The 56,051-nt window shown below is 68.4% G+C and carries 52 protein-coding genes (2 of these 52 cut by a window edge); 21 read left to right on the forward strand and 31 right to left on the reverse strand.

Translation table 11 applies throughout. The annotated features are described in order from the left end of the window. From AC1DJH_RS27615 to AC1DJH_RS27660, 10 genes are all read right to left on the reverse strand, one after another. On the reverse strand, positions 1-692 hold the 5' portion of the coding sequence (locus AC1DJH_RS27615) for a LysR family transcriptional regulator (RefSeq protein ID WP_472118260.1). The gene continues 223 nt to the left of window position 1, outside the view; only the first 692 of its 915 coding nucleotides appear in the window; the start codon lies at positions 690-692; its stop codon lies beyond the left edge, outside the window. A gap of 27 nt (positions 693-719) precedes the next feature. Continuing rightward, positions 720-1,049, reverse strand: coding sequence for a ferredoxin (gene fdxA, locus AC1DJH_RS27620; protein ID WP_472118263.1), 330 nt, complete (start codon positions 1,047-1,049; stop codon positions 720-722). 31 nt (positions 1,050-1,080) lie between these two features. Beyond that, positions 1,081-1,857, reverse strand: coding sequence for an enoyl-CoA hydratase-related protein (locus tag AC1DJH_RS27625; RefSeq protein ID WP_472118266.1), 777 nt, complete (start codon positions 1,855-1,857; stop codon positions 1,081-1,083). Continuing rightward, a complete protein-coding gene (locus AC1DJH_RS27630) occupies positions 1,854-3,017 on the reverse strand; it encodes a CaiB/BaiF CoA transferase family protein (RefSeq protein ID WP_472118269.1) in 1,164 nt (387 codons plus the stop codon). The genes AC1DJH_RS27625 and AC1DJH_RS27630 overlap by 4 nt, the downstream gene beginning before the upstream one ends. Then, the gene (locus AC1DJH_RS27635) at positions 3,014-4,396 is read right to left on the reverse strand and encodes an FAD-dependent oxidoreductase (RefSeq protein WP_472118272.1); all 1,383 of its coding nucleotides are present in this window, start codon (positions 4,394-4,396) and stop codon (positions 3,014-3,016) included. The genes AC1DJH_RS27630 and AC1DJH_RS27635 overlap by 4 nt, the downstream gene beginning before the upstream one ends. A 73-nt stretch (positions 4,397-4,469) precedes the next feature. Then, positions 4,470-5,150, reverse strand: a complete 681-nt coding sequence (locus AC1DJH_RS27640) for an ABC transporter permease (protein ID WP_478187889.1) — start codon at positions 5,148-5,150, stop codon at positions 4,470-4,472. A 5-nt stretch (positions 5,151-5,155) separates the two neighbouring features. Next, positions 5,156-5,290, reverse strand: coding sequence for a hypothetical protein (locus AC1DJH_RS27645; RefSeq protein ID WP_478187890.1), 135 nt, complete (start codon positions 5,288-5,290; stop codon positions 5,156-5,158). A gap of 10 nt (positions 5,291-5,300) precedes the next feature. After that, positions 5,301-6,095, reverse strand: coding sequence for an ABC transporter ATP-binding protein (locus AC1DJH_RS27650; protein ID WP_472118279.1), 795 nt, complete (start codon positions 6,093-6,095; stop codon positions 5,301-5,303). Between the two features lie 4 nt (positions 6,096-6,099). After that, positions 6,100-7,131, reverse strand: coding sequence for an ABC transporter substrate-binding protein (locus tag AC1DJH_RS27655; RefSeq protein ID WP_472118282.1), 1,032 nt, complete (start codon positions 7,129-7,131; stop codon positions 6,100-6,102). A 181-nt stretch (positions 7,132-7,312) separates the two neighbouring features. After that, positions 7,313-9,703 carry a DNA polymerase II gene (locus tag AC1DJH_RS27660; RefSeq protein WP_478187891.1) on the reverse strand — a complete coding sequence of 797 codons (2,391 nt, stop codon included), beginning with the start codon at positions 9,701-9,703 and terminating at the stop codon, positions 7,313-7,315. 193 nt (positions 9,704-9,896) lie between these two features. Between AC1DJH_RS27660 and AC1DJH_RS27665 the strand changes: the two genes are divergently transcribed. Next, positions 9,897-11,552 (forward strand): GMC family oxidoreductase, encoded by a 1,656-nt coding sequence (locus AC1DJH_RS27665; protein WP_478187892.1) that lies wholly within the window; start codon positions 9,897-9,899, stop codon positions 11,550-11,552. Here the strand turns inward: AC1DJH_RS27665 and AC1DJH_RS27670 are convergent. The 8 genes from AC1DJH_RS27670 to AC1DJH_RS27705 form a co-directional block, all read right to left on the reverse strand. Beyond that, the gene (locus AC1DJH_RS27670) at positions 11,527-12,552 is read right to left on the reverse strand and encodes a LacI family DNA-binding transcriptional regulator (RefSeq protein ID WP_478187893.1); all 1,026 of its coding nucleotides are present in this window, start codon (positions 12,550-12,552) and stop codon (positions 11,527-11,529) included. The two genes, AC1DJH_RS27665 and AC1DJH_RS27670, sit on opposite strands and share 26 nt — an antisense overlap. A 124-nt stretch (positions 12,553-12,676) precedes the next feature. After that, a complete protein-coding gene (locus AC1DJH_RS27675; protein ID WP_472118291.1) occupies positions 12,677-13,657 on the reverse strand; it encodes a 2-hydroxyacid dehydrogenase in 981 nt (326 codons plus the stop codon). 5 nt (positions 13,658-13,662) lie between these two features. After that, positions 13,663-14,616: a sugar kinase gene (locus AC1DJH_RS27680; protein WP_472118294.1), complete on the reverse strand. Its 954-nt coding sequence runs from the start codon at positions 14,614-14,616 to the stop codon at positions 13,663-13,665. A 23-nt stretch (positions 14,617-14,639) separates the two neighbouring features. After that, on the reverse strand, positions 14,640-15,389 hold the full coding sequence (locus tag AC1DJH_RS27685) for a sugar phosphate isomerase/epimerase family protein (protein WP_472118297.1): 750 nt from the start codon (positions 15,387-15,389) through the stop codon (positions 14,640-14,642). Next, complete coding sequence (locus AC1DJH_RS27690) at positions 15,389-16,144, reverse strand: amino acid ABC transporter ATP-binding protein (RefSeq protein ID WP_472118300.1); 756 nt, start codon at positions 16,142-16,144, stop codon at positions 15,389-15,391. Before AC1DJH_RS27690 ends, AC1DJH_RS27685 begins: the two co-directional genes overlap by 1 nt. 47 nt (positions 16,145-16,191) lie before the next feature. After that, positions 16,192-16,989 (reverse strand): transporter substrate-binding domain-containing protein, encoded by a 798-nt coding sequence (locus AC1DJH_RS27695; protein WP_472118303.1) that lies wholly within the window; start codon positions 16,987-16,989, stop codon positions 16,192-16,194. A gap of 67 nt (positions 16,990-17,056) precedes the next feature. Further along, positions 17,057-17,710, reverse strand: coding sequence for an amino acid ABC transporter permease (locus tag AC1DJH_RS27700; protein ID WP_435485813.1), 654 nt, complete (start codon positions 17,708-17,710; stop codon positions 17,057-17,059). A gap of 24 nt (positions 17,711-17,734) precedes the next feature. Beyond that, positions 17,735-18,406 carry an amino acid ABC transporter permease gene (locus AC1DJH_RS27705; RefSeq protein ID WP_435440165.1) on the reverse strand — a complete coding sequence of 224 codons (672 nt, stop codon included), beginning with the start codon at positions 18,404-18,406 and terminating at the stop codon, positions 17,735-17,737. Between the two features lie 442 nt (positions 18,407-18,848). Between AC1DJH_RS27705 and AC1DJH_RS27710 the strand changes: the two genes are divergently transcribed. The 8 genes from AC1DJH_RS27710 to AC1DJH_RS27745 all read left to right on the forward strand — a co-directional run bounded on the left by AC1DJH_RS27710 (position 18,849) and on the right by AC1DJH_RS27745 (position 34,729). Then, the gene (locus tag AC1DJH_RS27710; RefSeq protein WP_472118306.1) at positions 18,849-20,408 is read left to right on the forward strand and encodes a TolC family protein; all 1,560 of its coding nucleotides are present in this window, start codon (positions 18,849-18,851) and stop codon (positions 20,406-20,408) included. Then, on the forward strand, positions 20,405-21,202 hold the full coding sequence (locus AC1DJH_RS27715) for an efflux RND transporter periplasmic adaptor subunit (protein WP_472118309.1): 798 nt from the start codon (positions 20,405-20,407) through the stop codon (positions 21,200-21,202). Before AC1DJH_RS27710 ends, AC1DJH_RS27715 begins: the two co-directional genes overlap by 4 nt. Positions 21,203-21,255: 53 nt before the next feature. Then, the gene (locus tag AC1DJH_RS27720) at positions 21,256-27,207 is read left to right on the forward strand and encodes an Ig-like domain-containing protein (protein ID WP_478187894.1); all 5,952 of its coding nucleotides are present in this window, start codon (positions 21,256-21,258) and stop codon (positions 27,205-27,207) included. Continuing rightward, positions 27,204-28,595: an efflux RND transporter periplasmic adaptor subunit gene (locus AC1DJH_RS27725; RefSeq protein WP_472118315.1), complete on the forward strand. Its 1,392-nt coding sequence runs from the start codon at positions 27,204-27,206 to the stop codon at positions 28,593-28,595. Before AC1DJH_RS27720 ends, AC1DJH_RS27725 begins: the two co-directional genes overlap by 4 nt. A gap of 6 nt (positions 28,596-28,601) precedes the next feature. Then, positions 28,602-30,704 (forward strand): site-2 protease family protein, encoded by a 2,103-nt coding sequence (locus AC1DJH_RS27730; RefSeq protein ID WP_472118319.1) that lies wholly within the window; start codon positions 28,602-28,604, stop codon positions 30,702-30,704. Between the two features lie 118 nt (positions 30,705-30,822). After that, positions 30,823-32,496 carry a hypothetical protein gene (locus AC1DJH_RS27735; protein WP_472118322.1) on the forward strand — a complete coding sequence of 558 codons (1,674 nt, stop codon included), beginning with the start codon at positions 30,823-30,825 and terminating at the stop codon, positions 32,494-32,496. Positions 32,497-32,674: 178 nt separating this feature from the next. Further along, on the forward strand, positions 32,675-33,022 hold the full coding sequence (locus AC1DJH_RS27740) for a hypothetical protein (RefSeq protein WP_472118325.1): 348 nt from the start codon (positions 32,675-32,677) through the stop codon (positions 33,020-33,022). Between the two features lie 96 nt (positions 33,023-33,118). Continuing rightward, entirely contained in the window at positions 33,119-34,729 is a 1,611-nt protein-coding gene (locus AC1DJH_RS27745) for an MFS transporter (protein WP_472118328.1), read from the forward strand. 9 nt (positions 34,730-34,738) lie between these two features. Here AC1DJH_RS27745 and AC1DJH_RS27750 read toward each other — a convergent pair whose 3' ends face one another. Further along, positions 34,739-35,434: a nitroreductase gene (locus AC1DJH_RS27750; protein WP_472118331.1), complete on the reverse strand. Its 696-nt coding sequence runs from the start codon at positions 35,432-35,434 to the stop codon at positions 34,739-34,741. After that, positions 35,431-36,732, reverse strand: a complete 1,302-nt coding sequence (locus tag AC1DJH_RS27755) for an NUDIX hydrolase (protein WP_472118334.1) — start codon at positions 36,730-36,732, stop codon at positions 35,431-35,433. Before AC1DJH_RS27755 ends, AC1DJH_RS27750 begins: the two co-directional genes overlap by 4 nt. Before the next feature lie 248 nt (positions 36,733-36,980). Here AC1DJH_RS27755 and AC1DJH_RS27760 point away from each other — a divergent pair, with 248 nt between their 5' ends. Next, complete coding sequence (locus AC1DJH_RS27760; protein ID WP_472118337.1) at positions 36,981-37,457, forward strand: hypothetical protein; 477 nt, start codon at positions 36,981-36,983, stop codon at positions 37,455-37,457. After that, positions 37,432-37,689, forward strand: a complete 258-nt coding sequence (locus AC1DJH_RS27765; protein WP_472118340.1) for a DUF1488 family protein — start codon at positions 37,432-37,434, stop codon at positions 37,687-37,689. Before AC1DJH_RS27760 ends, AC1DJH_RS27765 begins: the two co-directional genes overlap by 26 nt. A gap of 34 nt (positions 37,690-37,723) precedes the next feature. On the opposite strand, the gene AC1DJH_RS27770 is transcribed toward AC1DJH_RS27765, so the two are convergent. After that, positions 37,724-38,437 (reverse strand): Crp/Fnr family transcriptional regulator, encoded by a 714-nt coding sequence (locus AC1DJH_RS27770; protein ID WP_435485825.1) that lies wholly within the window; start codon positions 38,435-38,437, stop codon positions 37,724-37,726. 138 nt (positions 38,438-38,575) lie between these two features. Continuing rightward, entirely contained in the window at positions 38,576-39,316 is a 741-nt protein-coding gene (locus AC1DJH_RS27775; RefSeq protein WP_472118346.1) for a Crp/Fnr family transcriptional regulator, read from the reverse strand. Between the two features lie 206 nt (positions 39,317-39,522). Between AC1DJH_RS27775 and AC1DJH_RS27780 the strand changes: the two genes are divergently transcribed. From AC1DJH_RS27780 to AC1DJH_RS27795, 4 genes are all read left to right on the forward strand, one after another. Continuing rightward, positions 39,523-39,738, forward strand: coding sequence for a hypothetical protein (locus AC1DJH_RS27780; RefSeq protein WP_435440178.1), 216 nt, complete (start codon positions 39,523-39,525; stop codon positions 39,736-39,738). Positions 39,739-39,874: 136 nt separating this feature from the next. Then, positions 39,875-40,702: an HDOD domain-containing protein gene (locus AC1DJH_RS27785; RefSeq protein ID WP_478187895.1), complete on the forward strand. Its 828-nt coding sequence runs from the start codon at positions 39,875-39,877 to the stop codon at positions 40,700-40,702. 13 nt (positions 40,703-40,715) lie between these two features. Continuing rightward, entirely contained in the window at positions 40,716-40,964 is a 249-nt protein-coding gene (locus AC1DJH_RS27790; RefSeq protein ID WP_472118351.1) for a helix-turn-helix domain-containing protein, read from the forward strand. A gap of 150 nt (positions 40,965-41,114) precedes the next feature. Further along, positions 41,115-41,867 carry a hypothetical protein gene (locus AC1DJH_RS27795; RefSeq protein WP_472118353.1) on the forward strand — a complete coding sequence of 251 codons (753 nt, stop codon included), beginning with the start codon at positions 41,115-41,117 and terminating at the stop codon, positions 41,865-41,867. A 21-nt stretch (positions 41,868-41,888) separates the two neighbouring features. Here AC1DJH_RS27795 and AC1DJH_RS27800 read toward each other — a convergent pair whose 3' ends face one another. Then, positions 41,889-42,242: a hypothetical protein gene (locus AC1DJH_RS27800; protein ID WP_472118356.1), complete on the reverse strand. Its 354-nt coding sequence runs from the start codon at positions 42,240-42,242 to the stop codon at positions 41,889-41,891. A 228-nt stretch (positions 42,243-42,470) separates the two neighbouring features. On the opposite strand from AC1DJH_RS27800, the gene AC1DJH_RS27805 reads away from it, so the two are divergent. From AC1DJH_RS27805 to AC1DJH_RS27815, 3 genes are read left to right on the forward strand one after another with little or no spacing between them, the layout of a single operon-like run. After that, on the forward strand, positions 42,471-42,974 hold the full coding sequence (locus AC1DJH_RS27805; RefSeq protein ID WP_472118359.1) for a (2Fe-2S)-binding protein: 504 nt from the start codon (positions 42,471-42,473) through the stop codon (positions 42,972-42,974). Continuing rightward, a complete protein-coding gene (locus AC1DJH_RS27810) occupies positions 42,968-45,253 on the forward strand; it encodes a xanthine dehydrogenase family protein molybdopterin-binding subunit (RefSeq protein WP_472118569.1) in 2,286 nt (761 codons plus the stop codon). Before AC1DJH_RS27805 ends, AC1DJH_RS27810 begins: the two co-directional genes overlap by 7 nt. Further along, positions 45,250-46,554 (forward strand): c-type cytochrome, encoded by a 1,305-nt coding sequence (locus AC1DJH_RS27815; protein WP_472118362.1) that lies wholly within the window; start codon positions 45,250-45,252, stop codon positions 46,552-46,554. Before AC1DJH_RS27810 ends, AC1DJH_RS27815 begins: the two co-directional genes overlap by 4 nt. Before the next feature lie 57 nt (positions 46,555-46,611). On the opposite strand, the gene AC1DJH_RS27820 is transcribed toward AC1DJH_RS27815, so the two are convergent. Continuing rightward, complete coding sequence (locus AC1DJH_RS27820) at positions 46,612-47,442, reverse strand: alpha/beta fold hydrolase (RefSeq protein WP_472118365.1); 831 nt, start codon at positions 47,440-47,442, stop codon at positions 46,612-46,614. Positions 47,443-47,862: 420 nt separating this feature from the next. Between AC1DJH_RS27820 and mdtD the strand changes: the two genes are divergently transcribed. After that, positions 47,863-49,242 carry a multidrug transporter subunit MdtD gene (mdtD, locus tag AC1DJH_RS27825; RefSeq protein ID WP_478187896.1) on the forward strand — a complete coding sequence of 460 codons (1,380 nt, stop codon included), beginning with the start codon at positions 47,863-47,865 and terminating at the stop codon, positions 49,240-49,242. Positions 49,243-49,255: 13 nt separating this feature from the next. On the opposite strand, the gene AC1DJH_RS27830 is transcribed toward mdtD, so the two are convergent. Next, positions 49,256-50,602, reverse strand: a complete 1,347-nt coding sequence (locus AC1DJH_RS27830; protein ID WP_478187897.1) for an aminotransferase-like domain-containing protein — start codon at positions 50,600-50,602, stop codon at positions 49,256-49,258. A gap of 94 nt (positions 50,603-50,696) precedes the next feature. On the opposite strand from AC1DJH_RS27830, the gene AC1DJH_RS27835 reads away from it, so the two are divergent. Further along, entirely contained in the window at positions 50,697-51,299 is a 603-nt protein-coding gene (locus tag AC1DJH_RS27835) for a DJ-1/PfpI family protein (protein WP_472118371.1), read from the forward strand. Here AC1DJH_RS27835 and AC1DJH_RS27840 read toward each other — a convergent pair. Continuing rightward, the gene (locus AC1DJH_RS27840; RefSeq protein WP_478187898.1) at positions 51,296-51,706 is read right to left on the reverse strand and encodes a hypothetical protein; all 411 of its coding nucleotides are present in this window, start codon (positions 51,704-51,706) and stop codon (positions 51,296-51,298) included. The genes AC1DJH_RS27835 and AC1DJH_RS27840 overlap by 4 nt on opposite strands. Positions 51,707-51,780: 74 nt before the next feature. Between AC1DJH_RS27840 and AC1DJH_RS27845 the strand changes: the two genes are divergently transcribed. Further along, positions 51,781-52,155 carry a hypothetical protein gene (locus AC1DJH_RS27845; RefSeq protein WP_472118378.1) on the forward strand — a complete coding sequence of 125 codons (375 nt, stop codon included), beginning with the start codon at positions 51,781-51,783 and terminating at the stop codon, positions 52,153-52,155. Between the two features lie 496 nt (positions 52,156-52,651). Here the strand turns inward: AC1DJH_RS27845 and AC1DJH_RS27850 are convergent, their stop codons facing one another. From AC1DJH_RS27850 to AC1DJH_RS27870, 5 genes are all read right to left on the reverse strand, one after another. Further along, positions 52,652-53,011 (reverse strand): hypothetical protein, encoded by a 360-nt coding sequence (locus tag AC1DJH_RS27850; RefSeq protein ID WP_478187899.1) that lies wholly within the window; start codon positions 53,009-53,011, stop codon positions 52,652-52,654. Between the two features lie 69 nt (positions 53,012-53,080). Next, on the reverse strand, positions 53,081-53,374 hold the full coding sequence (locus AC1DJH_RS27855; RefSeq protein ID WP_472118384.1) for a DUF3658 domain-containing protein: 294 nt from the start codon (positions 53,372-53,374) through the stop codon (positions 53,081-53,083). A gap of 159 nt (positions 53,375-53,533) precedes the next feature. After that, positions 53,534-54,142 (reverse strand): hypothetical protein, encoded by a 609-nt coding sequence (locus tag AC1DJH_RS27860; protein ID WP_478187900.1) that lies wholly within the window; start codon positions 54,140-54,142, stop codon positions 53,534-53,536. 161 nt (positions 54,143-54,303) lie between these two features. After that, a complete protein-coding gene (locus AC1DJH_RS27865; protein ID WP_472118390.1) occupies positions 54,304-54,645 on the reverse strand; it encodes a hypothetical protein in 342 nt (113 codons plus the stop codon). A 315-nt stretch (positions 54,646-54,960) separates the two neighbouring features. Beyond that, positions 54,961-56,051, reverse strand: the 3' portion of a protein-coding gene (locus AC1DJH_RS27870; protein ID WP_472118393.1) for a GGDEF domain-containing protein. Its footprint extends 106 nt past the window's final position; the window shows 1,091 of its 1,197 coding nt (coding positions 107-1,197); its start codon lies off the right edge, out of view; the stop codon is at positions 54,961-54,963.

Consider the following 56,051-nt stretch of genomic DNA (forward strand, 5'->3'; position numbering starts at 1 on the left):
ATCAGCCGCTTGAGCATCGGTGTCGAATTGCAGGTGGCGGCCGGTTCCATGTCGTCCCAGAACGCGGCGAACTCGGGCGACAGCGCCGCGCTGATGACCGGGTGCGAGCTCGAGCGCAGGAACGGATAGCGCGCGCATTCCTTCAGCGACACGCGCGCATGGTTGGCCAGCGGATGACCCGGCGGCATCACCACGCCGATCGGCAGGTTGGCCAGCGCCACCGCCGCCACGCCGCCCGGCAGCCGGTTCACGAAGGTCATGCCCACGTCGACCTGGCCCGACATCACCATCTGCGCCACGTCCATCGGCTGCACCGCGGTGATGGTGTACGTCACGGCGGGGAACACCTGGAGAAAGTCTTCCACCGCCGAGGGCAGCATCTCCTCGAAAAACGAGTCCATGGCCGCCACCTTCACGTGGCCCGTGCGCTCGCCCTTGAGCGCATCGAGCTCGGTGCGCATCACCTGGTACTGGTGCAGCGTTTCCTGCGCGTGCTTGAGCAGGCGCTCGCCCGCGGCATTGAGCCGCAGGCCGTTGGGCATGCGGTCGAACAGTTCCACGCCCAGCTCGTCTTCCAGCTTGTGGATCTGCCGGTTGACGGCGCTCGCGGCCACGAAGAGCCGCTCGGAGGCCTTGCGCACCGAGCCGCAGCTCGCGACCTCGATGAAGTACTTGAGGATGCTGGCATGCATCAGCCGGCCCTCCCCATGTGCAGCCGCTCAACCGTGCGGGTGCGGCATCGCGGCAATGGCCGGGTGGTCGCAGGCCACGCGCCTCGCGTCGGCGCCGCCCGGCGAGCCGAGCCCGCTGACGTTCGCCGCGAAGAACTCGCGGTTGATGCCGGTGAAGTGCGCCATTTCGGGCGGCAGCCGAAGGTCTTCGTAGATGGCCTGGGTGGGGCAGGCGGACACGCAAACGCCGCAGTCGATGCATTCATCCGGGTGAATGTACAGAGTGCGCTCGCCTTCGTAGATGCAATCGACCGGGCAGCACTTGACGCAGGCGCCGTCCTTGACGTCGATGCAGGCGGCGGTGATGACGTAGGGCATGGCATCGGGCCTTCGTGACGGCGGGCGAGCCCTAGCGGCCCAGCCACTGCGGCTTGCGCTTCTGCTGGAACGCCAGCACGCCTTCGTCGGCATCCTGCGACTGCAGCGCCGCCACCAGCGCCGGCAGCCGCATGCGGTGCGCCTCGGCCGGCGACAGCGTGCCGGTGCGGCGCACCACCTGCTTGATGGCCTTGAGCGACAGCGGCGCGCAGGCCAGCAACTGCTGCACCCAGCGGTGCACGGCCGCGTCCAGTTCCGCGCGCGGCACCACCTCGTTGACCAGGCCCATCTCTAGCGCGCGCCGCGCCTTCACGCGCTGGCCGGTGAGCATCATGCCCATGGCCTGGCGGTAGGGAATCTGCCGCTGCAGCAGCAGCATGCCGCCGTCCAGCGGCAGCCGGCCCACCAGCGGCTCGGGCAATCCGAAGCTCGCCTCCTCGCAGGCCACGACGATGTCGCAACCCAGCACCATCTCGAAGCCGCCGCCCAGCGCGAAGCCGTTGACGCGCGCGATCACCGGCACGTCCAGCGTCTCGCGCAGCGCGATGCCGCCGAAGCCGCCGGGGCGCGCCGCGGCCCAGTACTCCACGCCCTTGAGGTTGGAGGTGTTCTTCAGGTCCGCGCCCGCGCAGAACGAGCGCTCGCCCGCGCCGGTGAGCACCACCGCACGGATGTCGTCGCGCGCTTCGATCTCGGACCAGATGCGCTGCAGTTCGGCCTCGGTCGGCAGGTCCACCGCATTGAGCACGTCGGGGCGGTCGATGGTGACCGTGGCGACGTGATCGACGACCTCGAAGAGAACGCTCATGCCCCGGTCTCCTCGATCAGTGCGCGCGCTTCGGCCAGCACCTCTTCGGTGTGCTGCCCCAGCTTGGGCGGGTCGCGCCGCAGGCCGGCCTTGGCGCCCGACATGTGGATCGGGCTGGCGATGAACCTGAGCTTGCGCCCGGGCGACGAACCGCCTTCCAGGATCATCGCGTTGTGCAGCGTCTGCGGATCGACGAGTGCCTCGCGCATGTCGCGCACCGGCGCAGAGAGCAGGTCCTGCTCCTCCAGCTTGGCGAGCCAGTGCTCGCGCGTGCCGCTGGCAAAGCGCTCGTGAAAGATCGCATGCAGCGCCGTCTTGTTGGCGAACTGCGCCTTCAGCGTGGCGTAGCGCGCGTCGAGCGACAGGTCTTCGAGCCCCAGCGCCGTGCAGATATCGCGCAGCGGGTTGGCCTTGAAGGCGCCCACCAGCACCAGCGGGCCGGTCTGCGTGTCGAACACCCCCGACAGCGGCATGGCAGCCCAGTTCACCTCGGAGTCTTCCATCATCACCATGGCCGCCTCCTGCATCTGCATGGCGAGCATGGAGTTGTAGAGCGACACCGAGATCTTCTGGCCCTCGCCCGTGCGCTCACGCTGCAGCAGCGCCAGCAGAATGCCCTGCACCATGTGCATGCCCGCGGTGTAGTCGGCCAGCGCCGTCGGGTAGATCGACACCGGCACCGAGGCGTCGGCGCGGCGCGCCATCACGCCGGTGAGCGCCTGCGCGAGCACGTCCTGCCCGCCCTTGTGGGCATACGGGCCGGTCTCGCCGAAGCCGGTGCCCACCGCGTAGACGATGCGCGGGTTCAGCCGCTTGCAGTCTTCGTAGCCCAGCCCCAGGCGCTCCATCACACCGGCGCGGAAGTTGTTGGTGACCACGTCGGCACCGGCGATCAGCGCCTTCACCAGTTCCATCTGTTGCGCATCGCGCAGGTCGATCTCCACACTGCGCTTGTTGCGGTTCAGGCTGCAGAAGATCGGGTTGTCGTGGCCCGCCACGGGCGCGAAGGTGGAGCGGCTCAGGTCGCCCGCGCCCTTGCGCTCGATCTTGATCACGTCGGCGCCATGGTCGGCCAGCATCTGCGTGCAGACCGGGCCCATCATCACCTGCGTGAAGTCGATCACGCGGATGCCGTCCAGCGGCAGTGCGGCGGTGCTCATGCGGCCTCCTGGGTGAAAGAACGCGCAATGGCGGGCACGTCGGCGTTGGGGCCCTTCTGGTCGCCCGGGTCGGCGCCCTGCGCGCGCAGCGTCTTCTGCAGCTTCGCGATGTCGACCTCGCGCACCGACACACCGGCATTCAGCGCCAGCGCCGCGGCCGTGCCAGTGGCCTCGCCCATCGCCATGCAGGGCGGGATCTCGCGCGAGATCTTCTGCGCGGCCGAGGTGGCCGAGTAGTGGCGCCCGGCGACCAGCAGGTTCTCCACGCTGCGCGGCAGCAGCGTGCGGTACGGGTAGTAATAGTCGCGCCCACGGGCCACGCTGTCATCGAAGCGCGTGCGCTGCGCCACGTCTTCCTTGGTCATCACGTAGGCGCCTTCGAGCAGCCGCGTCTGGCGGATGCCGGTCTGTGGCGCCATGTCGATCAGCGTGCACTTCGCAAAACCCGGCAGCCTGGCGCGCACGAACTCGATCACCTTGTGGATGGTGGCGCGGCCCTGCACCTCGGCGCGCGTCAGGTCGCTCACCTTCAGGCCGTCCAGGCCCGGCATGTGCGGGCAGTTGCACCACACCACGCCCGGCAGCGGCGTCTTGAGCCACCACGCCTCCCAGGCGCCGCCCAGCATGTGCTTGATCTCGCGGTCCAGCGCCTGCCAGGCCACGGGTTCCTCGCGCTCGAAGCGCTCGGCCTCCTCAGTGTCGACGGCACCCAGGCGGAACACGGTGGTCACGATGTAGCTGCCGCTGATGTGCGGCGCGCCGGCCGAGGCCGCCACGTCGAGGTCGCCGGTGGTGTCGATCACCACCTTGCCCAGGATGGCCTCGCGCCCGCCCTTGGTCTCGCAGACCACGCCCTTGACCTTGCCGTCTTCCACCAGCGTGCGCGAGAACCACGAGTGCAGCCGCAGCTCGATGCCGGCCTGCTGCACCATCTCCAGCGAGGTGCGCTTCCACGCGTCGGGGTCGAAGGCGGCGGCGAAGCAGATGGGGTGCGGCTTCTCCTTGCTGTGGAAGTCGTAGGTGCCCCAGCGCTTCCAGCGCCGCACCGACTCGGGCAGCGTGCCCCAGTCCTGCTGGCGCGGGTACTCGGCCAGGCCGAGCGCGGACATGCGCTCGATCATCTCCAGGCAGATGCCGCGCACCGAAATTTCCTGCTGGTGGCTGTCCCACATGTCGTCCAGCACCAGCACCATGCCGCCCGAGGCCAGGCCGCCCAGGTGGTTGTAGCGCTCCAGCAGCGTCACGCTCGCGCCGTTGCGCGCGGCGGCCAGTGCCGCGGCCTGCCCTGCGGGCCCACCGCCGACCACCACCACGTCCGATTCGGCCGCCACGCGCACGTCGTGCGCGGGCTCCTGCATCCAGTCGCCAATACGGCTCATAGAACTATCTCCTTTAGAAATTTTCGGGATGCGGCGGCACGCAGGCCGCCACCTGTTGCAAGTGCGGCAGCGCTCAGTGCACGCTCTCGGGTTGCCAGCGGATGACCCACTTCTCCGCCAGCGTGACCAGCAGGAAGAACAGGCCCGACAGCGTGGCGCTCATGACGATCGCGGCGTACAGCAGCGGCGAATCGAAGTTGAAGGTGGCCTGCAGGATCATGGCGCCGATGCCCACCGTGGCGCCCACCCACTCGCCCACCACCGCACCGATCACGCACATCGACGCCGCGATGCGCAGGGCCGAGAACAGGTAGGGCAATGCGTTCAGCAGCCGCAGGCGGAAGAAGATCTCGGTCTTGCTCGCCGACAGCACGCGCATCAGCTCCATCGCCTGCGGGTTAACCGACTCCAGCCCGCGCACCATGTTCACCAGCGTCGGAAAGAAGCACACCAGCGCGGCGATGGTGATTTTGGGCTCCATGCCGTTGCCCATGATGAGCACCAGCACCGGCGCCTTGGCCACCAGCGGCACGGCGTTGAACATCAGCACCACCGGAAAGAAGATGTCCTGCAGCGTCTTGTTGTGCACGAAGACCGTGGCCACCGCGATGGCCGCGAGGTTGCCCAGCACGAAGCCGCCGGCCGCCTCCATGGCGGTGGGCAGCAGGTTGTCGAGCAGCACGGCGCGCTTGGCGTAGAGCGTCTCCAGCACGGCCCACGGCGTGGGCGCGATGAAGGGCTTGACGTCGAACACGGCAATCACCGCCCACCACAGGAAGAGAAGGCCGGCAATGCCCAGCGCCGGCAGGATGCGGCGGCCCAGGCCTGGTATTCGGGGTCGACCGGTGCGGCGAAGGCACCGGGCACGGCGGTGTCGAGGGAGCGTGTGTTCATGGCATCGGCCTCAGCAGGTTTCCAGCACGCGCCGCAGATGGCTCGTGAGGCGAACGAATTCGGGGGTCTCGCGCATTTCGAGCGTGCGATCGGCGGGCAGCTCCACCGGCACGATCTCGCGCACGCGGCCGGGGTTCGCCGCCAGCATCAGCACGCGCTGGCCGAGGAAGGCCGCCTCGTGGATGCTGTGGGTCACGAAAAGAATCGTCACGCCGGTCTCGCGCCATACGCGCAGGATTTCTTCGTTGAGCCGGTCGCGCGTGATCTCGTCGAGCGCGCCGAAGGGCTCGTCCATCAGCAGGATCTTCGGGTCGCTGGCCAGAGCGCGCGCAATCGACACGCGCTGGCGCTGGCCGCCCGACAGTTCGTGCGGGAAGGCGTGCGCGCGGTCCTTCAGCCCCACCAGCTCCAGCAGTTCCTGCGGCGAGCGGCGGCCCTTGCGGCTCGCGCCGCCGCCGACCTGCAACGGCAGCTCCACGTTCTGCAGCGCGGTGCGCCACGGCAGCAGCGCCGCGTCCTGGAACACGAAGCCGATGTCGCGGTTCTTGCGCGCGGCCTGCGGCGTGGACGACAGCACCTCGATGCGGCCGCGGCTGGGTTGCAGCAGGTCGGCCACCACCCGCAGAAAGGTCGACTTGCCGCAGCCCGAGGGGCCCAGCAGCGTGAGGAACTCGCCGAGCGCCACGTCGAGGTCCAGGCTCTGGAGGGCGGTGACGTCGCGGCGCTCGGTGAAGAAGCGCACGCCGATGTCGCGGCACGCGATGGCCGGCGCGGATGAACGGGCTGTGTCGAGAACGGCGGCCATCGTGTCAGCCCTTCATCGCCCGCGCGGCGGCGGTGGCCTTGAGCGGGTCGAGCGAGATCACGTCGTCCACCTTCGGCGTGCGCGCGGTGAACTGGCCCAGGTCCGCATAGGTGGCGATCTGCTCCTGCCACACGGCCGGGTCCATCGCGCCCCAGCCCTGCGTCTGCGCGGCACCGCCGAAGGCGTACTCGAGCATCACGTCGACCGCCACGCGCTCGTCTTCGCGCTTGAGGTTCGGGTACTCCTTCACCAGCATGTCCACCGCCTGGTCGCGGTTGGCGCGCACGTGGTGCCAGCCCTTGGCGGTGGCACGCAGGAAGGCCTCGATCACCTTGGGCTGGGTCTCCAGCGTCCTGGTCGATGCGTAGTACGGCAGCGCATAGAGGCGCACGCCCGCGTCCCACTGCGTGAGCGTGGCGATGTCGGGTCCCAGCACCTTGATGGCCGTGGTGTTCGTGAGCCAACCCGTCACCACGTCGACCTGGCCCGTGAGCAGCGGCGACATGTCCGCGCCGATGGAGACGACCTTCACGTCCTTCTCGGCGATCTTGTTCTTCGCGAGCAGCGCGCGCAGCAGGATGGCGGCCGTCGACGGAATGCCCACCCGCTTGCCCACCAGGTCGGCCGGCTTGCGCACCGGGTTCTTCGCGAGTGAGAAGTAGGTGTACGGATGCTTCTGCGCGCCCACCGCGAAGCACTTGATCGGCAGGCCCTGCGACACGGCCAGCATGATCGACGGGCTCGACGACACCTGCCCGACCTCGTAGCGGCCCGAGGCGATGATGGCCACGCCGTCGATGTTGGGGCCGCCCGGCTGGATCGCGAAGTCGATGCCCTCCTGCTCGTAGAAGCCCATGCGCTTGGCGACCACCTCGCCGATCTGGTTGCCCCCCACGATCCAGCCCAGCTGCATGTTGATGCGCGCCTTGCCCTGTGCGAAGGCGTCGACGCTGAGCAGGCCGCCGGCGGAGAGACCGCCGGCGATGAGGGACGTCTTGAGGAGACTTCGGCGACCGGGGTCCCGGAGATTGGCCATGGCGAATTCCTTGTGGATGCGATGAGGTGAACGGATGCTAGGAGCGCGCGGCGAGCGCACCAAGCACCGTTTTTCGCAACGGGCGAACTAAAAAATAGGTCCCCTTGCGCTTCCCCAATGACATCGCGGTGCATGGGGCGCACCGGCGTGCACCACATGCGGGAAAACGTGAATCCCGCGGCTAGAAAAGGCCTTGCTGCGCGGTCGTCAACGCCATGAAGCTCTCGCCCATCGGCTGCAGGATGGCGTCGGCAATCGGTTGCAGCTGCTTGCTCAGGTAGTGCTCGTGGTCGATGCGGGAATGGCGCGTTTCCAGCGGCTCCGGCCCGTTGCGGGTCATGACGTATTGAATCCAGCCGCCGCTCTGGTACTGCATGGGCCGCCCGACACTGGCGTTGTACGCGTCGGCGATGCGCGCGGCGCGCACCTGAGGCGGCACGTTGACCAGGTAGGCATCGAGCGGGTGGCGCAGGTGCTTCCTGTAGATGAGCAGGTCGTCCTTTGCGCCGGCCAGCGTAGCGCGTGCATAGTCGGTCACGAATGCCTTGTACGGCTCGCCCTGAAAGATGCGCGACAGCAGCCCCTCCTGGAACTGGCGCGCCAGCGGGGTCCAGTCGCTGCGGGCCATCTCCAGGCCGCGGTAGACCATCTCCTCCTTGCCCGATGCATCCATGCTCAGGCCCGCATAGCGCTTCTTGCTGCCCACCTCCGAGCCCCGGATGGTGGGCATGAAGAACTTCCTGTAGTGGGTGTCGAACTCGATCTCGAGCAGGTTCTCCAGGCCCTGCTCCTCGCGCAGGGTTCGCGTCCACCAGCCGTTGATGTCCCCCGCCAGTTCGGCCGCGACGGCGTGCGCTTCCTCGTTGCTATGGGTGCGCCTGAGCCAGATGAAGATGGAGTCGGTGTCGCCGTAGATGACCTCGTAGCCCCGGCGCTCCACGAAGTCGCGCGTGAGCTTCATCATCTCGTGGCCCCGCAGGGTGATGGCGGACACCAGCTGGGGATTGAAGAAGCGGCAGTCGGCCGCACCCAGCACGCCGGCGAAAGAGTTCATGAGCAGCTTCAGGGCCTGGGACAGCGGCTCGTTCCTGACCCGCTTGGCCTCGTCGCGGGCACGCCAGAGCGTGGTCACGATTTCGGGCAGGCAGTGCTTCTCGCGGGAGAAGACGGTTCCTCCCGGCCCGTTGACGTGCATCGCCGGATCGCTGGCGTTCGAACCTTCCATCAAGCCCACCGGGTCGACCAGGAAGGTGCGGATGATCGAGGGGTACAGGCTCTTGTAGTCCAGCACCACCACCGAGTCGTAGAAGCCCGGCTTGGAGTCCATCACGTACCCGCCGGGATAGGCCTTGCTCGCGATCTCGCGCACGTTCGGCGCCACGTAGCCCAGGCGATGCATGCGCGGCAGGTAGTGGTGGCTGAACGCGGCAATGGAGCCGCCGAAGTGGTCGGCCTGCAGGCCGGTGGCGTGGGCGCGCTCCATCATGAACTGCAGCAGCTTCGCCTTCTCGAAGATGCGCAGCACCAGCTCGCAGTCGCGGATGTTGTAGCGCGCGAGCGCGGGCTTGTCGTGCTGGTAGCGCCGCTCGATGTCGGCCATCTTGTCGTACGCGTCGCCGATGGACTTGCCCTCGCCGAGCAGCGCTTGCGACACGGTCTCCAGGCTGAACGAAGGAAAGCTCCACACCGCGGCCTTGAGCGCGTCGATGCCGTCGATGACCACCCGGCCGGGCATGGGTGCGAACAGGTAGCCCTGCTTGCCCGGATGGGTGCGCCACGCGACAGGCCGCCGCTCACGCCCCAGGAGGAGCGGCGCCCCGCAGTCGTCGGCTGTCTTCTGAAGCACGCGCAGGTCGAACTGGATGACGTTCCAGCCGATCAGGACGTCCGGGTCGTTGCGCTCGAACCAGTCGTTGAGCCGCTCGAGCATGGCCTTGCGGGTCGGGCAATAGACGAGCGAGAAGTCCATGGGCGCATGCCGTTCACCCGGCTCTGCCGGCTCGGGCGGCGGCTCGCCCAGCATGAAGACAACCCGTTCCTGCGTGCCGTCCAGCGCAATGGAATAGAGCGCTTCGTCCTGGCTCGTCTCGATGTCCAGCGACACCACCTTCAGCACCGGCCTGAATTCGGGCGCGGGCTTGAGCTTGCAGTCGATGAGGGTGGCGCCGTCGACCCGCCCTCCCTCCACCCGCACGCCGGCGGTGATGAACCGCTCCATCAGGTAGCGATCGTGCGGGCGCACATCGGCTTCGAGCAGCGGAACGCCCAGCGGCTGGAGGGCACGCGCCAATCGACCGAGCTGGCGGAAGTGCGTTGCATAGACACCGACGACGGGTTCCTGTTGGAAGGTCTTCAGTTCGAGTTCACGCAGTTGCATGCCCGGCATGGCCGCGAGCTGCGCCTGCACAGCCGCCCTGTGCCGGGTCGCGACGAATGCGACGGAGCTCCGGGCGGTCAGGAGCACTTTCAGCGGCCCCGCATCGGTGGCCAGCCAGTACTCGATTTCGGTGCCCGACGGGGCATCGCGCCAATGGCGAGTGAGGATGAAGCCCTTGAGTTCGGTGGACGCCACGAGAGCTTGAAGGGTCGGAGGAGGCGGAAGGGCAGGCTGGGGCACAGCCGATTTTCGCCCGGTTGCGGCCGGGCGGCGTTGGCCGCAATGCGACGCACCGAGGGAAAACGCCGAGCCCCGCTTCCACGTTCATTCCTACAGTCGAATCCGTCCGCGCGGACGCAGGCAGCAAAGAACAAAAGGAAGACGCGCCATGGAATTCGACTACGTGATCGTCGGTGGCGGCTCCGGCGGCGCCACCCTGGCCTCGCGCCTGAGCGAGGACCCCGGCGTGCAGGTCTGCCTTGTCGAAGCCGGCGGCGAGGGGCGCGGCATTCTGGTGCGCGCACCGGCCGCCACGGTGGCGATGCTGCCGGGCCGCCCGCGCATCAACAACTACGCCTACCGGACCGTGCCGCAGCCGGGCCTGGACGGCCGCCGCGGTTACCAGCCGCGCGGGCGCTGCCTGGGCGGCTCGAGCGCGATCAACGCAATGCTCTACGTGCGCGGCCACCGCGAGGACTACGACGACTGGGCCCGCGCGGGCTGCGCCGGCTGGTCGTTCGACGAGGTGCTGCCCTACTTCATTCGCGCCGAAGGCAACCAGCGCGGCGCCAGCGCGCTGCATGGCGCCGACGGGCCGCTGCAGGTGGCAGAGCAGCAGAGCCCGCGCGCGATCACCGAAGACTTCGTGCGCGCCGCGCAATCCTGCGGCATTCCGCGCAACGACGACTTCAACGGCCCCGAGCAGGAAGGCGTGGGCCTCTACCAGGTCACGCAGTTCCACGGCGGCGCGAAGAACGGCGAGCGCTGCTCGGTGGCCGCGGCCTACCTGCACCCGGCGATGAAGCGCCCCAACCTACGCGTGCTGACCGGTGCGCAGGTGCTGCGCGTGCTGCTCGAAGGGCGCCGCGCGGTGGGCGTCGAGATGCGGCGCGGCGGCAAGACCGAGACGATCGCCGCGCGCCGCGAGGTGGTGCTGTGCGGCGGCGCGTTCAACTCGCCGCAGCTGCTGATGCTGTCGGGCATCGGAGAACCCGGCGAACTAGGGAAACACGGCATCGCGGTGCGGCACGCGTTGCCGGGTGTCGGGCAGAACCTGCAGGACCACACCGACTTCATCCTGTCGTACACCTCGAAGGACACCGACCTGTTCGGCATCGGCGCGGTCGCGGGGCTGAAGCTGATGAAGGCCGTCTTCGAGTGGCGCAAGCGCGGCACGGGGCTGGTCGCCACGCCGTTCGCCGAGGGCGGCGCCTTCATCAAGTCGTCGCCCGAGCTGCGGCGGCCCGACCTGCAGCTGCACTTCGTGATCGCCATCACCGACGACCATGCGCGCAAGCTGCACATGGGCTTCGGCTTCTCGTGCCACGTGTGCGTGCTGCGGCCCAAGGGCCGTGGCGACGTGCGGCTGAACGATGCCGATCCGCTGTCGGCGCCGCGCATCGACCCGCGTTTCCTGTCGGAGCCGGAGGACCTGGCGCTGCTGCTGCAGGGCGTGAAGACGACGCGCGAGATCCTGCGCGCGCCGGCGCTCGCGAAGTACCGGCACCGCGAGCTCTACACGGCCGACGCCCGCACCGACGAAGAGCTCGTGCGCCACATCCGCGCGCGCGCCGACACCATCTACCACCCGGTGGGCACCTGCAGGATGGGCACGGACGCGATGTCGGTGGTCGACGCGCAGCTGCGCGTGCATGGCATCGAGAACCTGCGCGTGGTCGATGCCTCGGTCATGCCCACGCTGATCGGCGGCAACACCAACGCGCCGACCGTGATGATGGCCGAGCGCGCGGCCGACTGGATGCGCGGGCCGATCACCTTCGACCGCGCGGTGCAGGACGCTAGGTCGCCTGCGACGAGCCCCTGACCACCAGTTCGCCGGGCAGCAGCAACTGGCGCGGCGGCACGTCGAGGCCGCGCAACCGTTCGATCAGGCAGTGGGCCGCCGTGCGCCCGATGGCGTCGGTCGGCTGGGCCACGGTGCTCAAGCCCGGCCCGATGAGCGAGGCCCACTCGGGATCGTCGAAGCCGACGAAGCCCAGGTCGTCGCCGAACCGCCAGCGCAGCCGGGCCATCGCCTGCGCCACGCGCAGCGTGACCACCGCATTGCCCGCGACCACGGCCGCCCTGCGCCCGCGCCTGGCGCGCTGGCGCAGGGCGCGCAGCGCTTCGTCGAGCGCCTCGTGGCCCCCTTCGACGCATTCGAAGATCTCGCCCGCCACGCGCGGCTCGTGCGCGGCCACGCAGGCGCCGAAGGCCGCCGTGCGTTCGCGCCGCGAGCTCACGCCTTTCTGCGGCTCGGTCACGTACAGCAGCTCGCGGTAGCCGCCTTCGACCAGGTGGCCGCAGGTGGCCGTCATTGCGGCGTGGTTGTCGAGCGAGACGAAGTCGGTGTGCATGCCGGTGTGGCGCCGATCGACCAGCACCGCCGGCTTGCCGTGCAGCGTGACCGCGTCGACCACGTTGCTGCCGCGGCCCAGCGTGTTGAGGATGAAGCCGTCGACCTGGTAGCCCGCGAGCGCATCGATGGCCTCGCGCTCGCGTTCGCTCTCGTTGCCGAGGTTGAACAGCATCACGAGGTAGCCCGCGTCCTGGCAGGCCTTCTCGGCGCCGCGCAGCACGGCCACGGAATACGGGTTGGTGATGTCGGCCACGATCAGGCCGATGAGGCGCGAGCGACCGTGGCTCAGCGCCTGCGCCATCGGGCTGGGCGAGTACTGCAGCGCCGCGATCGCGACCTCGACGCGCGCGGCGATGTCGGGGCTCAGAAGACGTTCGCGATGGTTGAGAAAGCGCGAGACGGTGGCTTTGGAAACGCCGGCTGCTTCTGCGACGTCGGCGATGGTGGCGCGGCCGCTCGGCTTCATGGTCTTGCTCCTTCCCCCTTTGGGGGAAGGTTGGGATGGGGGCAGGCAGAGCGCTCGATGGATGCGCCGCTTGCCCCCACCCCTGCCCTCCCCCAGCGGGGGAGGGAGAAAAGCCTGGCACCGGTCATGCGCTCGCCGTGTCGTACGGCGCTGTCGGCTTCTCGCCAGCCAGCACCTGCAGCAGATTCGTCGTGGCCAGCTCGGCCATCGCATGGCGCGTCTCGTGCGTGGCCGAGCCGATGTGCGGCAGCGGCGTCACGCGCGGGTGCGTGCGCAGTGGCGAGTCGGCCGGCAGCGGCTCCTTGGCGAACACGTCGAGCCCGGCGGCGCGCAGCGTGCCGTGGTCGAGCGCGTGCAGCAGCGCCTCTTCGTTCACCGTGGCACCACGGCCGCCATTGATGAACGAAGCACCCGGCTTCATGCGCGCGAAGAAGCCGGCGTCGATCATGCCGCGCGTCGCGTCGGTCAGCGGCAGCATCGCCAGCACGATGTCGGCACGCGCCAGCAGGTCGTCCAGCGGCGTGTGGGTGGCGCGGCCTTGCAGCTCGGGCGCCTGCGCGGCCAGGTCGACCGCGCGGCGCGAGTGGTAGAGCACCGGCATGCCGAAGCCCAGGGCGGCGCGGCGCGCCACGGCCTGGCCGATGCGCCCGAAGCCGAGGATGCCCAGCGTCTTGCCGTGCACGTCGGTGCCGAACAGTTCTTCACCAATGTTTTTCGTCCAGCGGCCTTCGCGCACCAGGTTCGACAGCTCCACCACGCGGCGCTGCGTGGCCATGAGGATGGCGAACACCGTGTCGGCCACCGTCTCGGTGAGCACGTCGGGCGTGTGGCACAGCACGATGCCGCGCGTGTGCAGCTCGGCCAGTGCGTAGTTGTCGACGCCGACCGACACGCTGGAAATCACCTGCAGCTGCGGCGCCGCGTCGAGCAGCGCGGTGTCGACGTTGTAGCTCGAGCCGATGAGCCCGTTCGCGGTGCGCAGCGCCGCGGCAAAGGCCTCGGGCTCCTTGCGCGGATCGGCCACGGTGACGTGGTGCGCGGCCTGCAGGCGGGCCAGCTGGTCGTCGGGCAGCGCCCGGAACACGAGCACGTTCTTTGGCGTCATGGTTTTCAAAGCCCCGCTTCTTCGAGTTGCGCCCGCGTCGGCAGGCCTTCGGTATCGCCCAGCACCTGCACGGCGCGCGCGCCGATCCAGGCGCCGCGACGCACGGCGTCGGGCACGCTCCTGCCTTCGAGCAGGGCGCTCACCACGCCGGCCGCGAAGCCGTCGCCCGCGCCCACGGTGTCGATCACTTCCTTTACCGGGAAGCCCGCGACATGGCCGGTGCCGGCCACGTCGCTGTCGTAGTAGGCGCCCGCGGCGCCGAGCTTCACGACCACCAGCTTCGCGCCGCGCTCGCGGTAGAACCTGGCCACGTCCTCGGGCTTGTCGTGGCCCGTGAGCAGCAGGCCCTCTTCGATGCCGGGCAGCACCCAGTCGGCGCGCGAGGCGAGCTCGTTGACCCAGTGGCGCATGGTCTCGGTGGACGACCACAGCGTGGGGCGCAGGTTGGTGTCGAAGGAGATGGTGCGGCCGGCCGCGCGCATCACGTCCATGGTCTTCAGCGCGGCCTGCAGGCTGGTGTCGGAGATGGCGGCGAACACGCCGGTGGCGTGCAAGTGGCGCGCGCAGCGCAGCCAGGCCTCGTCGACGTCGCCCGGGCCCATCTGGCTCGCGGCCGAGCCCTTGCGGTGGTATTCGATCGGCGGGTCGCTGCCGTCGGTGACGCGGCCCTTGAACTGGAAGCCGGTGCGCTGCGCCGCGTCGGTGATCACGTGCGAGCAGTCGATGCCTTCGGCGCGCATCGCGCCCAGCAGCGCGCGGCCCATGGAGTCGGTGCCCAGGCGGCTGGCCCAGCCCACCTTCAGGCCCAGGCGCGACAGGCCGATGGCCACGTTGGTCTCGGCGCCGGCGGTGCGCTTGAAGAACGACTCGGCGTTTTCCAGCGGGCCGGGGCGGTCGGCCACGAGCAGCAGCATGGCCTCGCCGAACAGGGCGACGTCGAAGGCGGTAGGTTCTGTCATGTTGTTGTCGATTTCCTTGCGATCTACAACGGCGCGCGCGCCGCGCGGATGAAGTCGATCTGTGCGCGGGTCACGGCCAGCAGGTCGTCGCCCACGAGCGGGTATTCGATGGCATGCGGCACGTCGGCCGGCAGCGCGCGCAGCACGGCGCGCCACGGCGCGACCGAGTCGCCCAGCGGCACCGCCACCCACTTGTGCGGCAGCCGCTGCGCGCCCTTGCAGTGCACGTAGCGCACGCGGTGGCCCAGCGCCTGCGCGGCCTGCAGCGGGCACTCGCCCACCCAGTGCCAGTTGCCCATGTCGAAGGTCATGCCCAGCGACACGCCGGCACGGTCGGCCACGTCGAAGAAGGTCTGCAGCGCGGCCAGCGTGCCGGCACGCACGGTCTGGTCGTTCTCGATGACGAGTTCGACGCGCGTCTCGGCCAGCTGCACCTTCAGGCCCCACAGCGAGCCGTGCGACGACGCCTGGAAGTCGCCGATGGACATCTTCAGCCGCTTCGCACCCACGCGCGTGGCGGCATCGATGCCGCGCTTGAGCGCGGCGCTGTCGAGCCAGCCACCTTCGGCCCACAGGCCTTCGGGGCTGGAGTACACGGACGCGAGCCCGTTCAGCGCGGGCAGTTCCGCCTCGGCGTCGCGCAGCATCTCGCCGCGCACTTCCACCGAATCGGCGCCGGCCGCGCGGGCCAGCTGTGAGCACCAGAGCTGGCCGTGGCGGCCCACCTCGGCCGCACCGAAGGACGACAGAGAAATCAGGACCTCGAAGGACATCAGTGGCCTTGGTGCGAGCTGAGGATCTGGCCGAGGAACTGGCGCGTGCGCTCGTCCTTGGGGTTGCCGAAGAATTCTTCGGGCGGCGCCTGCTCGACGATCTTGCCTTCGGCCATGAAGATCACGCGGTCGGCCACGCTGCGGGCAAAGCCCATTTCGTGCGTCACGCACAGCATGGTCATGCCGTCTTCGGCCAGGCCAATCATGGTGTCGAGCACTTCCTTGACCATCTCGGGGTCGAGTGCCGACGTGGGCTCGTCGAACAGCATGATCTTGGGCGTCATGCACAGCGCGCGCGCAATGGCCACGCGCTGCTGCTGGCCGCCCGAGAGCTGGCTGGGGTACTTGCCGGCCTGCTCGGGAATGCGCACACGGGTGAGGTACTTCATGGCCACCTCCTCCGCTTGCGCCTTGGTCATGCCGCGCGAGCGCATCGGCGCGAGCGTGCAGTTTTCCAGGATGGTCAGGTGCGGGAACAGGTTGAACTGCTGGAACACCATGCCCACTTCGGCGCGCACCGCGTCCACGTTCTTGCCACCGGCCGTGAGGTCGATGCCGTCGACCACGATGCGGCCCTTCTGCACCGTCTCCAGCCGGTTGATGCAGCGGATGAGCGTGGACTTGCCCGAGCCCGAAGGCCCGCAGATCACGATGCGCTCGCCCTGGCGCACCGACAGGTCGATGCCGGTCAACACCTGGAATTCACCGTACCACTTGTTGACCGCTTCCATGCGGATGATCGATTCCGTCGTCATGCCAGGGTTTCCTTGCTGCTGCTTGCTGTGCTTGCTTGCCAGTGGGCTTACTGCATCTTGGGCAGGTCGGCCTGCAGCCACTTTTGATACAGCTTGTTGAGCTCGCCGTTGGCGGTGTTCTTCTGCACGAAGTCGTTCACGGCCTTGGTGAGTTCTTCCTGGCCGGGGCGCATCGCGATGCCCATCGACTGCTGCACCAGCGTGAACTTGTTCTCGAAGGTGTTGGCAGGCACGCGCTTGGCGATCTGCGCGGCCACGGTCACCGAGCAGCCGATGGCGTCGACCTGGCCCGAGATGAGCGCCTGCATGGCCGAGGCGTCGTCGTCGAAGCGGCGGATCTCGGTGCCTTCGGGTGCGGCCTTGGTCACGGCCACGTCCTGCGTGGACGCACGGGCCACGCCCACGCGCAGGCCCTTCAGGTCGCCGGCCGCCTTGATGGGGGTCTTGGTGGCGCCGTACAGCACGATGGTGGCGGCCGCGTAAGGCGTGGAGAACTGCACCTGCTTCGAACGCTCGGGCGTGATGGCCAGCGAAGCGACCAGCAGGTCGACCTTGTTGGTCAGCAGGAAGGGAATGCGGTTGGGGCCGGTCACCGGCACGATGTTGGCCTTGACGCCCCAGTCCTTGGCCAGCAGCTTGGCCACGTCGGCGTCGTAGCCGTCGGGCTGGTTCTTGGCGTCGGTGGTGCCGTAGGGCGGAAAGTCGACCAGCATGCCGATGGTGATCTCGCCCTTCTTCTTGATGTCGGCCACGCTTTGCGCCGAGGCGAAGGGTGCGAACACGGTCAGGGCGGCGCCCAGGCCGAGGGCTGCGAGCGCTGCGCGGCGGGTGGTGGTACGGGTCATTGGATATGTCTCCTGAAGAAAGGAAGGAACAACGAGAAAGAAAAAAGCGAAAGCGAAAAAAGGGACTTCAGCGCGCCAGTGCACGGGCGCGCTTGCGCTCCATGCGCGCGGCCAGCAGCGACAGCGGCCAGCAGATCGCGAAGTAGATCGCCGCCACCACCGAGAACACGATGAGCGGCTGGAAGGTGGCGTTGTTGACGATCTGCCCGGCGCGCGTGACCTCCACGAAGCCGATGATGGCCGCGAGCGACGTGCCCTTGATGATCTGCACCACATAGCCCACCGTGGGCGCCAGCGCAATCTTGAAGGCCTGCGGCAGCACCACGTCGCGCATGCGCGCGCTGTACTTGAGGCTGAGCGCCTCGGCCGCTTCCCACTGGCCGCGCGGAATGGCCTCGATGCAGCCGCGCCAGATTTCCCCGAGGAAGGCGGCGCTGTTCAGGATGAGCGCCACGCCGGCCGCCACCCACGGGTTGATGTCCAGCCCCAGCACCGGCGCGCCGAAGAACACCAGGAACAGCTGCAGCAGCAGCGGCGTGCCCTGGAAGATCTGGATGAAGGTGGTGGACACGCCGCGCGCCCAGCGCGACTCCGACGTGCGCATCAGCGCAATGGCGAGCCCCAGGATCGCGCCGCCCACGAAGGCGATGGCCGACAGCGCCAGCGTCCACTTGGCCGCTTCGAGGATGAAAAGGAATTCGGGAAAGCCGAAGGTACGCATGGTGTGGTCTCCGTCCGTCGTCTGTTACCGGCGGTCCGGATAGTTGAGCGTGCGCTTGTAGATCAGCTTGAACATGCCCGAGAAGGCCAGCGCCAGCGCCAGGTAGATGCCCGCGACCACGATGTAGATCTCGAAGCTGCGGAAGGTCTGCGACTGCAGGTTGGCGGCCACCGAGGTCAGGTCGTCGGCCGAGATGACCGACACCACGGCCGAGCTCAGCATCAGCAGGATGAACTGGCTGGTGAGCGCCGGGTAGATGGCCTTCAGCGCGGGCTTGATGATGATGAAGCGAAAGATTTCCCACGGCTTGAGGTTGAGCGCGCGGCCCGCCTCGATCTGCCCCTTGGGAATCGACTCGATGCCCGCACGGATGATTTCCGTGGCGTAGGCGCCCAGGTTCACCACCATGGCCACCAGCGCGGCCGTCTGCGGCGACCAGCGCAGCCCGATGGCCGGCAGCGCGAAGAAGAAGAAGAACAGCTGCACGAGGAACGGCGTGTTGCGGATCACCTCGATGTAGGCATTGATGACGAAGCGCAGCCAGCCCGGCCCCGAGGTCTTGCCCCAGGCGCAGAAGATGGCGACCAGCAGGCCCAGCACCGTGGCGATGAGCGACAGCTGGACCGTGATCCACGTGCCCTTCAGCAGCAGCGGCCAGGCGGCGAAGACGGCGTCGAATTGAAACTGGTAGTTCATGGTGGGCGAGTGCCGCAGGGGCGCCGGGTGTGCGCGTGCATGCCTCGAAAGCAATGCTTGCAGCTTATATGAAACCGGTTTCAGGCCGACCTAGGGATTCCCCTAGGTGGTCGTTTTGTCCCAATGGAAAACGACGCCATGGGCTTGCACTGCTCCGGCCTGCGAATCGAATCCATCTCGAGTTCAGAGAATTCGACAAAACGTTGCTTGTGTAATCAGGGTTAACAAAATTACACTCAGAAACAAACAGTTGCTCGATCGCGTTTCGCACCGAACAGCGTCTTCCACTGTCTCGGACGGCTTCGCTCGAAACGGTCTGTGCATGGCGAGGCTGAATTCATCGGCAGAGGGGCGCCTCCAGCGCGCCGACCAGGCACCCCGGACCTGTCGTCGACAGCGCGACCGAGGCGCGAGTCCGAGAGAGAGAACCGAAAGCCCGTCAATGCACACCCCTCAAGAACATCGATTCATTCCCCGTCGTCGCGCCGCCGCGAAAGCAGCCGTGCTCGGCGCCGCCGCGCTGCTGGGCCTGAGCGGCTGCGCGTCGTTCAGCGTGGACACCGCCCAGCTGTCGACGCCGGAAATCCGTGCCACCCTGGCGCAGGACAAGGTTGCGCTGCAGCGCGACATCGAGCCGCTGGCCGGACCGCTGACACTGGACGGCGCCATCGCCCGCGCCATCAAGTACAACGCCGACCGCCGCTACCGTGCGATGGAAGAAGCCGTTGCCATCGGCACCTTCGAGGTCGGCAAGTTCGACATGCTGCCCAAGCTGATCGCTTCGGCCGGCTACCGCGAACGCAACAACGACCTGATCACCCGCAGCGTCGATTCCGTCACCGGCCTGCCGTCGCTGGCCAATCCGTATATTTCGTCGAGCCGCGAGGCCGCCACGGCTGAAATCGGCCTGTCGTGGAGCCTGCTCGACTTCGGCCAGAGCTACTACGCCGCGCGCCAGAACGCCGACCGCGTGCTGATCGCCGGCGAACGCCGCCGCAAGGCGCTGCACAACCTGATCCTGGACGTGCGCACCGCCTATTGGCGGGTGGCCGCCGCGCAGAAGCTGATGCCCTTGCTGCGCACGACCATCGCCGATTCGGAACAGGCGCTCAAGGACGCGCGCAAGGCCGAGGACGACCGCATCCGCTCGCCGCTGGAGCCGCTGCGCTACCAGCGCCAGCTGCTGGAGAACCTGCGCCTGCTGGAGACCATCGAGCAGGAACTGTCCACGGCGCGCGTCGAGCTGGCGACCCTGACCGCCCTGCCGCTCGCCACGCCCTACACCGTGGTCGAGCCGGCCAGCGAAGTGAACACCGTCTGGCTGCAGCAACCGCTGGACCGGCTGGAAGCGGTGGCGCTGCTGCGCAACCCCGACCTGCGCGAAGGCATGTACAACGCCCGCATCGCCCAGCAGGAAACGCGGCGTGCGCTGCTCAAGCTGTTTCCGGGCCTGTCGTTCAACTACGGCTTCAAGCACAGCAACGACGACTTCCTGATCCACCAGAACTGGAACGAGGTCGGCGCGCAGATCTCGTTCAACCTGCTGGGCCTGCTGTCGGCGCCCGCGCAGATGCGCCTGGCAGACACCGGCGTGGCGCTGGCCGACCAGCGCCGCATGGCGATGCAGATGGCCGTGCTCACCCAGCTGCACATCGCCCGCCTGCAGTACGCCAACACCGCCCGCCAGTACGAACGCTCCGACGCCATCGCGCAGGTCGACGGCCGCATCGCCCAGCATGTGGCCAACCAGGCCGATGCGCAGAAGCAGTCGGTGCTGGACCGCATTTCGCAGCAGAGCACCTCGGTGCTGTCGCAGCTGCGCCGCTACCAGGCGCTGTCGAACGCCCAGGCGGCGGCCTCGCGGCTGCAGGCCACGCTGGGCATGGAGCCGTCGGTCGACGCCTCCTCCACCATCCCGCTGGCCGCCCTGACCGACGCGGTCGGCCAATCGCTGCAGACCTGGAACAAGGGCGAGTTGCCGCCCGCCGAGGAAGCACGGTGAGGCCGTCCGTGCGCAACGCGCGCCTGTGCGGCGCGCTGGCCTGTGCGCTGTTGACGCTGGTGACGCTGCCGACGGGCGTGCAGGCGGCAACGCCGCTGCCGGCGCCCGGCTCGGCGCTGGAAACACGCGAGGTGCGGGCCCAGCTGGCGCCGCGCCGCTACACGACGCTGGCCGCCGAGATCGGCGCCAAGATCAACCGCCTGCCGCTGCCCGAGGGCGCCGCCTTCAAGCAGGGGCAGATGCTGGTGCAGTTCGACTGCCTGCTGCAGCAGGCCCAGCTCGCCAAGGCCGAGGCCGCGCTGATGGCGGCCAACACAGCCTGGCGCGGCAACCAGAAGCTGTCCGACCTGAATTCGGTGGGCAAGGTCGAACTCGACGTGTCGAAGGCCGAAACGCTCAAGGCGCAGGCCGAGGTGTCGGCCAACCGCGCGCTGATCGGCAAGTGCCAGATCGTCGCCCCGTTCTCCGGGCGCATCGCCGAGCAGAAGGCGCGCGAGCAACAGTACGTGCAGCCGGGCCAGCCCCTGCTGGAGATCATCGACGACAGCCAGCTGGAGCTGGAGTTCATCGTTCCGTCCCGCTGGCTCGCATGGGTGCGTACCGGCACCGCGTTCGAAGTCAACATCGACGAAACCGGCAGGACCTACCCGGCCAAGGTGCAGCGCATCGCGGCCCGCGTCGATCCGGTGAGCCAGTCGGTCAAGCTGAGCGCGGTCATCGATGGCCGCTTCAGCGAGCTGGCCGCCGGCATGAGCGGCAAGGTCCTGATGGCGCCGCCGCCGACGCCGCGCTGACCTCTTTTCCACCCGTCCAGCGCAACCGCCGCGCCTCTTCAGGGAAGCCTGCCATGAACCCGACAATCTCCCCCCTGCGCCTGCCCGCCGGCGCCCTCGGCAGCCGCCGCCCGCTGTATGCGGCGTCGCAGCTGCTCGCGCTGGAACAGCGCTTCATGTTCGACGGCGCCGTGGCCGACGCCGCCCATGCCGCGCAAGCCGCCCACGACAGCGCGCCGCCGCCGGTGCCGCCGGCCGTGGAAGTGCGCGCCGCCGAGCCGGCGAAGGACCAGGGCAAGAAGGAGGTGGTGCTGGTCGACACCTCGCTGGCGAACTACAAGAGCCTGGAAGCGGGCGTGCGCGACGGCGTCGGCATCGTCGAGTTCGACGGCAGCCGCGACGGCCTGGCGCAGATCGCGCAATGGGCGGCCAACCAGAACGGGCTGGACGCGATCCACATCCTGTCGCACGGCTCGCAGGGCGTGGTCAATCTCGGCACCACGCAGCTGACCGAGTCCTCGCTGTCATCGGCCGCCACGCAGGGCGAACTGGCCGAACTCGGGCGCGCGCTCACGGCCGACGGCGACCTGCTGCTGTACGGCTGCGACGTGGCCGCGGGCAGCGGCGGCGCGAAGTTGCTGGACGGCATCGCCAAGGCCACCGGCGCCGACGTCGCGGCCTCGACCGACTTGACCGGTGCGGCCCGGCTGGGTGGCAACTGGACGCTGGAGGCGCACGACGGCACCATCGACGCGCGCGAGTTGGCGCTGGCACAGTACGACGGCGTGCTGACGGTGGTCCATATCAGCGACGCCGACCTGCCAGGCAATTACTACTACAACACCACGGTGGTCCGGAACATCAACGGAAAGGATGTCAGCTTCACCGGTCCCAACCTGCTGCACACCGGCGACGATGTGCTTAATCCCGCTGGCGCCGACCTGATCGGCAGCGACCTGACCATCTCCGTCGCCAGCGGTGCCGCCTTCAGCCTGGCATCGATGAAGATGGACAACTACCTTCCCGTCCATTTTGCGCTGACCTATGCCAACGGCACCAGCACCAGCTTCGACCTGCCCGCCAATGGTGGTTTGGAGCTGGTCAACGCCTTCGGCAAGTCGATGGCCAACCTGACCAAGATCGTCATAACCTCCAACGACTACGTCGGCCTGCAGGATTTCGACATCACCGTCAATCCGGGACCGGCCAGCACGGTCAACTCGGCCGCGCTGTCGACCGACACCGGCACCAGCGGCACCGACTTCATCACCAACACCGCGGCACAGACCATCAGCGGCACGCTGTCGGCCAACCTCGGCAGCGGCGAAAAGGTGCAGGTGTCCTACGACAACGGCGGCACATGGAGCGACGCCACCAGCTACCTGGTCGGAACCAACACGTGGAGCACCAACACCACGCTGGCCGGCAACGGCATTTTCATCGCGCGCGTCACCAACGGTGTTGCCGCCAGCACAGCCTACTTGCACTCCTACACGCTGGACACCACGGCGCCAACCACCAGCTTCAGCGGCATCGCGCTGTCGGCCGACACCGGCTCCAGCAGCTCCGACTTCATCACCAAGACCGCGCCCCAGACCATCACCGCCACGCTCAGCGGCGCACCGGCCGGCACCGACATCGTCTACGGTTCGCTCGACGGTGGCAACACCTGGGCCAACATCACGAGCAAGGTGAGCGGCACCACGCTGAGCTGGAACGGCGCGACGCTCGGGGCTGGTAGCAACGCCATCATGTTCAAGGTCACCGATGCCGCCGGCAACGACAGCCCGCTGAGCTTCCAGAACTACACGCTCGACACCACCGCGCCCACCAAGAGCGTGGCCACGGCCGCGTTCTCCAGCGACAGCGGCACCTCCCCGACCGACTTCAACACCAACGTGGCGGCGCAAACCATCAGCGGCACCTTGTCGGCCAACCTGGCCAGCGGCGAGCGCGTCTACGTGTCGCTCGACAACGGCAGCACCTGGAGCGCCGCCACCGCCACGGTCGGCCAGAACACATGGTCGCTGGCCGGGCGCACCCTCACCGCCAGCAGCACGCTGAAGGTCAAGGTCAGCGACACCGCCGGCAACGACGGCGCCGTGCTGTCGCAGGCCTACGTCTACGACACCGCCGCCCCGACGATCACCGTCACCGGCCTGGCACTGTCGGCCGACACCGGCAGCAGCGGCACGGACTTCATCACCAGGACCGCAGCCCAGACCATCGGCGCGACGCTGAGCGGCGCGCTGGCCGGCGGCGACATCCTGTACGGCTCGCTCGACAACGGCGCCACCTGGACCGACATCACCAGCAAGGTCAGCGGCACCGCGCTGTTGTGGAACGGCGTCACGCTGGCCGGCAGCAACACGCTGCAGTTGAAGGTGGTGGATGCCGCCGGCAACCAGGGCACCGCGCGCAGCCAGGCCTACGCGCTCGACACCAGCGCCCCGGCCACGCCCGGCACGCCGGATCTGGCCACGGCCAGCGACACCGGCGCGCTCAACAACGACAACATCACCACCGACTCCACGCCGACGCTGAGCGGCACGGCCGAGAACGGCAGCACCGTCACGCTGTTCGACGGCGCCACGCTGCTCGGCACCGTCGTGGCCGGCGCCGGCGGCTGGAGCTACACCACCGGCGCGCTTGGCGACGGCAGCCACACCCTCACGGCCGTGTCCACCGACGCCGCCGGGAACGCCTCGGCTGCATCCGCCGGACTGACCATCACCATCGACACCACCAAGCCCACCGTCGGTTCGGTCGCGGTGCCGGCCAACGGCACCTACTACAGCGGTGGCATGCTGGACTTCACGGTCAACTTCAGCGAAGCCGTCATCGTCGACACCTCCGGCGGCACGCCGCGCATTGCCCTCGTGGTCGGCGCCACCACGCGCTACGCCGACTATGTGTCCGGCTCGGGCAGCAGCGCGCTGGTGTTCCGCTACACAGTGCCGAACGGTGACGCGGACGCCAACGGCATCACCATCGGCGCGCTGTCGGCCAACGGCGGCAGTCTGCAGGACCGCGCAGGCAACAACGCCACGATCACCCTCAACAGCGTCGGCAGCACGGCCGGCGTCAACGTCGACGGTACGAACCCCAGCATCACCAGCGTCAGCGCAAGCACTGCCGACGGCGCCTACGGCAGCGGCCAGACCATCACCATCACGGTCGGTTTCTCCAGCGCGGTCACCGTCGACACCACGGGCGGCACGCCGACACTGGCACTCGATGGCGGCGGCAGCGCCACCTACACCGGCGGCTCGGGCACCGGCACGCTGACCTTCAGCTACACCGTGGGCGCCGGCCAGAACAGCGCCGACCTCGACTACAGCTCGTCCAGCGCACTGTCGCTCAACGGCGCCACGATCATCGATGCCGGCGGCGCCCATCAGGCCGCCGCGGTCACGCTGGCCACGCCGGGCACGGCCGGCTCGCTGGGCGCCAACAAGGACATCGTGATCGACACCGCCGCGCCGACCAACACCGCGGCCGGCGCCGCCTTCTCGGCCGACACCGGCAGCTCCGGCAGCGACTTCATCACCAGGACGGCGGCCCAAACCATCAGCGGCACGCTGGTTTCCAACCTGGCGGCCGGCGAGAACGTCTACGTCTCTCTCGACAACGGCGCCACCTGGGCCCTGGCCGCCGCCACGACCGGCTCCAACACCTGGTCGCTGGCCGGCCAGACACTGACCGGCAGCGGCACGCTCAAGGTGCGCGTCAGCGACAGCGCGGGCAACAACGGCGCCGCCTATTCGCAGGCCTATGTGCTCGACACCACGGCGCCGACCACCTCCTTCAGCGGCGTTGCGCTGTCGGCCGACACCGGCAGTTCCAGCACCGACTTCGTCACCAACACCGCGGCCCAGACCATCACCGCCACGCTCAGCGCGGCACCGGCGGCCGGCGACGTCGTGTACGGCTCGCTGGACAACGGCGCCACCTGGACCGACATCACCAGCAAGGTGAGCGGCACCACGCTGACCTGGAACGGCGTCACGCTGGCCGCCAGCGACACGCTGAGGCTGCGCGTCACGGATGCTGCCGGCAACAACGGCGCGAGCACGAGCCAAGCCTATGTGCTCGACACCACCGCGCCCACCACCAGCGTGGCCAGCGCCGTCTTCTCCAACGACACCGGCGCCTCCCTCACCGACTTCATCACCAGGACCGCGGCGCAGACTGTCAGCGGCACCCTTTCAGCCAACCTGGCGGCTGGTGAAACCGTGCTGGTCTCGCTCGACAACGGCGCCACCTGGACTGCGGCCAGCATCGCCGTCGGTAGCAACGCCTGGTCGCTGGCCGGCCAGACGCTGACCGCCAGCAACACCCTGCAGGTCAAGGTTGTCGATGTTGCCGGCAACGATGGCACCGTGATCTCGCAGGCCTATGTGTACGACACGGCGGCCACGGTGCCGAGCGTAGCCCCGCTGACGGCCATGAGCACCTCGCCCGTGCTCACCGGCAGCGTCACGCTGGCGGCCGGCGAGACCCTGACTGTCACCGTGGGCGGCGCCACCTACGACGTCACGCCGGTGGCCGGCGCCTGGAGCCTGGACCTGGCCACCGCCGTGCCGGTCAGCGGCACGCTGACCCTGGCGTTGAACCAGCGCTACGAGGTGGTGGCGACAGTCACCGATCTCGCGGGCAACGTCGCGAACGACACGACGGCCGGCGAGCTGGTGCTGGGCACGGTGCCCGCCACCACGGTCACGGGCGCATCGTTTTCCGCCGACCACGGCGCCAGCGGCTCCGACTTCGTGACCAACGCCGCCGGCCAGACGGTCAGCGGCAGCCTCTCCGCCGCGCTCGCGGCCGGTGAGTCGGTCGAGGTGTCGCTCGACGGCGGCAGCACCTGGCGCACGGCCGTGGCCGGCGTCGGCGCGACGCAATGGTCGATGGCTGCCACGCTGTCGGGCAGCGGCACCCTGGCGGTGCGCGTGGCCAATGCGCTCGGCGGCGGCACGTCGTACCGGCAAGCCTATGTGCTCGACACGACGGCACCCGCCAGCGCGGCCGAAGGCATCGTGCGAACCGGCGGCGGCGCCGTGCAGGGCAGCCTGTCGGTGCCGCTCGGCGTGGACGAGACCCTGTTCGCCTCGCGCGACGGCGGACAGAACTGGTTCGCCGTGGCGGTGGCCGCCGACCGCACGTCGTGGTCGCTCGCGGGGGCCGGCGACGGCACCCTGCAATTGAGGGTTACCGACCTGGCGGGCAACACCGGGCCGCTGCGCGAGGTGCCGGCGGCTACGTTGCCAACCCCCACACCGACACCGACACCGACACCGACACCGACTCCAACGCCCGTCGTTGTGACGCCCGCCTTCCAGACGCCACCGACGCCGACGCCGCAACCCTGGCTGCCGGCGCCCGCCGCGGACATCCCCCCGATGCGCGTGCCCGTGTTCGCGGAAGACACCAGCGTGGCCGGTGGATGGCAGTTGGACGCGCTGCAGCCCGATGCCGTCCTGCGCGGCGGACTCGCCGAGTTGCTGGCCGTCATGCCGGGACGCGACGCAGCCGAGTCCCTGGGCGCGGGCGATCGTGCCGGCCGTGGCAGCGTGCTGCTGGCCGGCGTGCCGATCAACGACCTCGCCGTGCGCGGCGGCGAGCCGATCTCGCTGCAACTGTCCAGCGACACCTTCGCCCAAGGCGACGAAAAAACCAGGCTCGAACTGCGTGCGCTCATGGTGGACGGCAAGGCCTTGCCGGGCTGGCTCAAGTTCGACGCCCGCACCGCGCGCTTCGAAGGCACGCCGCCCATTGCCTTCGAGGGAACGCTGACCTTCAAGGTGGTGGCGCGCGACGCGCACGGCCGCGAGGCGGTGCAGGTCTTCAAGATCACCGTGACCAAGGACGCGGGCGTCAAGGGTGCGAGCGCCGGTTGGCAGCTCGACCTTGCGGAACCGGCCGGCCGCGCCAGCCTGAGCGACCAGCTGCGCGCCGCGCGCGGCGGCGCCACCGATCGCCTGGCGGCGCTGTCGCACAGCGCGGCAGCGGCGAGACTGCGGACATGAGCCCTGGCGCGCCCGCCAATCCGCTGCTCACGCTGCTCGAGCTGGCCCGGCGCGCGCGCGCCGCGGCCAGCGCCAACGAGTTGGCCTTCCTGGCCGTCAACGACACCCGCGTGCTGGCGCCGTACCGCCAGGCCGCGCTGTGGTTCGGCGCGGGCGGCGTCCACACGCTGTCCGGCGTGGTGGCGGTCGAAGCCAACGCCCCCTATGCGCAATGGATCGACAGGCTGTGCCGAACGCTCGCCGCGCAGCACGACACCGGCGGCGCGCTGGCGGTCGACCCCGCGCAGCTGCCGCGCGACGTCGGCGCCGCCTGGAACGAATGGCTGCCCGCCTTCGCCACGTGGGTGCCGCTGCGCGGCCTGCACCGGCGCGAGGACGCGCAAGCCGGCGCGGTGGCGGACCCCGCAGGTCTGCTGCTGGCGGGCGACGCACCCTTGCCGCCCGAACAGTTGGCCGTGCTCGACGAATGGATGGACACCTGGCAGCACGCCTGGCGCGCCACGCATCGGCGTTCCGCATGGTCCGTGGCCGCGCTGCCCGCACGGCTGCGCGGCTGGTGGAACGTCGGCGCCCAAGGCAAGCGGTGGCGCCGGCGGCTCGCCGTGGGGTTGGTGCTGCTGGCCGTGCTGTGCCTGCCGGTTCGCCTCACTGTGCTGGCGCCCGGCGAACTGGTGCCGGCCAACCCGGCCACCATCCGCGCCCCGCTGGACGGCGTGATCGCGGACTTCGCGGTCCGTCCGAACCAGATGGTGGCCGCCGGCGCGCCGCTGTTCTCCTTCGACCAGGCACCGATCGACAGCCGCCTGAGCGTGGCGCGCGAAGCGCTGGGCACCGCCGAGGCCGAATACCGGCAGGCGGCGCAGATGGTGCTCAACGACCCGCGCGCCAAGCCGCAGCTGGCGACGCTGCTCGGCAAGATCGCCGAGAAGAAGGCCCAGTCGGGCTTTCTCGAAGGCCAGGCCCAGCGCTCGCGCGTGCTGGCGCCGCAGGCGGGCATCGTGTTGTTCGACGATCCGTCGGAGTGGATCGGCCGCCCGGTGCAGACCGGCGAACGCATCATGCAGGTGGCCTCGGCCACCGATGTCGAGATCGAGGCCTGGGTCCCGCTGGGCGACGCCATTCCGCTGGCCGACAACGCGCCGCTGCACCTGTACCTGGCGGCGTCGCCGCTGTCGCCGGTGTCGGGCACGCTGCGCTACATGAGCCACCGCGCCACCGCCCGCCCCGACGGCAGCTACGCCTACCGCGTGCGCGCCAGGCTCGACGCCCCCGTCGACCAGCGCATCGGCCTCAAGGGCACGGCCAAGCTGGCCGGTGAACGGGTCCCGCTGATCTACTGGATGCTGCGGCGCCCGCTGGCCAGCATTCGCCAGTTCCTTGCCGTGTAGGGCCGCATGCCGCCGAGCCTCCCCGTCCTGCGCCAGGAGCTGGCCATCGGTGCCGGTCCGCGGCTGGCCGACGGCCAGCCCAGCTGGACGCTGCACGACCCGGTGCGCAACCTGTTCTTCCAGCTCGACTGGCCGAGCTTCGAAATGCTCAGCCGCTGGGACCTGCGCGATCCTCACGCGGTGCTCGGCGAGATCAACCGCGACACCGCCTTGCAGCTCGACCCCGACGCGCTCGAGCGCCTTGTGACCTTCCTGCGCGAGCAGCAATTGCTGCAGCCGGGCCACGGGTCGGCCGCCACCATGGCCGCGATGCGCGACAGGCAGCGCGGCAACTGGCACCAGTGGCTGCTGCACAACTACCTGTTCTTTCGCATTCCGCTGCTGCGGCCGGACCGCTGGCTGAGCTGGCTGCAGCCGCGGCTGGCGTTTCTGTTCGGCCCCACTTTCCGCCGCCTGACCATCGCCGCCGGCGTGCTCGGGCTGGCCGGCGTGTACCGCGAATGGGACCGCTTCTCCGCCACGCTGATGGACACACTCAGCTGGAACGGCGCGGTGCTGTACGGCTGCGCCATCGTGTTTGCCAAGACATGCCACGAGATGGGCCATGCGCTCACGGCCAAGCGCTACGGCTGCCGGGTGCCGACCATGGGCCTGGCGTTCTTGGTGATGTGGCCGGTGGCCTACACCGACACCAACGAGGTGTGGAAACTGGCGCGCCGCGGACAGCGGCTGGCGGTCGCCAGCGCCGGCATCGTCACCGAACTGTGCATTGCCGTCTGGGCGACGCTGGCCTGGACATGGCTGCCGGAGGGCGGCCCCAAGCAGGTCGCGTTCCTGCTCTCGACCACCACCTGGATCACCACGCTGGTCATCAACGCCAGCCCCTTCATGCGCTTCGACGGCTACTACATGCTGTCGGACTTTCTCGGCCTGCCCAACCTGCACGGCCGTGCCTTCGCGCTGGCGCGCTGGGACTTGCGCGAACGCCTGTTCGCGCTGGGCGAGCCGGCGCCGGAGGCGTTTCCGCGCCGCCGCCATGTCGGCCTGATCCTGTTCGCCTGGGCGGTCTGGATCTACCGGCTCGTGCTGTTCCTGGGCATCGCGGCGCTGGTCTACCACTTCTTCATCAAGGCGGTCGGGATCGTGCTGTTCGCCGTGGAGATGGTCTGGTTCGTCGCGTTGCCCGTGTGGCGCGAGCTGCAGGCATGGCGCGCGCGCCGCACCGCCCTGCGCCGCAGCCGACGTGCCCGCCGCAGCGCCGTGCTGGCGGTGCTGCTGGTGCTCGCCTTCTTCCTGCCGTGGCCCGACCGCGTGCACACCTCGGGCCTGCTGCAACCGCAGGCTCGCCTGGCGCTGTATGCCCCGGTCTACGCCAAGCTGGACGCGCTGCCGGTCGGCAACGGACAGCCGGTGCAGCCGGGCCAGGCGCTGCTGCGCCTGTCCTCCGCGGAGCTGGACCTGCGCGCCCGCGAGGCCGGCGCGCGCCACGACATGCTGGCCTGGCAATCGGCGGCCTCCGGACTCGATGCGACCAGCCGCAAGGACTGGCAGGTGCTCAACGACCAGCTGGCCTTTGCGAGTGCCGAGCAGGCTGCCGTGGGGACCGACCTGCAGCGCTATCGTCCGGTCGCCCCCCATGCCGGGGTGATGGTCGACATCGACCCCGACCTGCGTCCCGGCGAATGGCTCAAGGGCCAGGAATACCTCGGCTCGCTGGTGACGCCCGGCCGGTGGCAGGTGGTGACCTATGTGGGCGAGGAGGCCGTGCGCCGCATCGCCCGCGGCGACCGGGCGCTGTTCATCTCCGACGGCCTGGGCGGACCGGCGCTGCGGCTGACGGTGGCCAGCATCGACCGCGACGCCAGCCGCACGCTGGGCGAGCCCGAGCTGGCGTCGCTGTTCGGCGGCGACGTGCTGGTGCGCGAGAAGAACGGCACGCTGTACCCGGAACACGCGGTCTACCGCGTGCTGCTGGACGCCGACGAGGCGCTGCCCGCCACACACCCGTCGTGGCGCGGGCGCGTGGCCATCGCCGGGCGTTGGGAAGTACCGGCGATGCGCTTCCTGCGCTACGCCGCCTCGGTGGGCTGGCGCGAGGCCGGCTTCTAGCGCGCGTCTTGCGTCTTGCGTCTTGCGCGTCGCGGCGTTGGCAGGCGCCGACACGCCTGTCGCCCAAACGCCCGGTTGCTGCCTACACTGCGCCATGCCGAACCCACCCGCGGACAACATGCCCTCACATACAGTTCCGGCAGGCTCGCCTCCCGCGGGCGCGCCCGTCGTGCAGCATTTCAGGCAGGCGCTGCTGTGGCCCCTGCGGCTGATGCCCGCGCCCGGCGCCAGGCCGGTCCACCACGGGCCCTGGCACGTGCTGCGCGAGATGGGCGACGCCTCGCCGTGGCGCGAGGAGGTGGACGAATACACCGGCGACAGCAGCCGCTTCCACGAGCGGCACTACAACGAGTTCGTGAGCTTTCTGCCGTACGTGCAGCGCTTCCTGTACGGCGAGGGCCGCGCGCACGGGGACAGCGGCAGCGACGGCGATTCGCCGATGCGCATCTTCCGCCGCCACGACATCGCGGCGGTGCGCGTGGTGGCGCAGCCGGGCGACGCGCCGGTCACGCTGCAGGTGGTTCATTGCGACCTGTATTTCTTCTTCGACATCGACGTGGTGCTGCTCAACCTCGAGGTCGGCGCGGACCACCTGAGCCTGGCCCAGGCGCAGGAAATCCTCTACCGATTCGGGCGCGCCTACCCCGCGGGCTGGGAGCCCGACGGCACCGCCCTGCACTGCATGGCCAGCGTCGAATGGCTGGGCGCCGACGGCCGCGTGCTCGCGCGCTCCGACGCGCAGCAGCGCGACGCCTTCCTGTCGCATGTGGCCCAGCACCGCGCGCCGCGCATCTCGTCGCACTGGGCGTTCCTGATGCAGCCGCTGGTGACCGACTACTCCGAGGAGCCCGGCGCGCTGCGCTACCGGCAGATCGACTACTACCGCATGCCGGTCATGGCCTACCTGTCGCTGGACGATCCGCGCCGCCTCACGCGCGACGACTTCGTGCGGCTGGCGCTGGTCACCGGCGCGGGCGCGGCCGATGCCCACCTGCCCTATGCCGAGCACCACCTCGCGGACTTCGAGCACAAGTACTGCTACGACCGCTTCTGGGTCGATGCCGGCGCGGCCCCGCGCACGCGCTACCTGTGCAACGGCCATGCGCTCGTGGTGGTGGGCGATGCACATTCGGAGTTCTTCTGCTGCCGCGACCGCGGCGTGCTCGCGCAATTTCGCCACCAGCACTTTTTGCTGTTCCTGATCGCGCACTTCCAGAAGGCGTCGCTGCTGATGTTCTCCGACCAGCTGGTGGAGGCGCTGAGGAAGCTCGACATCCGCAGCACGCCGAGCGTGAAGCAGTTCAAGCGCGCCATCCGAGCGAGCTTCGAGCGCTTCCTGCGCTTCACGCACCGCTACTGGTTCCACGAGATCTCGGAGCAGGCGCAGGTGCGCGCGCTGTCGCATATGTGCGCCACGCACCTGGGCCTGGACGCGCTCTACGACGAGGTCAAGTCGCGCATCGCCGACATGAACACCTACCTGGACGCCGACAGCCTGCGCCGCCAGGCCAGCACCGTGGTGCGCCTCACGGTGGTCACGCTGTTCGGGCTCATCGGGACCATCACCACCGGCTTCCTGGGCATGAACCTGCTGGCCGAGGCCGATGCGCCGCTGTGGCGCAAGGCGGTCTGGTTCGGCGTGGTGTTCGCAGCGACCACCTGGCTCACGATCTACACCATGGTGAAGTCGCAGCGCCTGTCGGACTTCATCGACGCGCTGTCGAACGACAGGCTGGGGTTGCGGGGGAAGATGGCTGCGCTGGCGAGGGTGTGGCGCTCGGGTGGCGACTAGCGTCAGTTGGCGCAAGCTGGTGGCGACGATGAACCACAAGTCCCGAACCCGGCGTTTTCACGACCGGTCACGCACGGTGCGCCTTCGCTGACAGCAAGCGTCGTCACAGCCCCACCCGGCTGCTGCGGCGCAGCGCCTCTATTGAAGTCTTCAACCACTTCGTACAGAGGCTCCCTACATGAACCGCATCGCCACCACATTCCTTGCAAGCTGCATCGCCCTGGGCGCCGCTTCCGCCATGGCACAAGCAGGCGGGGGTGGCGGCCCCGGCCTGAACAGCCCCGACAGCCCCGCCATGCAGCAGAACACCTCGCCCGGCGGCACCGGGCCTACCAACCCCAATGGCATGACCACCGCGCCCACCGCCACGCCGGGGACGCCGAACTCGGGCGGCAACCTGTCGGGCAGCACCAAGGCGCCGGGCGGCGCAATGAGTTCGGGCCGCAAGTCGGACGGCAGCTCGAAGAAGGGCATGACCAACAACACCCAGGGCACCGGGCAGGCGCAGACGCCGAGCTCGCAGTAAGCACCGCAGTCGGCAGGCGTCGCTGCCGCCTGCCCGCGAGCACGAAAAGGGCTGCGCCGATATGATTTGGTCGCCCCGACGACCGCCCCCCCGCGCTTGAACTTCAACACCCCCGCAGCCACAGCCCACGCCCCTTCCCTCTGGGCTCCGCTCGCGCACCGGCCGTTTCGCGGCCTGTGGACGGCCGGCAGCCTGTTCTTCGTGGGCAACGCCATGCAGAACATGGCGGCGTCGTGGCTGATGATCGAGCTCACGGCCTCGTCGTTCCTTGCGGCGCTGGTGCAGACCGCTTCGTTCCTGCCGATGTTCCTGCTGTCGCTGCCCGCCGGCGTGCTGGCCGACACCACCGACCGCCGCAAGCTGATGCTGCGCATCCAGGGCGTGTACGCCGCTGCGGCGCTGGTGCTCACCGGGCTGGCGCTGGCCGGCTGGGTGGGGCCGGGCACGCTGCTGTTCTTCACCTTCCTGCTGGGCGTGTGCACGGCGCTGCAATCGCCGTCGTGGAACTCGGCCGTCAGCGACACGGTGGAGCGCAAGGAGCTGCCTCAAGCCATCACGCTGGTGTCCATGGCCTTCAACGGTGCGCGCGCCGTGGGGCCGGCGCTGGCGGGGCTGGTGTTCGCGTTCACCGGGGCCAGCGCGGTGTTCGCGGCGGCCGTGCTCACCGCCATGGGCATGAGCTACGCCACCGGCCGCTGGCCGCCGCGCCCGCCCTTGCCGGCCAAGCTGCCCGCCGAGCGGCTGTGGGGCGGCATGCTGAGCGCGCTGCGCTATGCGCGGCATTCGCCGGCCATCTTCGCGCAGCTGGTGCGCACCGCGGGCTTCAGCGGGCTGGGCTCGGCGCTGTGGGCGCTGCTGCCGGTCATTGCGTCGCAGCGGCTGGACCTGGGTGCGGCGGGCTACGGGTTGCTGATGGCCTGCCTGGGCACGGGCGCGGTGTCGGCGGGCTTCTTCGTCGGGCGCATCCGCTCGCGCTTCGGGCTCGACACGCTGGCGGCCTGCTGCTGCCTGGTGTTCGCGAGCGCCATGCTGGTGGGCGCGCTGTCGACCTGGCGCCCGCTGGTGTACCTGAGCTTCGTGCTTGGCGGCGCGGCCTGGATGACGATGATGTCGACCTTCAACGCCGCCACGCAGACCAGCGCGCCGCCGTGGGTGCGGGCGCGCGCCGCGTCGCTGCACACGCTGTGTTCGCTGGGGGCCTTCGCGCTCGGCTCGGCGCTGTGGGGGGCGGTGTCCAGCCTGCTCGGGCTGCCGGCCGCGCTGTGCCTCTCGGCTGCGTTCATGGTGGCGAGCGTGGGCCTGGCGCGGCCGTACCCGCTGCGCATGGGCGCGGACGACGAGGTGACGCTGGCCGCGCACAGCGACGAGCTGCTGCTGCCGAAAGAGCCCGAGTTCGAGGCCGGGCCCGTGGCCGTCGAAGTGGTCTATTGCATCCGCGAGGCCGACGCGCGGCGGTTTCTGGACACGGTGCAGCAGTTGGCCGTACCGCGCCGGCGCGACGGCGCCACCTTCTGGCGCGTGTACCGCGACCTGGGCGACCCGAGCCGCTACGTGGAGCGTTTCATCGTCACCTCGTGGGCCGACTACCTTCGCCAGCGCTCGCGCGCCACGGTGGCAAGCAACGAGCTGGAGGCCAGCGCGCGCGTGTTCCAGGTGCCCGAGGTGCCGGTGGTCACGCGGCACTACCTGGCCGAGCGCAGCCCCTGACGCCGAGTTTCAGGTGTCCACCCAGCGGCACGCCTCGTCGAGCGTGGCGCGCGTGGTGCGGAAGCGGTTGGCCGGATGCGCCGGGTCTTCGTAGCCGAAGGAAATGCCGCACACCACCTGCCGGTCCGGCGGGATGTCGAACCACCGGTGCAGGAACTTCGCGCGCGACGCGATGGCGGCCTGCGCGATGCTCGCCACGCCGCGCGCCCGGGCGGCCAGCATGAAGTTGCTCACGTAGGCGCCGCAGTCGAGCACGCCATAGGTGCCGAGCACGGCCTCGGTGGTGACGAGCGCCATGTGCGGCGCGCCGAAGAATTCGAAGTTCAGCTGTGCCTGCCGCGCCGAGGCTTCGCGGTCGCCGTGCGCAATGCCCACGCTGTCGTACAGCTGGAAGCCGCACTCGCGCCGCCGCTCCCGGTACACGCCGCGGTACTCGGCCGGCGGTGCGATGTCGAACGACGGGTCGGCCGAGGCCTCGGGCTCGGCCATGGCGCGGCGCAGCCGCTCGGTGGCCGCGGCGCTGGTCACCGCCACCTGCCAGGGCTGCGAGTTGCACCACGAGGCGGTGCGCTGCGCGGCGCGCAGGATGGCGTCGATCAGCTCGCGCGGCACGGGCTCGGCGAGGTAACCGCGGCAGCTGTAGCGCGCGTCGAGCACGGCGTCGAAGGCGCCGGCCTGCAAGGCGTCTGAAGACGTGGGATTCATGTCGGGTCCAGCAAGGGTTGCATGGGTTCGGCGCGCGTGCGCAGGAAGCCTTGCGCGGGCGCGATCCAGTCGACGGCGTGCGGCAGTTCGGCCGCACCAGAGAGCGCGCAGGGCGTGCAACGGCCGCTGAAGAGCGTGTTCTCCTGCACGAGCAGGAAGCAGCGCTCGCCCGAGACCTGCACGGTCTTCAGCGTCAGGCCGCCGAGGTCGAGCAGGTCGCTCGCGCTCTGCGCCGGATCGCCGGCGCCGGTGAACAGCGTCCAGCGGATCTCCCCCGGCGCCGCCGCGCGCACGGTGGCCCGCGCGATGTCATCGCCAGGGGGATCGATCAGCGCCCATTCGCCGCGGTCGCCGCCGCCCACCAGGTAGCTGTTGCACTCGGCCTGCGCGCCGGTCGTCACGCGCACCACGTGCGGCGACAGGCGCACCACCAGCCCGTCCTCCAGCGCGTGGCGGCCCTGGCCGTGGCCATCGGGGTCGATGCGCCCCAGCTCGGCATAGGCCGGCTCCCACGGGTTCACCGGATGGCGCCCGCCCGGGCCGGTGGCCACGCGCGGCATGATCATCGGCACCTCGCGCAGCGCCTGCGCATGGTCCATGCAGTCCTGCGCCTTGGCGAAGGACTGCAGCTGTTCGAGGATGCGGCGCGTCACGTTCATGAGCTTCAGCGCGCGCTGCGGGTTCAATGCCTCGGCGGGCGTGAGCCACAGGCACTCGACCGTCTCGCGCGTGTCGGCGCTCGGGGTCTGCGCCGGCGGCGCCAGCGCGACGAAGAAGCGGGTGTCGAAGCGGCGCGGCATGCCCGGCGGAGTGAGCCAGTGGCTGAAGTAGCGCAGCCGGTCGACCGCGAGTTGCCAGCCGCGCGCGCCGCACATGTGCAGCAGCGCGTCGGAGCCCAGCTCGGCGGCGTGGCGCATGGCGGCGCGTTCGTGCGGCGGCAGCGCGTCGAGCGCCACCAGCCCGCCCGTCTCCTCGGAGGCGAACAGCAGCCCGGCCTCCTCGAAGCACTCGCGCACGGCGGCCACGTAGTAGTCGAGCCCGTTCGCGGGCACCGCCAGGCGCAGGCTCGCGGCGGCGTCGTCCAGGCCGCAGCAGGCCGCGTGCATGGCGGGGTCATGCGTGTCGACCGTGCCGCCGGGGAACACGCTGGCGCCGCTGTTCTGGTCGGCCTCCTTCTCGGCCCGGCGCAGCATCAGCACCTCGAGCCCGGCCGCGCCGTCGCGCAGCACGATGAGCGAGGCGGCCGTGCGAATGGGCCGCACGCCGGGCGCAGCAGGCGTCTTCATGCCTTGGTTCATCGGGACATTCATCTGTGGTGGATCTGTTCAAAGGTTAGCGGGTCGGTCGCCATGGGGCGTCCCGGGCGCGACACCCGACGGCTTTCGGCGCCGGAACCTCAGGGCCGCATCGCCATGCGCATGCGCCGCGAAAGTATCGTCCAGCCGCATGCATTCAGGGCGTCTGTGAGGCAGCGCACAGACGCCGGGCGCGCGCGCGCCTACAAGCTGGAGTCATCTTTCGCAGTGCACCCACCGCTGTACTCCCCATGATCTACCTCGTCCGTCCCGGCCTTCCCCAACCGCTCACGGTCGCGTCCCCGCCCGGCGAGGCGCAACCCGTCCCCGCAGCGCACGACGACCTCGAGAACTGGACCGACCTGCTGCAAGCATTGACCGCCCGGCTGCGTTCGGGCGCGCGGGCCGGGGCGGCGGACGCATCGGCCCGAGGCGCGCAGCGACTGCAGCAACTGGTGACGGATTGCGCCTCGGACCTCGACCTGCTGCACCAGGCACTGTGCGCCGAGCGCGCACGACAGCACCGGCTGGAGACGGGCGTGACCAGGACGGCCGCAGGGTCGGGCGAATCGCTCGCGGCCGCGCCAGGTGAAGCTCGGAACGGTACCGCACAGACGCCGGGCCTCATGCATGCGACAGTGCACGAGGCAGCGGCCTGCGCCGATGTCTGCGCGCCACCCTGCCTCCAGAAAGATCTCCAAGATGTCCGACGCCCCCTACTTTCATGACGCCTCCGGCACGGTCCGTTTCTCGGTGACCGTGGAAGGCGGCCAGGCCGTGAGCGCCAGCATCGGCAGGGAGGTGCTGCGCTACCACTTTCGCACCGCCGAGAGCGCCGATTCGCTGGCAACCTTCGGGCAGCACGTCGATGAGATCGAGTCGGCCGTGCGGCGCCGGCTGGCGCAGGGCGCGATGGAGCCCGTGATGCTGCGCGAGCACGACATGCGCAGCCCGGCATGAGCAGCCGGCGAGCGACGAGCCCCCGGCATGCGCCCTAGCCTCGGGAGAGCAGGTCCGTGTAGCTGCGCCGGTTCGCCCGGTAGCAATCGCAGGCCGCGCTCTCCAGCCCCTGGCGGTCGGTGATGGTGATGACGCCGCGGCGGTAGTCGATCAGGCTGCGCGTGTGCAGCGCCGTGGCCGCGTTGGTGATGCCCACCCGCCGCACGCCCAGCATGCGCCCAAGCACCTCGTGCGTGAGCGTCAGGCGCGCCGAATGCGCACAGTCCTGCGTGGTGAGCAGCCAGCGCGCGAGGCGCTCCTCGATCTGGTGGAACTGGTGGCACAGGCCCAGGCGGCCGAACTCGGCCAGCAGCACGCACACATAGCGATTGAGCACGCGTTTCAAGGTGGCGCTCTCCAGCAGTTCCTCCTCGAACGATTGCGCCGTCAGCCGCCATGCCAGGCCCGCGCCCTGCACCAGCGTGCGCAGCGGCGCGCGCTGGGCGTCCAGCGACAGCTCGTAGCCCAGGGCACCGTCGTTGCCGACCATGCCGGTCTGCAGGCCGTCGTGGCCGTCGGCCACCGACACGAGCGAGACAAAGGCGCTGGTGGGAAAGTGAATGTGCAGGATCGGGTCGCCCGGTTCGTACAGAACCTGCGCCGCCCCCAGCTGCACGTTGTCGCACCGGGCGAGCAGGCGATCCCGGTCTGCGGGCGGCAGCGCTTCGAGCAGCCGGTTGAGCACCGGGGCGGCGGGGTCTGGAGTCACGGAACCGCCTGTTGAAAAGAGGAAAGAGCGCAAGCGCCGTCGCATGAACACGTCGGCATCCGCATTGTTGCCCGCCGGAGTGTCGTCATCTGTGCGCCTGCGTACCGAGTGGAATGCGGGGAACCCGGGCGCGCAGGCTCAGCTGGCGAGCCGGTCCGGCAGCAGACGGTCCGTTTCGCGCTTGACGACTTCGTAGCACTCGCACACCTGGCGTTCAAGCCCCGGCCGGTCGAGCACGGTGATGTGGCCGCGCGCGTACTTGATCAGGTTCAGGCGCTGCAGCTTGCCCGCCGCTTCGGTCACGCCTTCGCGCCGCACGCCGAGCATGTTGGCGATGAGCTCCTGCGTCATCACCAGTTCGTTGCCGGGCAGGCGGTCCAGGCTCAACAGCAGCCATCGGCACAGCTGCTGCTCCAGCGAATGGTGCCGGTTGCACACCGCCGTCTGCGACATCTGCGTGATGAGCGACTGGGTGTAGCGCAGCAGCAGGTGAAGCAAAGGCCCGCCTTTTTCGGTCAGTTCCTTGATATGGGTCGCGCTCACCCGGTAGGCATTGCCCGCGCTTTGCACCACCGCCCGGTTGGGCGTGCTGCCCCCGCCCATCAGGAGCGAAACCCCCACCATGCCCTCGAAGCCCACCACGGCAATTTCAGCCGATTGCCCGTTTTCCAGCACATACAGCAGCGAAACGATGGCGTCGGTCGGAAAAAACACGTACTGCTGCACCACGCCGGACTCGTAAAGCACTTCTCCCAGACGCAGCGGCACCAGTTCGAGCAGCGGTTTCATCCGGGCCATCACCTCGGCGGGGATGACATCCAGCAGGCTGTTGCGCGCGGCAGCCGCAGGCAACGAAGACGAAGACGAAGGCAGTGCCATGGCAGGGAGCGGCTTCCAAAGTTCACATGATTCTGCGGCGCATCCACTCGCGTCTGTACGTTAGCGCACAAAGTACTGCCATTTTGTTTTAGGGGGGCGTCGGTGCGCTGGCGAACGGTGCCGGCAACGATTTGGCGCTAGCGTGGGAACAAGTCACCTCTGCTTTGGAGGAAAACCCTTGCGGGGACGCAGGAGGCCGAATGCCCATGCGAATGCTCAGCCGCCTGTGCTGCGCGCAATTACCGCTGCTGATCGACGACCAGGAGGAAATCCAGATGTGCGAAGTGCTGCGCAGCGCGGGGCTCATCGAGGCCGACCTGCCGCCGGTGCTGTACCGGCGCGGGCACCACGTGTATGCAGGTCAGGCCACCGTGATGCGTGTGACGCCGAAGGGCCTGTCCGCGTCGGGGCAGAAGCGCTGAACGAAGGGGCTGTGCGGGCGGCGTCCAATTCAACCGCTGCGCCACGGTGCCTAAAAAAAAGGCGGCTTTCATGCACCTGAAATCTTTCGATTGCAGCAAAATCCCGGGCTTCGAGAAAACTCATTCCAAGATCGCAATGACGCTGGACGACCTGTTTGCCGATAGCCATCTGCTGCCCACGGTACCGAAGGTGGTGTTCGATCTCATCGAGATCCTGCGCGACGAGGACGCCGCGGTCAGCGCGGTGGCTCGCAGGCTCGAGCTCGACCAGGTGCTGACCGCCAGGGTCCTGCGCCAGGTCAACTCCCCCTATTTCGGGCTTCGGCGGAAGATCTCGTCCATCCAGGACGCCATCCAGATGCTGGGTTTCTCCTCGATCCGCTCCCTGGTGGTGAGTTCGGGCCTCACGGGCACCTTCCGCAAGGTCGACGGCGTGAACCTGCCGGCGTTCTGGTCGCACAGCCTGCGCGTGGCGTCGGTGGCGCGCTACCTCGCCGGCAAGACCCGGCGCGTCGACCAGAGCCTCGCATTCACCGTCGGCAGCATGCACGCCATCGGCCACCTGATCATGGCCGGCGCCATGAAGGAGCAGATGGCCGTGCTCAATGCAGCCCACCCCTTCGACGCCATGGGCCGCCTCGAAGTGGAAAAGCAGCAGTGGGGCTACCACTACGGCGACGTCAGCGCCCGGCTGGCCGCACGCTGGGAATTTGCCTCCGACTTCACCAGCGCCCTGGCCGGCTTTGCCGACCCGATGGCGTGCGAACAGCAAGACCCGCTCGCCAATGTGCTGCATCTGGCGGTGTGGCGCGTTGCGCTGGAGCGCGAAGGGCTCGTGATCGGCGATGCGCGGCACGTGTGGCCGGCCCTCTCGGCCGACGCCATCGGCCTGTCGGAAGCGGTCGTCCAGGAGATGCCGGCACCGCGCGAGCTGGCTTTCGATCTCGAATCGATGATCGCCTGAGCCTGCGCAGTCCATGGCACAGGGCAAGCGAGTTTCCGCAGACATCAGCGAGGACGCCCTTCGGGCGATCAAGGACATGGGCGCCGCCGCCAAGGCGGGCCGAATCGGCGCGGGCGAGGGGCAGGCCGCGGCGGCCGCCCGCCTGGGCGTGCACGTGCAGACCATCGCGCGGATCGAGTCCGGGGAACCGGGCGTCGCCATCGGGCACGTGCTGGGCATGCTGGTGCTGTACGGCATCACGACGAAGCTGCAGCAGCCGTAGTCGCCCATCAGGGGGCGAGCCTCGTTCAGAGGGTCACAGTCATTCGAGCATGGGACAGGCAGCGCAAGCGTGCGGGGTCGCGCTATCCTCGCCGCCCCACCCACCTGCGGAGCACCGATGACTTTTTGCGCTGTCCTTGCATTGCCGGGCTTGAGCCTGGCCGTCGCCGACACGAGATTCACCTTCGAGGGGAACACGCCCGGGGTGCAGCACCACGACGGCCCCGACGACCTGTCCATCGACATCGCCGGCACGGGCCACCGGACCACGCTGCCCTTCCATCGCCGCAAGCTCCAGATGATCGGGCGCAGCTGGGCCACGGGCACGGGCGGCGTGCTGGCCGTGCGGGCGGCCCTGAACGCGCTGAGCGCCGCCGCGGCGCAGGACGGCCCCGCCGCGCGCGCGCTCGTTCTTGGCCGGACCGACGAGCTTCTCAAGGACGCCCGCGCCGCGAGCGCTCCGGACGCCAGCCTTCTGGACACCATCCTGATGTGCGCGCGCTTCGCGCAGGCGCCGGCCGTGCCGCTGCCGTGGGCGTTCTCGCTCACCGAGCGAGCCGGCGACGCGCCGCAGAAGATCGAGTCGCCGATCCTGGTCAATTGGCCGCTGGCGCTTGCAGACAGCGATCAGCTGGCGGGCGCGGAAGACGCGCTCGACGCCGGCCTGACCCGGTCGGGCGGCCTGCCGGACATTGTTCGCGCCTTCGCGGGCGCGCTGCACACGAGCTCGCAACACGGCGCGTCGTGCGGCCCGATCGCCCAGATCGGCTTCACCGCCGATCGCGGGCCGAAGGGCGTTCTTTCTTATTACGTGAGCGCGAACGCGGCGGAACTCAGCCGCTGCAGCGACGCGGAGTTCGAAGCGTTGATCGGGCAGCCGATCGAGGTTTCCGAGGGAAGCTGAGGTTGTCGCCAGGCAGCCTTCTCAAAGGGCACCTGCGAGGGTCAGCTGTCGCCGGCTCGTCCAAAGGTTGACCAGGGCGTCGAGCTCCGTGGCATGGAGCCGGTCGGGCCGGACAGCTCCTTCGTCGAGCAGGACCCCTGTCCCGAGCGAGGCCTGCCAGCAATTGTCAGAGAGCTTCCTGAAATGGCCGAGGCACACGTATCCGAATGGCGCCGAAAGGGAGAAGGCACATCGCCGCAGCAGCATGCCGTCGCTGCGCGCGCCTTCTACCTCCTTGGTCGACACGAGCACGTGCAGACCATCGTCCTGGAGGATGTTCTGCCTCGGCAGGATGGCCAGGAGCGGGGAAGGGCGGGGGGAACTCGAATCGGGCATGACTGTCCGTATATCGGCAACCGGGCGCGCAAGTTGAGGGCGCCGATGTCCGGACAAGGGTAAGCACCCAAGCCCGGTGCCCGCCTCGTCGACCCCCCTTCTCGCGCAGCACTTGCGCCAAGTCCGGCAGCCATTCGCAGCCGGCCTTGGGCCCAAGCAAAAATCCCGAAGTCGCGCTATGGTTCGGTGCCGCTCCCCACGGCGAATTTCAAAAAGAAGGCAGGGCCCATGATCGATCTCAACATCAACGGCCAGTCCGTTGCCGTCAACGCCCCCGACGACATGCCCTTGCTCTGGGCATTGCGCGACATCGTCGGCCTGACCGGCACCAAGTTCGGCTGCGGCATCGCCCAGTGCGGCGCCTGCACCGTGCACCTCGACGGCCAGCCCGTGCGCTCGTGCGTGCTGCCGGTCGGCAGCATCGGCAAGAAGGCCATCACCACCATCGAGGCCATCGCCCAGACGCCGGCCGGCCAGAGCATCCAGAAAGCCTGGCTCGAGGTCGACGTGGTGCAGTGCGGTTACTGCCAGTCGGGCCAGATCATGTCCGCCGCCGCGCTGATCCAGCGCACGCCCAACCCGAGCGACGCCGACATCGACATGGCCATGTCGGGCAACGTCTGTCGATGCTGCACCTACTCGCGCATCCGGGCGGCCATCAAGCAGGCCGCCACCGGCAAGCCCGAGGTGCTGCAGTCGGTCGTGGCCATGCCCGCCAGGAGCACATCGTGAGCGCCGCAGGCATCAGCCGGCGCGCCGCGCTGCAGGCCGGCGGCCTGGCGCTCGCCTTCACCTGGGTCGGGGGCAGCAAGGCCTTCGCGGCCATCAGCGCCCGGCAGCAACCCGCCGACGCGGCCGCCGCGCTGGCGGACGGCAACCCGGCCTTCGCACCGAACGCCTTCATCCGCATCGACGCCGACGGCGGCGTGCGGCTCGTGATGCCGATGGTCGAGATGGGCCAGGCCATCTACACCGGCTCGGCGATGCTGCTGGCCGAGGAGCTCGGCGTGGAGCTCGACCAGGTACGCGTGGAGCATTCGCCGCCGAACGAGGCGCTCTACGGCATGCCGCTGCTGGGCGGCCAGATCACCGGCGGCTCGACCAGCACGCGCGGCACCTACGCCGTGCTGCGCGAGGCAGGCGCCGTGGCGCGCACGCTGCTGGTGGCCGCCGCCGCCGCGCAATGGAAGGTCGACCCGGCGAGCTGCACCGTGGCGCGCGGCGTGGTAAGCCATGCGGACTCGAACCGGCAGCTCGGCTTCGGCGCGCTCGCCGGTGCCGCCGCCAAGCTGCCGATGCCGGGCAAGGTCGCGCTGAAGGAGCCGAAGGACTTCAAGCTCATCGGCCAGCCGCTGCGCCGTGTCGACTCCGCCGACAAGGTCAACGGCAAGACGCAGTTCGGCCTCGACGTGCGCGTGCCGGGCATGAAGGTGGCCACGGTCAAGGCCTGCCCCACGCTGGGCGGCGTGCTGGCCTCGGTGGACGACAAGGCGGCGCGCGCGATTCCGGGCGTGGTAGCCGTCATTCGCATCAAGGACGCGGTCGCGGTGGTGGGCGAGCATTTCTGGGCCGCCAAGCGCGGCCTCGACGCGTTGAAGCTCACGTGGACGCCGGGGCAGAACGCCGCGCTCACCACGCAGCAGTTGCGCTCGGCGCTGACCGACGCACTGGCCAAGGGCAAGGCCATCGTCGGCAAGGAAACCGGCAAGCGGCCCGAGGGCACGCTGGTGCAGGCGACCTACGACCTGCCGATGCTGGCCCACGCGACCATGGAGCCGCTCAACACCACGGTGCATGTGCGGCCCGACGCGTGCGAGATCTGGGTGGGCACGCAGGTGCCGGCGCGCTGCGTGAGCGTGGCGGCCAAGATCACCGGGCTGGCCGAAGACAAGGTGGTGGTGCACAACCAGTACCTGGGCGGCGGTTTCGGGCGGCGGCTGGAAACCGATTCGGTCGAGCAGGCCGTGGCCTTCGCCAGGCAGGTGCCCTACCCGCTCAAGGTGGTGTGGACGCGCGAGGAAGACATTCGCCACGACATCGTGCGCCCGATGTACCACGACGACATCTCGGCGGTGGTCGACGGCGACGGCGACATCCTGTGGTTCGGCGACCGCATCGCGGGCGGCACGGTGCTGGGCCGCTGGGCGCCTGCCTTCATGGGCAAGGACGGCATGGACGGCGACCTGATCGAATGCGTGGCCGAGCCCTGCTACGACCTGCCCAACCTCAAGGTCGAATGGGTGCGGCACGACATGCCGGCGGGCCTGAACGTCGGCTGGTGGCGGGGCGTGGGGCCCACGCACAACCTTTTCGTGATGGAGAGCTTCATCGACGAACTGGCGCAGCGCGCCAAGAAGGACCCGGTGGCCTACCGGCGCGCCCTGCTGAAGAAGAACCCGCGCACGCTCGCGGTGCTCGACCTGGCCGCGGAAAAGATCGGCTGGGGCAAGGGCGCGCTGCCTGCGCGCACGGGCCGCGAAGGAAACGAAGGCCGCGTCGGGCGCGGCGTGGCCGTGGGCGACCCGTTCGGCAGCCGCGTGTGCGCAATGATCGAAGTGGAAGTTTCGCCGCAGGGCGAAGTGCGCCTGCGGCGCGCAGTGGTCGCGCTGGACTGCGGCATTGCCGTGAACGCCAGCTCCATCGAGGCGCAGATCCAGGGCGGCCTGCTGTTCGGGCTGAGCGCGGCGCTGTTCAGCGAGATCACGCTGCAGGGCGGCGCCATCGAGCAGAGCAACTTCCACGACTACCGGATGCTGCGCATCAACGAATCGCCGCCGGTCGAGGTGCACACCGTCAAGAGCGGCGAAGCCCCCGGCGGGCTGGGCGAGGTCGGCACCGCCATCGCCGCACCGGCGCTGGCCAACGCGATCTTCGCGGCCACCGGCGTGCGCTTGCGCGCATTGCCCGTGAACCGCGCGCTGCTGGCGCAGGACAAGGAGGCGCTGAAGAAGAAGGTCGCCGATGGCGGGCCTTCAGCCCATGAAGCGCAGGGCGAAAGGAGCGCGGCATGAAGCGGTTCTTCAAGGTGCTGGTGGTGCTGGTCGTCGTGGCCGCGGGGCTGTATTTCTTTCTGAACCGCACCGACAAGTCCGAGGGCGAGGCGCCGGTGCTGGCCGGCGCGCCGAGCGATGCGGCGCTGCTGGTGCGCGGCGAGTACCTCACCAAGGCCGCCGACTGCATCGCGTGCCACACGGTGGCCGGCAAGGGGCAGCCCTTTGCGGGCGGCGTGCCCTTCGTGCTGCCTTTCGGCACGATCTATTCGTCGAACATCACCGCCGACCCGGCCACGGGCATCGGCGGCTGGAGCGACGAGCAGTTCGTGCGCGCGGTGCACGACGGCGTGCGCGCGGACGGCAAGCGCCTGTACCCGGCGTTCCCGTACACCTCGTACACGGCGCTCAGCCGCAACGACGTGCTCGCCATCAAGGCCTACCTCTTCAGCCTGCCGCAGGTGAACCAGCCGAACAAGGAGGCCGACTTGGGCTTTCCGTTCAACCAGCGCTGGGCCATGGGTTTCTGGAACGCGGCCTTCTTCAAGAGCAGCCGTTTCGAGCCCGACCCGGCCAAGCCGCTCGCGTGGAACCAGGGCAAGTACCTGGCCACGGCGCTTGGCCATTGCGCGGAGTGCCACACGCCGCGCAACCTGGCCTTCGCGCTGGAGACGAGCAACAACCTCGCGGGCGAATCGATCCAGGGCTGGCGCGCCTACAACATCACGTCGGACGCGAAGAACGGCATCGGCGCCTGGAGCGACGCCGACATCGCCAGCTACCTCACGACCGGGCATGCGGACGGCCGCGGCTCGGCCTCGGGCCCGATGGGCGAGGCGGTGGAGCACAGCCTGCAGCACCTGAAGCCGCAGGACACCGCGGCGCTCGTGAGCTACCTGCGCACGGTGCCGGCCAAGCCGGGCAAGGACCCGATCGAGATCGACGCCAAGGCGCCCTGGGCCGTGGCGGCCAGCGCGGCGGCGCCTGCGGCCAACACGGCCGAAGGGCACGAGCAGGGGTTGCGGCTGTTTGCGGCGGCATGCGCCAGCTGCCACCAGTGGAACGGGCAAGGCCAGCAGACCAATTTCGCGTCGCTGCTGGGCACGCGCGGCGTGAACGACCCGGGCGGCGCCAACGTGACGCAGATGATCCTGCAGGGCGTGAACATGCGCGTGCACGACAACGAGGTGTACATGCCCGCATTCGGCAAGGCCTACACCGACACCGAAGTGGCGGCGCTCGCCAACTACGTCATCGCGCAGTTCGGCAACAAGCAGGGCACGGTGACGCCGGAGTTCGTGGCGAAGCAGCGTACGCGCTGAGGCGCTGAAGCGCGGGAGGATCCGGCATCGTCGATGACCGGATCCAGGAACTCGGCCTCAGCCCTTCACGAACGCCAGCAGGTCCGGGTTGATCACGTCTGCCTGCGTCGACAGCATGCCGTGGGGAAATCCGTCGTAGCTCTTGAGCGTGCCGTGCTTGAGCAGCTTGGCCGACAACGGGCCCGAGTCCGCGTAGGGCACGACCTGGTCGTCGGTGCCGTGCATCACGAGCACCGGCACGTCGATCTTCTTCAGGTCTTCGGTGAAGTCGGTTTCGGAGAACGCCTTGATGCACTCGTAGTGCGCATTGGCCGCGCCCATCATCCCCTGCAGCCACCAGCGGTCGATCAGGCCCTGCGAGATCTTCGCGCCCGGGCGGTTGAAGCCGTAGAACGGGCCGGTCGGCAGGTCGATGTAGAACTGCGCGCGGTTGGCCGCGAGCGCGGACCTGATGCCGTCGAACACCTCCATGGGCAGGCCGCCGGGGTTGGCCGGCGTCTTCACCATGATGGGCGGCACGGCGCTCACCAGCACCGCCTTGGCCACGCGGCCCGGCTTGGCGCGCGCCACGTAGCGCGCCACCTCGCCGCCGCCGGTCGAATGGCCGATGTGCACGGCGCCCTTCAGGTCCAGCGCGTCGGTCAACGCGGCGACGTCGGCGGCGTAGGTGTCCATCTCGTGGCCGCCCGACGTCTGCGAGGAACGGCCGTGGCCGCGCCGGTCGTGCGCGATCACGCGGAAGCCCTTGCCCAGGAAGTACAGCATCTGGGTGTCCCAGTCGTCGCCGCTCAGCGGCCAGCCGTGGTGAAAGACGATGGGCTGCGCGGTGCGCGGGCCCCAGTCCTTGTAGAAGATGTTCGTGCCGTCCTTGGTGGTAACAAAGCTCATGGTGGATCCTTTGGTGTGGTCGGGATGGGTTGCGGCTGGCGCTGAAGGCTTCTGCGCGGCAGCCAGGGTCGAGGTGCCAAGGGCGGAAACCGTCACGATGCCTGCCGCACTCGCCAGAATGCTCCGCCGCGAGGCACCTGTCGATGTTTTCGTGTGGATGTGGGACATGCTTCTTTCCATGGGTCGCGTTGCTCGGCGGCGAATGCAGGATTGCCTCGCCGACACCGGTACTCTGGTCGAACGGGCGCGGTAAATCTTGAACGGAATGCCTGTGCTTTGAACGTTGTCGCCGGCAGCCTGCGCAGGTTTGCGCTCGCCTGCGCCCCACCGGCAGCGTCGGGTACCCCGAACTCGGGATACTCCTCACCCTGCGGCGCCCGCGCCGCGTTCTGTGGAATCGAGTTGCAGCAAGCCAGACCGTTGGAAGAGAAAGCCGCCCGCAAGGCCTTGTTGTGGATCGTCGCGGGGGGCTTCTTCATGCAGTCGCTCGACACCACGGTCGTCAACACCGCATTGCCGTCGATGGCCAGCAGCCTGCATGAAAGCCCGCTGGCGATGCAGCCGGTCGTGGTGGCCTACACGCTGACCATGGCCATGCTGACGCCGGCCTCGGGCTGGCTCGCCGACCGCTTCGGCATGCGCGCCACCTACCTCGTGTCGATCCTGCTGTTCGTGCTGGGATCGGTGTGGTGCGCTGGCGCGCAGTCCCTGACGCAGCTTGGCGCCGCGCGCGTGCTGCAGGGGCTGGGCGGCGCGATGCTGCTGCCCATCGGACGGCTGGCCATTCTCCGCAGCGTGTCGGCCGAGGGCTACATCGCGGCGCTCGCCACCGTCAGCGTGGCGGGGCAGCTCGGCCCGCTGCTCGGGCCCACGCTGGGCGGCTGGCTGGTGCAGTCCGCCAGCTGGCACTGGATTTTCTTGATCAACGTGCCGATCGGGCTGGTGGGGCTCTGGGCGGTGCGGCGCTTCGTGCCCGTGGGCCGGCTGGAAGACGCGCCGCGCTTCGACTTTGTCGGCTTCGGCCTGCTGTCGCTGTGCATGGTGGCGTTCTCGCTGGCCATCGATGTGCCCACCACCACGCACCGCGGCGCCTGGTCGGCCGGGCTGTTCGCGCTCAGCGCCGTCTCGGCGCTGGCCTACCTGCCGCACGCGCGCAGGCGCAGGGCGCCCTTGTTCCGGCTGGGCCTTTTTCGCGAGCCCAACTTCGGCGTCGGCCTGCTGGGCAACCTGGTGGCGCGCATCGGCAGCAGCGCGGTGCCTTTCCTGCTGCCCCTGTTCCTGCAACTGCAGCTGGGCTACAGCCCCTTGCATTCGGGCCTGATGATGATTCCCGCCGCGCTGGCCGGCATCGTCACGAAGTCGTGGATCAGCGGGCTGGTCAACCGCTTCGGCTACGACAGCTTCCTGCTCGGCAACACGCTGATCGTGGGGGGCTCGATCGTGTCGTTCTGCCTGATCTCGCCCGAATGGCCGTTGTGGGCACAGGTGGTGCAGCTCGCTGTCTTCGGCGGCGCGAACTCCATGCAGTTCGCCGCCATGAACAGCGTCACGCTCAAGGGGCTCGGCAAGGCGGATGCCAGCAGCGGCAACAGCCTGTTCTCGATGGTGCAGATGCTGGCGATTGCGCTGGGCGCCACCATCGGCGGCGGCCTGGTCGGGCTGCTGTCGGGCGAACTGGCCTCCACCGCGCTGGCGTTTCGCTACACCTTCATCGCCGTCGGGGTGATCACGCTGCTGTCGGCGGGCGTGTTTCGCTGGCTCGACGAGGCGCGGTTCAAGGCGCAGCCCCGGCGCACGTGATTCCGGCGCTCGCTCAGCAAGCCAGCTCGTCCACCACCCGCCGCACCGTGTGCAACGCGCTGCGCAGGCCCTCAAGACCCACAGAGCCCAGCGCCAGGCGCAACGCGTGCGGCACGTGCGCCGACGTGGCGAAGGGCTCGGCCGTCGACACCGACACTCCTTCGCGCACCAGCGCCGCCGCGACCCGGTCGGCGCGCGTGTCTTCCGGCAAGGGCAGCCACACGAAGTACGACGCCGGGTGGCGCACGCACCTGAGGCCCGCCAGCGCCTCGGTGGCAATCGCCTGCCGCAGGGCGGCGTCTTGCCGCTTCTGCGATTCGAGCCGTCCGACCGTGCCGTCGTCCAGCCACGCGCAGGCAATGGCGGTCGTCACGCCCGGGGTGCACCAGGTCGTGGCCCGGATCGCGCGTTCGAGCTTCGACACCCACGCCTCGGGCACCACCACGAACCCCACGCGCAGGCCGGTCGCCACGCTCTTCGACAGGCCCGAGACATACACCGTGGTCTCCGGTGCCAGCGTGGCCAGCGGCACGGGCGGCATCTTCTTCGGATCGTCGGCCAGGAAGGCATAGGCCGCGTCTTCGATGACCAGCAACCCGTGCCGCCGCGCGATGGCCACGAGCCGGCGACGGCGGCTCTCGCTCATCACCCAGCCCAGCGGGTTGTGCAGGGTCGGCATGGTGTAGACGGCCTTGACGCGGCGCTTCGCGCACAGGCGCTCCAGCGCGTCGAGGTCGGGCCCCTGCCCCGACGCGGGAACAGGTGCCAGTTCCAGGCGATGCGCCTCGGCGAGCGCCTTGAAGCCCGGGTAGGTCAGGGCGTCGACCGCCACCACGTCGCCCGGTTTCAGCAGCGCCATCACCGTCACCGCCAGGCCGTGCTGCGCGCCGTCCACCAGCAGCACCCGCGACGGCGGCACGACCAACCCGCGCGACACCAGGTGCCGGGCGACGCAGGCCCGCTCGTGCATGCGCCCGCCATGGGGCGCGTAGCGCAGCATCGACTCCAGCTCGCCACCGGCGGCGAGTTGCCGCAAGGCAGCGCGCAGCAGGTCGGCCTGCCCCGGCAGCGACGGGTAGTTGAAGTTCAGGTCCACCAGGCCCGCCGCCACCGCCTGCTGGTCGATGCCTTGGCCCGGGGGCAGCGCGGTCTCGCGAACGAAGGTGCCGCGGCCGACCTCGCCGCTGACCAGGCCCATGGCCTCCAGCTCCGCATAGACGCGCGAGGCCGTGGCCAGCGCCAGGCCGTAGTGCCCGGCCAGCCGCCGGTGCGTGGGCAGGCGGGTGCCCGGCGGCAGGCGCCCGCTGCGGATCTCGGCCGCGAACTCGTCGACCAGTTGCTTGTATCGGGCTTCAGCCATCGCGGGATGTATCCATGACAATTTTTTGATTGTATGGAGCGGCTTGCCTACGATGAGCACCTTCCGCGCCCCAACCCCAACACGCCCCCTCGCCATGCACATCGCCATCCTCACCTTCGAAGGCTTCAACGAACTCGACTCGCTCATCGCGCTCGGTGTGCTCCACCGCATCAAGACGCCGGGCTGGCGCGTGACCCTGTGCTGCCCGAGCCCGCAGGTCACGTCGATGAACGGTGTGACGGTGCACGCGCAGTCCTTGCTGGAAGAAGCGCGCCATGCGGATGCCGTCGTCATCGGCAGCGGAAGCAAGACGCGGGAGGTCGTCGGCAACCCCGAGTTGATGGCGCGCCTGGCGCTCGACCCCGCGCGCCAGCTGATTGCCGCCCAATGCTCCGGCACCTTGATCCTGGCCAAGCTCGGGCTCGTGGGCAGCGTGCCGGCATGCACCGACCTGACCACCAAGCCGTGGGTGCAGGAAGCGGGGGTGGAAGTGCTGAACCAGCCCTTCTACGCACGGGACAACGTGGCCACCGCGGGCGGGTGCTTTGCCGCGCCCTACCTGGCCGGCTGGATCATCGCCCGCACCGAAGGGCTGGAGGCCGCGGCGGCGGCGCTGCACTACGTGGCGCCCGTGGGCGAGAAAGAAGCGTACGTGGCCAACGCACTCGGCAACATCAGGCCCTACCTGCCGAATTAGGGCCGTGCGGCCTGGCTGCGTTGCTGGGTGACGGGCACGTGCACGTCCCACTTCTGCGCGGAGTTCACCGCCCGCGTGCAGACCACCGAAATCACGCGGCGGCTGTGCTCCGACAGCTCGCCGCCCTTCGTGTTCGAGAACCAGCGGATGGAGCCCCACCGCGCCGTCAAAGGCACCGCGCACCTCGGCACCAGAACCTTGAGGTTCGGCTCCATCGCTTCCCAAGTGCCGTGGGTCCTGGCGTTCTCGCGGGCGATGAATTCACGCGCCGCTTCGCGTATTTCGTAGAGGCCGTGGACCGCGTCATTGGAACGCATGCCCTCGATGCCCGAGGCGGCCAGACAGTGCGCGGACGCGGCGAGCCACAACAGGGGAAAGAAAGGCAGGAGCCGGCGAATGCTTTTCATGGTTTTACGGCGCAGGGAAGCGATAGGTGTGGGCTACATTGCCGAACGATTTCCAGGCTTGGAGGAGCGTTGCAATGACGGAAGTCTGCATGGTATTTTTTCGGGCCGGCACATGCGATCTGGCGGGGGCAGCTTCTTCGCTGCGTGAGCATGGCCTCGATGTTTCGCAATTGCCCGACGTGTTGGTTGCGAGCAGTGCGGAGTCTCCACCGTTTTGCATTCGCGTTTCGAGCGCACCGTACGTTCAAACGGAGGCGCGCGAGATCGCCGTGGGTACGCCGCACGAAGCGGCAATGCGCGAGTGCACGGCACGTTTCGAGATAGAGATCGACGACCTGGACGAAGCGCTCGACGAGATCAACACGCTCATCGAAGTGCAAGCCGCACTGCAAGAGGCGTCGAACGGCTACCTGTTCGTGCCTTGGAGCGGGCATCTGTGTGAGCCATGAAATTTCTACCTTCGCCGGGCTGCATTGAGTCGGGCGAATCGAGAATTTCCGGCGCATTTGTTTTTCGGGCCGGGCCGCCTTTCTCAATCGTGAATGCCCTTTTCACTCAAAGCCCTGCCTGTGAGGCGAGGAAGGCATCGCACGTCGAACACCGGCTACAAATTGATTGATTGAATGAATGAGCCGCTTCGCCTCGCGACATAGGGCTTGAGCGGGTGCAATTGAAGTCGAGCTTGATGCCGGCCAGCTGAGGACAGAAAGGAGGCGCACTTCGATACGCTGCCACCTTTCCCTCATCCGGCCAAGCACGGGGGGTGCTTTACGCCTGCACCGCGGTCGGCGGGTCAGCGCGGCTGCGGTACTTAGATCGCGATGACTGACCGTCGCGTTCGGGCCCGAACCGGCTGTACAGGTTTCTCCAGAGCGGACCTCCATCGCCTTGCCTTCAGCATTGGTCCGAGCACCGTCTCCGACGTCGAGGTCCAGGTCGAGCGATTCAGATGGATTTCTGCAGTTCGGCCGCTGAAACAACAGGCACAAGTGGGTCCCAATGAAAGAGCTGGACGTATGTGTCACACCCGGATTCGCCTGAACACATAGCCATGGATGCAACCGCCATGTGCACCTTGTGCTCTGGAGCTTCGTAAATCAGCGCAAGCATCGTGCGCCACAATTCTCCAGGCTGCTCAGTTCCGAAAGTGAAATTGAAGTAGGCCCCGCTGTCTTCTCCGCTCTGAAATGCGTGGTGCCGGACAAGGTCTACACGACTCGCCAACTCGGTGAACAGGTCGGTCAGCCGAGCGATGTCTATGCCCGGCGACCTCTCAGGTTGTACCTGGACGGAGATGGATTTCAAATCTACCCTCGGTTGATGCGGGTGCTCGAAGAAACAGCGTTGCGAAGGACCGTTGATGGCCGTCTGCCGTCAGGCACGCCGGCGCCGTACTTCGCTAAAGCGCATGCGCCGTAGGCTGCCTTGCGACTCAAGTTGACCAGACTCGACGAGCAGCGCGAGCCGCTTCACGAAGAAGACATCAGGAATTCCGCTCAGGCGGTCAGGCATCGAAAGCATCGCCATCCCGACCACGCGTGCGACCTTCCTCCAATCGTCGGAGACTTGAGAAAGAATTGCCGCATCGATGCGCGCCAGCACGCCTTGAGGCAGCCTGGCGAGCCGTTCGCTTTCAGCGGGTGAAAGCTCGGTGTCTTCGTCATTCATCGTGCTGAATTGTTGGATGTGTCAGCCTAACCGGATGGGCTGCTCGCGGCCGGATTTTTCCCTGCAGCGCGACTGGCTGGTTCTGGCCGATGGAAGTCGAAGGCAGGGGAAGCCAAAGGTCAGATGGAGCCGTACGGCGTTATCCTTACCAGACAGTCGTCAGCTACTTCGAAGTTCCTCAAGATCGATACCCACTAAGGAGTTTGCCTTTATCGCGAGCGCGGTACGCAACCCTACGACGACTTGAAAGGCCTTAAGAGGCACTGAGCCGAACTCGAGGGAGGAGCGATAGACCCCCGCTGCGATGGGTTCGACAAGTTTGCCCAGAAACAACGGGATGGGGACTACTTCATCGAAAAACTGCCCGCACGCTGGGCAGCGTTTTGCACGTTCAGCCGCCGAATATTCCAGTGCTTTTTGCGGGCGCAGCCAGTAGAAATCCGGGTCCGCCGGTAGCGCAATAAAGTCTTCTTTCGTAGCACCGCCCTCCTGGAGCACCCTGCGCAGGCGTTCTGACACCAGGATATAGCCGTCATACGTAGCGGTGATGTCCCTACGACGCTTCTTCACGCGGTACTCGGGACCGATGTAGAGGGCATCGACCTTTACGCCGCATGCCGGGCAAGTCGCCGGATGAGGTCGCCCCACGACTCCGAAGCGCCATTCACCGATTTGATCATCGGGCTCGTAGGTTTCGTCGCCCAACATGTAAGAGTTGTCGTTGTGCCCGAATAGCGTATATGCCCACACTGTCTTGGCTTGCTTCACCTGCCTCCCTTGCATGTAGTCGTGCAGCCGTCGTTGGTCAATTTGTTCCTCTGCTGTGACTGGATTTTGACCACTGGCGCGACCGACCGGTCCTGGCCGACTGTAGCCGCATGATTTGCCGAAAGCTGGCATCCCATCCACGCGTGTGAAAGCCGCTACCGCTATCGTTGTTCTGGTTTTCGCCTGGCTTTCAATTCAGATATTTCTTTCTCGACGAGGGCGACGAGTTCCGGAGTTTCCTCAAAAGACTCGGCGCTAACAATCTTGGACATGGCTTCGATGGCCAACTCCAGATCCTCGTCGTAGTTGTGAATCGGCCATACGTAGACACGACCGAGCATGACGAACAGAGCGCCCGCAGCACGCACGACTTCTGGTTCGTCAGTTGCATCGGCCTTGATTCCCTCGAGCCACTTATCCCTTAACTTGGTCGAATCCATGAGATTGCCAAACCAATCGGCAGCGGCATCGTTGTCCCAAGGTTCAAAAGCCCACATTCCCATACCTTGCCTCCTTTATCTAGTACGCGACGACAGGCCGTTTCCTGGCCGAATTTTTCCAGAAGTGGCGAGCCACCGAAGGCGACCAATCAATCACCAAGGAAGACCAACTCTCCGCCTCGTGAAGTCCGGCGGCAGTTGCCCGCCAACGGTTACTTTCCAGTCGATCATTCGATAGCTCGCGTTTCTGGGTGTCTTTTCATGGCCGACCGTGGCTGAAGCGAGGTCTGCATCGCATTGCTCTAAGCGGTCGCCCGCATCTCCAATTTAATTGCCGACCTTGTCACGTTGCCAAACTCTCCAAACGCGACCCACTCCCTACGGGACGTGAATCGATGCGGGGACATCGCAGAAGGTGGCTCCCGCAAGTTCGACCCGGTTGCGCCCGGCGGCTTTGCCATGGTAGAGGGCCGCGTCGGCTTCTTTCAGGGCATTTCCCAGAGCATCTGCCCCCGTGAAGGCGTGCGAAATCCCGATCGTGATCGTGCATTTCAGCGGGGGGTCGATCCCATGGACAACAGTTGTCGAATTTTCGATGGCCGAGCGCAAGCGCTCCGCCAAGTGCGTGACTCCCCGAACGTCGGTGTTCATGCAGATGACAACGAACTCTTCTCCGCCGTTGCGGACCGCCAGATCGCTCCCACGAACATGGGCACGCAGTACCTCCGCCACATGGCACAGCACCTCGTCCCCAGCTTGGTGACCATAGCGGTCGTTGATGCGCTTGAAGTGGTCCACGTCGGCCATCACCACATAGGCCGAAACGGCCGTGCGCGATTTGAAATATCGTTGCAGCGCCTCCGTGAGTCCGCGGCGATTGAGCAGCTTTGTCAGGGGGTCGCGCGCGGCCAGGTTGCGCAAGTCATCGGACAAGCGGCGCAACACCAACCAGACAATCGAAGGCGGCAGCACGGTGGCCAGGAATGACATGTAGACGTAGAACACCAGCTGGAAATTTCCGCTCATGCGCAGTGAGTCCAACCCCGTGCCCAGAAGATGCACGAACTTGACGGTGTTGAGGATGCAGATGCCGCTGATCAGCAGCGCAAAAAATATCATCTCTCCGTACAGGTCCCTGGCAAATGTGAGCACGCCATAGATCACGGTGATGGTCATGACCAGGAACAGCAGCGCCGACATCCCTGAGAGCATGGCGTACCGGGCGACGGGGCCTAAGCTCCATTGCACCAGCATCTGCGCCACGACGTAGGCACCGGCAACTGCAAACAGCGGGCGCCACAACGGAACCGCTCGGCCAAAGAAGCGCATGGCACCCAGCCAATACGCCACCGGCGCAGCGAGTGTGAGCGTGTGATTGATGACGCTCATCAAACTCCAGGTGGGACCTCCTTCGGCAAATTGCAGCGCATATGCCAAACCCAGCAACAGATTGCCCGTCGCAAAGAAAT

This window comes from Variovorax sp. 10N412, from assembly GCF_056394985.1.

Excerpts from the sequence above, each read along its gene's own strand:
- AC1DJH_RS27730 (WP_472118319.1), top strand. The coding sequence starts at position 28,602 with ATGCCGCCGAGCCTCCCCGTCCTGCGCCAGGAGCTGGCCATCGGTGCC.
- AC1DJH_RS27840 (WP_478187898.1), bottom strand. The coding sequence starts at position 51,706 with ATGAAAAGCATTCGCCGGCTCCTGCCTTTCTTTCCCCTGTTGTGGCTC.
- AC1DJH_RS27635 (WP_472118272.1), bottom strand. The coding sequence starts at position 4,396 with ATGAGCCGTATTGGCGACTGGATGCAGGAGCCCGCGCACGACGTGCGC.
- AC1DJH_RS27690 (WP_472118300.1), bottom strand. The coding sequence starts at position 16,144 with ATGACGACGGAATCGATCATCCGCATGGAAGCGGTCAACAAGTGGTAC.
- AC1DJH_RS27820 (WP_472118365.1), bottom strand. The coding sequence starts at position 47,442 with ATGAGCTTTGTTACCACCAAGGACGGCACGAACATCTTCTACAAGGAC.
- AC1DJH_RS27865 (WP_472118390.1), bottom strand. The coding sequence starts at position 54,645 with ATGGGAATGTGGGCTTTTGAACCTTGGGACAACGATGCCGCTGCCGAT.
- AC1DJH_RS27855 (WP_472118384.1), bottom strand. The coding sequence starts at position 53,374 with ATGAATGACGAAGACACCGAGCTTTCACCCGCTGAAAGCGAACGGCTC.
- AC1DJH_RS27700 (WP_435485813.1), bottom strand. The coding sequence starts at position 17,710 with ATGCGTACCTTCGGCTTTCCCGAATTCCTTTTCATCCTCGAAGCGGCC.
- AC1DJH_RS27765 (WP_472118340.1), top strand. The coding sequence starts at position 37,432 with ATGTCCGACGCCCCCTACTTTCATGACGCCTCCGGCACGGTCCGTTTC.
- AC1DJH_RS27675 (WP_472118291.1), bottom strand. The coding sequence starts at position 13,657 with ATGACGCCAAAGAACGTGCTCGTGTTCCGGGCGCTGCCCGACGACCAG.
- AC1DJH_RS27740 (WP_472118325.1), top strand. The coding sequence starts at position 32,675 with ATGAACCGCATCGCCACCACATTCCTTGCAAGCTGCATCGCCCTGGGC.
- AC1DJH_RS27725 (WP_472118315.1), top strand. The coding sequence starts at position 27,204 with ATGAGCCCTGGCGCGCCCGCCAATCCGCTGCTCACGCTGCTCGAGCTG.
- AC1DJH_RS27835 (WP_472118371.1), top strand. The coding sequence starts at position 50,697 with ATGCACATCGCCATCCTCACCTTCGAAGGCTTCAACGAACTCGACTCG.
- AC1DJH_RS27695 (WP_472118303.1), bottom strand. The coding sequence starts at position 16,989 with ATGACCCGTACCACCACCCGCCGCGCAGCGCTCGCAGCCCTCGGCCTG.
- AC1DJH_RS27790 (WP_472118351.1), top strand. The coding sequence starts at position 40,716 with ATGGCACAGGGCAAGCGAGTTTCCGCAGACATCAGCGAGGACGCCCTT.
- AC1DJH_RS27720 (WP_478187894.1), top strand. The coding sequence starts at position 21,256 with ATGAACCCGACAATCTCCCCCCTGCGCCTGCCCGCCGGCGCCCTCGGC.
- AC1DJH_RS27760 (WP_472118337.1), top strand. The coding sequence starts at position 36,981 with ATGATCTACCTCGTCCGTCCCGGCCTTCCCCAACCGCTCACGGTCGCG.
- AC1DJH_RS27670 (WP_478187893.1), bottom strand. The coding sequence starts at position 12,552 with ATGAAGCCGAGCGGCCGCGCCACCATCGCCGACGTCGCAGAAGCAGCC.
- AC1DJH_RS27650 (WP_472118279.1), bottom strand. The coding sequence starts at position 6,095 with ATGGCCGCCGTTCTCGACACAGCCCGTTCATCCGCGCCGGCCATCGCG.
- AC1DJH_RS27710 (WP_472118306.1), top strand. The coding sequence starts at position 18,849 with ATGCACACCCCTCAAGAACATCGATTCATTCCCCGTCGTCGCGCCGCC.
- AC1DJH_RS27685 (WP_472118297.1), bottom strand. The coding sequence starts at position 15,389 with ATGTCCTTCGAGGTCCTGATTTCTCTGTCGTCCTTCGGTGCGGCCGAG.
- AC1DJH_RS27680 (WP_472118294.1), bottom strand. The coding sequence starts at position 14,616 with ATGACAGAACCTACCGCCTTCGACGTCGCCCTGTTCGGCGAGGCCATG.
- AC1DJH_RS27750 (WP_472118331.1), bottom strand. The coding sequence starts at position 35,434 with ATGAATCCCACGTCTTCAGACGCCTTGCAGGCCGGCGCCTTCGACGCC.
- AC1DJH_RS27655 (WP_472118282.1), bottom strand. The coding sequence starts at position 7,131 with ATGGCCAATCTCCGGGACCCCGGTCGCCGAAGTCTCCTCAAGACGTCC.
- AC1DJH_RS27845 (WP_472118378.1), top strand. The coding sequence starts at position 51,781 with ATGACGGAAGTCTGCATGGTATTTTTTCGGGCCGGCACATGCGATCTG.
- AC1DJH_RS27755 (WP_472118334.1), bottom strand. The coding sequence starts at position 36,732 with ATGAACCAAGGCATGAAGACGCCTGCTGCGCCCGGCGTGCGGCCCATT.
- AC1DJH_RS27780 (WP_435440178.1), top strand. The coding sequence starts at position 39,523 with ATGCGAATGCTCAGCCGCCTGTGCTGCGCGCAATTACCGCTGCTGATC.
- AC1DJH_RS27705 (WP_435440165.1), bottom strand. The coding sequence starts at position 18,406 with ATGAACTACCAGTTTCAATTCGACGCCGTCTTCGCCGCCTGGCCGCTG.
- AC1DJH_RS27645 (WP_478187890.1), bottom strand. The coding sequence starts at position 5,290 with ATGAACACACGCTCCCTCGACACCGCCGTGCCCGGTGCCTTCGCCGCA.
- AC1DJH_RS27625 (WP_472118266.1), bottom strand. The coding sequence starts at position 1,857 with ATGAGCGTTCTCTTCGAGGTCGTCGATCACGTCGCCACGGTCACCATC.
- fdxA (WP_472118263.1), bottom strand. The coding sequence starts at position 1,049 with ATGCCCTACGTCATCACCGCCGCCTGCATCGACGTCAAGGACGGCGCC.
- AC1DJH_RS27630 (WP_472118269.1), bottom strand. The coding sequence starts at position 3,017 with ATGAGCACCGCCGCACTGCCGCTGGACGGCATCCGCGTGATCGACTTC.
- AC1DJH_RS27805 (WP_472118359.1), top strand. The coding sequence starts at position 42,471 with ATGATCGATCTCAACATCAACGGCCAGTCCGTTGCCGTCAACGCCCCC.
- AC1DJH_RS27800 (WP_472118356.1), bottom strand. The coding sequence starts at position 42,242 with ATGCCCGATTCGAGTTCCCCCCGCCCTTCCCCGCTCCTGGCCATCCTG.
- AC1DJH_RS27775 (WP_472118346.1), bottom strand. The coding sequence starts at position 39,316 with ATGGCACTGCCTTCGTCTTCGTCTTCGTTGCCTGCGGCTGCCGCGCGC.
- AC1DJH_RS27665 (WP_478187892.1), top strand. The coding sequence starts at position 9,897 with ATGGAATTCGACTACGTGATCGTCGGTGGCGGCTCCGGCGGCGCCACC.
- AC1DJH_RS27830 (WP_478187897.1), bottom strand. The coding sequence starts at position 50,602 with ATGGCTGAAGCCCGATACAAGCAACTGGTCGACGAGTTCGCGGCCGAG.
- AC1DJH_RS27785 (WP_478187895.1), top strand. The coding sequence starts at position 39,875 with ATGACGCTGGACGACCTGTTTGCCGATAGCCATCTGCTGCCCACGGTA.
- AC1DJH_RS27815 (WP_472118362.1), top strand. The coding sequence starts at position 45,250 with ATGAAGCGGTTCTTCAAGGTGCTGGTGGTGCTGGTCGTCGTGGCCGCG.
- AC1DJH_RS27735 (WP_472118322.1), top strand. The coding sequence starts at position 30,823 with ATGCCCTCACATACAGTTCCGGCAGGCTCGCCTCCCGCGGGCGCGCCC.